Raw genomic sequence first — 57,671 nt, 5'->3', positions numbered from 1 at the left:
CTTTACCCAAACAACTGATGACACAGAACGTGAAGCATCAGCGAACACATCAGAATCATCAAAAGTAGAAAACGAGAGCACATCTACAAATCAATCATCTCAAGAATCGACCAATGACAAAAAGAACCAATCATCCAACGAAGGCATTTCAACCGCTGCACAAGCCGAAAAAGCTGTTCGACATGAGATCGACCTTCCAGAAGAAGGAGAATACACTATAATATTTGACCACCATAATGATGCCGGCGACTGGGTTGTCCACGTTTATGAAGTCGTCGAACGTAAGGAAGGCTCCCATCAAGCTACGTTCGGCTGGTATATTGTCGATCAAAATAGTGGCGAGGTCACGAGCATGTTCGGGGAATAAAAATGTAAATTTAACCATTATCTTCCAATAAAAAATATGTTAGTATAGGGATAATTCTATTGGAGGTGTCTTCAATCGATGAAATATTCGGTGAAACAGCTGGATTTTTTCGCCGTTTAATCGCTCTGGTGATCGATGGCTTCTTTTTATCTATCATATTAGTGCCGTTATCATTAACGATTTATGGCGAATGGTACTACTCAGCTACCTTTACACCGATGAGCTTCATCGAAATCATTTATTTCATGACACTTCCGTTATTGTGGCCTGGATATACGATTGGCAAACGGTTGCTTAAGATTCGTATCGAGCGAATTGGCGGGCGAATGCCAGACTTTTTTTGTATGTTCGCACGTGTTGTCATTGCATTTGTCTTTTACACCTTCACCTTAGGGGTTGGCACAATAGTTAGTGCGATTATGGTGATTGCAAGAGACGACAACCGAGCGATCCATGATTTAATTGCTGATACGTATGTTCGATATGACACTATGTAAAACTTATTGGGAGAGGATAATTTATGGACGGTATTTATTCACCTGCAGGGTTTTAAATTCGATTTATCGCTAATATTGTTGACAGTATCGTCATTGCAGTTGTTATTGGTTTGTTAACAACTGTTATTTATGGTCAATTCTTTTTAGACGATCAACTATATAACCCTTTAGATTTTTTAAGTTGGCTCTATTTCATTATAGTACCTGCTGTTTGGATGGGGTACACATTAGGTAAGAAAGCGATGGACATTCGAATCGCACGCGTCGACGGTGAGAAGGTCACGATCAAAACGATGCTACTACGACAAGTATTAGCTAACTTTATTTATTTACTTACATTAGGGATCGGGATCATCGTGAGTGCGTTTATGGTCGGGATCCGCGAAGACAAACGAGCAATGCACGACTTCATCGCCGGTACTTACGTCACTTACGAAAGCCCATACGAATATCAATCACCTGAACCAAAAGAAGAGCTGGTGTAATCAACCAGCTCTTCTTTTAAATCTTCTGAATAATCACTTGAATAACGTGACCTAAACCTAAGTGGCGTTTGCCTTCCACACGATCCGCTTCACCGTAATAAAAATGAAGACACTTGTAATCATCAATCCATGTCAGCACATCATTTGGGTTGTATAGCATCTCTTCTGTTTGCGGCCCACCTGAACGATACGGTAATTGATCGTCAGAATAGACTTCAAACATCACGTAACCACCCGGTTTAACCGAATCGATCATGCTTTGAACGAGAAAGGCTTGATCATGTTTCGGTACGTGGCCAAATACCATAACTGCCCCTTCGTATAGATAGGGTTCCACCTTTTCAGCGGTTAAATCTTTCGCGACCGTCTTGACTGAAACGCCACGTTCATCAGCTAATTGTTTCGTTTTTTCCAGTCCGATTTCCGATTGGTCATAGGTTGTGACCTCATAACCATGCTCTGCCAAAAAGATCGCATTTCGCCCTTCCCCTTCAGCAAAACAAGCAACTCGTCCGCCCTCTGGTATCACTGAATAATGTTCTTTGATGAATTGATTCGGTTCTCGCCCGTAAATATAATCGTTATCAGAAAAACTGTCATCCCACATTTGTTTCGACATCATCTCATCCTTTCGTTTAATCGTTTTATTTTCCAAAAACTCTTATAATGAATGATGCGTTTCAAAAAATACATTAAATTCGTCTGCTGGTAATGGTTTCGTCCAATAGAAGCCTTGCCCTTCATCACAGTGATGCGTTTGTAAATGATGGACGTGCTCGATCGTTTCAATCCCTTCAGCAATCACATTGAAATCTAAACTTTTGCCAAGATGAATGATTGTATTAACGATCTCTTCGCCTTCCTTATCCATATCTTGTATAAACGATTTATCAATTTTCAGTGTGTCTAAAGGTAACCGTTTTAAATAACTAAGCGACGAATAACCTGTACCAAAATCGTCCACCGAGACTTTCACACCATAGTCGTGCAACTCATTCAATATCGATTCAGACTCCAATAGCGTTCTTTCTGTCACTTCAATCTCCAAATAATGCGGCGGCAGTTGCGCCATACGTAATATATATTTCACATCATAAACGAATGTTTGCGAACGAAATTGTAACGGCGAGACATTCACACATACACGTTCTAAATCATAGCCTGCATCGATCCATTGGCGCATTTGCTTTACAACCGTCCACAAAATCCAATAACCAACGTCTTCAATCAAGCCCGCCTCTTCTAAAATAGGTACAAATGTTGCTGGGGAAATATACCTTAACTCGTCGTTATGCCAGCGCAATAACGCTTCTGCCGAACGAACGCAGCCACTTTTCAAATCGATAATGGGATGATAATACATCACAAATTCTTCTCGTTCTAATGCATGCCGTAACGCGTGTTCCAATTGATAATACTCGTCCAATTTCTTTGTTAATTTTGGCGAATTAAACTCACATGAGTGACCATGCACGTTGCTTTCATGTGCATGTGACATCGCGGTACGCGCTTGTTTAATATAGTTATCTAAATGGTGCTTATCTTTCAACGCATAGTCCTCACTAAAACTTACTCCAATACTTAACGTCAACCAAACCTCATCCCCATTCGGTAGTTCAATCGGTTTTGACATCGCTTTGTACAGTTGGCGCACGACTTCTCGTACTTGTTCGTGATCTTCATAACCTTCTAATAACATAATGAAATCGTCGCCACCATGGCGTAATAACACGTCATCATCAGACGCACATTGGTTCAAACGACTACCCGCTTCAATCAAGATGGCGTCTCCTAATTCGTGGCCATACTGATCATTTAATTGTTTGAACCGGTCGAGGTCGATAAATAAAATCGCATACGAACGATCACCTTTTTGACTATGGTCTTCCAACCATTTTTGTAAGTAATTTCGATTCGGAAGTGATGTGACTGGATCATAAAACGCGACTCGTTCAACTTGTCGTTCATAACGTTTACGTTCAGTGATGTCATGACGAATCGCAATGTACTGATAAGGCTTTCCATCGTCATTTAAAAAGGGTACGATCGTCGTATCCACCCAATAGAAACTACCATCTTTGGCACGGTTTTTGATTTCCCCACGCCACACGTGACCTTGTCCAATCGTGCGCCACATATCCTTAAAAAAATCACGACTATGGTAACCCGAGTTGACGATGCTATGATATGAACCGATTAACTCTTCCCGGCTATATTGTGATAGTTCCGTAAACTTGTCGTTAGCAAACTGAATACGGCCCCGCTCGTCGGTAATCACAACAATCGAGGATTCATTCATCGCCCGTTCAATATCTTGCAATTTTTGTAACGCTTGTTGTAAATCTAAATCGTATTCCATCATAACGCTTCACTCCGCACCTATTATCACTTTATCTATCTTTATTATAGGACATTTGATGGAGGGATGTGTGAACACGTTGTTACGATTCACTTATAGCAGTCCATAAATATGTGATCAAACTATTACGCTTAACCTTATCATAACAAGTTACTCACGACTCACGCACATGTGATACCTATATAACATTTGTTTAAAACATACACATCATCTAAAATAGACGTTATCCGAACATTCTGATGATAAAGGAGCACGATGCGATGAACGAGCTTACCATTATCGAACGGACAACAACGAACCACGGCGAATTGCAGTTGCAACAACGCGGCTTTGAATATGAAGTAATTAGTAATGGCACGTTTCTAATGGCTACCTATAACGGTGAATCAGAACGCGAACTCGTCAGATCCCCTCTCAACTTATTAACAGGGGATAAACGCGTACTTATCGGAGGACTCGGCGTCGGTTTTTCTTTGCACGAAGCTATTTCTGACGAGTCTGTCAGTCAAGTTGATATCATCGAAATTGAAGAAACGATTATTCATTGGAACAAAGACTACTTAGCCCCTTTAACAAATCACGCCATATTCGATGACCGGACACGCATTATTCATGCTGATCTCACACAATGGATCTATCATACTGACAATACATATGATGCGATTTGTCTCGATATCGACAATGGACCGGATTGGACGGTATATGACGACAATCAATCACTCTATCAACCAAAAGCGTTAAGCACACTACATGAACGCTTAAACCAATATGGCGTCATCGCTTTTTGGAGTGCGCATGAATCTGACCACTTCTATACGCAACTCACCCACTATTTCAACCATGTCCAAACCGTTTTCATCCCACAACCTAAAGGAGCTGATGATGTGATTTATTTAGCACAAAAATAACATCAACTTAGTCAGGTTATCTCACTTGAACTCACGCTTATACTTACAGTAAAATAATATCATGACCAATCAGTCATATAATGACCAAATGGTCGAAAACAATCGAAGTGAGGCGAAGAATCATGTTTTTCCATCCAATGGATATCCTTATATTTGCAGCGCTTGGCCTAGCGATGTGGGCACAATCTAAAGTAAAAAGCAATTTCCAAAAATGGTCCCAAGTCCAAGCTTCTGCTCGGTTAAGCGGCGCACAAGTTGCAAGGCGCATTTTAGATGCACACGGATTGCACCATGTTCAAATCGAACGATCTGGCAAAGGCGCGTTGTCTGACCATTATGACCCTCGGGCTAAATCCGTCCGTTTATCAGAGCCTGTTTTTAATGGGCAGTCGATTTCATCATTATCCGTTGCAGCTCACGAAGTTGGTCATGCGATACAAGACTCAACGAATTATTCCATGTTACTGTTGCGACACAAATTATTCCCAGCAGCGAATATTGGCTCACAACTAGCCCCATTTCTATTAATTGGTGGCATTTTACTAGAAGCGATGAATTTAGTGACAGTTGGTATTGTTCTGTTTTCAGCCGCTGTCTTATTCCAACTCGTTACGTTACCTGTTGAGTATGATGCTAGTCGCCGGGCGAAGAATCAACTCGTGCAACTCGGTATGATCTCAAGCCGTGAAGTAAACGGCGTAGGCAAGGTCTTAAACGCAGCTGCTTTAACATATGTCGCCAGTACACTCATGGCCGTGTTTGAATTAGTGAAATTCATTATGATCGCCCGAAGTCAAAACTAAAGGAGTGACGAGAGTTGAAGCTGTTAACACCAAAGAATGCTTCACCCCATGTCCAAGAGGGGTTTAGCGAGATGGAACGTTATTTATCACCGCTACTGAAAAAGAGTATCATCTTTTCAATGATCGCATTCCCATTGATTACAATTTCGGTTTTTAACTTAATTTATTTATTAACGACCGTCCCGATTAATCGTGATACGATGCTTATTATTGGCGTGCTCGCTGTCCTAGGTGCTATCGGAATGGCTCTTTTTAAAGAATCAATGCATCACAATCGTTCATTGCAACAACAAAGTTTTGATTTTATCAAATCACGCATTCAACAAAGTGAAGTCGTCCCAGAACAAGCCATTGTTCGTTATATCAGAGACTTAGACACCCAGCCTAGTCGTGCCTATCAAACATTCCAAACGTTTTTACAACACGAAGAAAGGCTGACCAACTATGACTGATAAAGAGCAACTCATTTTAAACAATGCGATTAAATTGTTCTCATACAAAGGGTTTTCACAAACATCGATGCAAGAGATTGCCGATGAAAGTCATATGGCTAAAGGGTCGATGTATGCTTATTTCAATTCAAAAGACGCCTTACTATTCGGGGCGTTAGAATATTATTTTGACCGTGTTTTGTCGCGAATTAAGTCGATAGAGGAACCGAAAAAACCCTACGAACGATTTGTTAGACAGCTCACGATCTTTTTCGAAAGTGTTGTCGAACACCGTGAATTTATGGAACTGCCTTATGAACAAGGCGGCCATTTTAGCGAATCAATACGGCAAGTGATTCGAGAGAAGAATGCTGATGTCCATCAATTTTATATGCAAGGATTACAAGCTATTTATGGACCTCACGCGAAATCGTTTGTCTATGATTTGGCGATCATGTTAGAAGGCATGATTCGAGCTTATATCCCTGTCATGATTCATTCAGATTCACATTATGATATGGCGTCATTAATCCGCTTCGTTATGCAGCGAATCGACGATGTTTTTCACGGGGCTATGGCGCGCGGAGACATGCCATTTTTAAATGAAATCCAAGTAAAGCATTTATTGAAGAAAGCTCACGACCAACATTTGTCTTGGCGCGAGGCGATTGAATTGCGATTAGCAAAACTAGAAGAAGTCATTGCCACATTAGAGCATTCGGGCGACTATCAAGTGTCGATCGATGTCATTCGCGACGAATTAACTCGCAAACAAACACGAAAACCTGTTATTATAGGAATGTTATCGAACCTATCAGACATCCCGCACGCCCATCGCTACGTCCATGAAATTGATATGGTACTGCGTGAAGATGTGGGGTATTAAGATTTTAAAGGAGTGCTTCACATGACCTATTCACCACACAAAGATATATGGATCGGAGTTCTTTGGTTTGGGTTGATCGGAACAGCGTTAATCTGGACCTTTTTCACCGATGAGTTCCTACTGTTATCGATTAGTATTATCGCTCTTCTAGCAGCACTTTGGGTCTGGTTCACAACACGTTACCACGTTGAAGAACGCGATTTAATCATCCGATCTGGTCCGTTCAAGAAATCAATCGACATTCATGACATCGAGCAAATCCGATTAATTCGTAGCATTAAACTGTCACCCGCCTTGTCGATCACTAGACTTGAGATTACATATGGGTACGATCTTCAAGTCGTCCGTGTCGCGCCTGCTGACAAAAGCTTGTTCGTCAAACAACTGATGTCGATTAATCCAGACATTGAGTTTGAATAATGACGATAGTGCTAGCAAATTGAGACGTTTTGATGCAACCTTTCCAACCGTTGCACCAACTTTAAAAACTCTTGCATCATTTGTCAGAGTCCTTGAACCAAACGAGATCCATCTTGCTGCAAACACATCTATTTTTGAATCAAAAAAAGTTGGCACTCAATTGAGCGCCAACCTTTTTTTAGCTTTCAAAATTATTGTCGACTAATTTGACTAAAGCATCGATGGCTTCTTCTTCGTCGTCGCCTTCTGCTTTAAGTCCAATCGTCGTCCCTTTTTCGATACCGAGCGTCATAACGCCTAAAATACTTTTCGCTTCGGTTTCTGTTCGATCGTCACCTGTCACAATTTTAATGTCAGATGAGAATTTGCTCGCTTCTTGCACAAATTGCTGTGCTGGACGGGCGTGTAAGCCTGTTTCGTTTTGAATCGTTACTTCTACTTGCTTCATGACATGTCCTCCTTATGCATCAAGCGCTGCTAGCAACTCATCACTCGACGATGCATCTAATAGCTTCTGACGAAAGTCTTCGTGCATGAGTTTTCGTGAAAGTTGGGATAGGATCTGCAAATGCTCGTTCCCTGCTTGTTCTTCTGGAATCGCGATCATAAAGACCGCTTTAACTGGTTTGTCATCTAATGATTGCCAATCGACTTCATTATTTAAGCGTGCAAATGCAAGGCCTGGTTCTTTTACGCCTGACGATTTACCATGTGGAATCGCAACGCCAAAACCAATACCTGTGGACCCTTCTTGTTCACGATTTAGCACCGCTTCTTTATAAACGGCTGCATCTTGTACAACGCCTGTATTTTGCATCACTTTAATCAATTCGTCAAGACTTTCATCTCGAGAATTTGCATCAACATCTAATAAGACATGCTCTTCTTTTAATAATTGTTTTAAATCCATTATCATCGAACTCCTTTGTAATCTTGCTGTTTAGGCTTCTGTAACTTGTTCAGGTTTTTTCTTAAATAGCGCGACGAGTACAGCTGTTACAACAGCACCAATTGCAATCGCTAATGCGTATAAGAAGACGTTTGTCACGGCATTCGGTACAAATAAGACGAACACACCACCGTGAGATACACGTAGTAATGCGTCAAACGCCATCGTTAGAGCACCTGCTGTTGCTGAACCAACGACTAAAGCTGGAATCACTCGGAATGGGTCAGCTGCCGCAAACGGGATCGCCCCTTCTGTAATGAATGAGATGCCGAGCACACTAGCCGCCTTACCAGCTTCACGTTGTTCCTTATTGAATTTATGCTTCGCAAATACAGTTGCTAACCAAACACCTAATGGTGGTGTCATACCAGCTGCCATAACCGCCGCCATTGGGCCGTATAATTCACTTGCAAGTAGTCCTGAAGCAAAGGCGTACGCTGTCTTGTTAACAGGACCACCCATATCAACAGCCATCATCGCACCTAAGATTAGACCTAATAGAATCGCGTTAGCACCAGACATCGACTGTAACCAATTTTCTAATCCTGTCATCATTGCTGCTACTGGATCGTTAATAATATAGAATAACAATAGACCAGTGATTAACGTAGAAAATAACGGCATAATCAAGACAGGCATAAGCCCTTCGAAGTTTTTCGGGACTTTGACGAATTTCTTAATCGCAAGTGTCACATAACCTGCTAAGAAACCACCTATGATACCACCTAGAAAACCAGTGCCCACATCATCCGCAATCAAACCAGCAACTAAACCAGGTGCCAAACCGGGTTTATCGGATATGGAATACGCAATAAAACCAGCTAAGACTGGAACTATCATCGAGAACGCTAGACCACCAATTTGACCAAGATAAGCCGGAAGCGATCCTTCTTCTGGCGAATTTTCTACACCAAATGCGAATGATATAGCTAGTAACAAACCACCCGCTACGATCAGTGGAATCATGAAGGACACACCATTCATTAAGTGCTTATAGAACCCTGTTCCTTCATTCTTCTCTTGTTTACTAACTTGTTCGTCATGTTCATCAGATGACTTCTCTTCCATGTTTAGCGCACGGTCAATTAATCCATCTGCGTTTTTAATCGCTTCACTCACGCCGACACGGATAATATTTTTCCCCGCGAAACGTTCTTCATCAACGTTCGTGTCAACTGCCAAAATAATCGCGTGTGCTTCACGAATTTCCTCTGCTGTTAATTCGTTTTCAGCCCCTACACTACCTTGTGTTTCGACTTTCATATCGACGTCTTTTTCTTTTGCTGCTTGATCCAACGCTTCAGCTGCCATATACGTGTGTGCAATACCCGTTGGACAAGCCGTCACAGCCAATAACTTCTTCATGTTTCTAACCTCCCTATTTTAGTTAAATCTATACTTTCAACAGTGACAGACGATACATGGGTTTGGATTTCATCTAAGGTGCAAACCGTCGTCCCTGCTTTTGACGCTGTAATGGTTCCAGCTGTTGTCGCCCACTTCGCTAATGTTTCGAAATCATAACCTTGAGTTAAGGCGTAAACCATGGCACCCACCATCGAATCACCTGCACCGACCGTACTTTGGGGTGTGATCGGAAACGGTTTGACGAGGTAAGCTTGATCTTCATTTATAAACAAAGCCCCGTCACCACCAAGTGAAACGACAACCATGTTAACGCCATCTGCAACAATGTCACGACACGCTTGAACAATCGATTCAGTGGATTCAAACGTTGTGTCGTATAACTCCTCTAATTCGTGAATATTCGGCTTAATGGCGAACGGTTTTGCTCGCAACCCTTCTTTCAAGGCTGGTCCACTAGCATCTAAAATCGTTTTGACACCATATTCATGCGCAAGATTAATGAACTCTTTGTATTGATGATCACCTATTCCACTCGGTGTACTCCCGCCTAAAACAACATAAGTCGTTTCCGGCAAGAGGCTCGTTAATTTCTCTTGTAAGGCTTGTAAATCATTATGATCCACGGTAAAACCAGGTTCATTAATTTCCGTTGTCACACCTTGCGACTGATCAACAATTTTCAAATTCGTGCGAACGTCACCTGTTACTTCTTGAAAATTGTGATGGATGTCTAATTGATCTAAAGCGTGGCCAATCGTTTTCCCTGTGGAACCTGCCGTAAACCCAGTCGCATGAGGTGTTATATTAAGCTGCTTTAATACTTTAGCGACATTAACCCCTTTACCGCCCGGGTCTAAAATCGGCATAGTCTCTAAACGATTCAACCCACCCACTTGAAACTCTGATAAAGAGATCGTTTTATCTAAGGCTGGATTGAGTGTCACTGTTAACGGTTTTGTCATGTTTTATCCTCCTGAAGCTTGGCGATTTCCAATGTCACCCCACGTTGGTCAAATTCAGCAATATACCGACTATCCACGTGCTCATCTGTAATACAACGATGAATGACATCGATATCGGCAAATTTTGCAAAAGTGACTTTATCGAACTTGCTATGATCTGCTAAAACGATGACATCTGATGATTGTTCAATCATGAGCCGTTTCGTAGATGCTTCGATTAAGTTCGGCGTTGTTAAACCATCTTTCAAATCAACGCCGTTCGTGCCGATGAATGCTGTGTCGACATGTAAAAAGGATAGCGTTTGATCCGTCAACGGGCCGACTAACGCTTGTGTTTCGTGACGAAGCCTTCCACCAGGCACGATCACTTCAAGCTGGGGTGAATCTTTTAACAACTCTGCATGCACGACGGAATTCGTTACGACCGTTAATGATTGAAATTGTTTGATTTCGTGGATTAAAGAAAGCGTCGTCGTCCCTGCATCGACTAAAATCGTATCGCCTTCTTGAATATAACGAACGGCTTGTTTGGCAATTGCTTGTTTCTCGTCTAAAAACCGATCTGCCTTCTCTGTAATAGTCGGTTCAAAGTTAACGCTTTCAATCGGAATCGCTCCACCATGCGTTCGCTTAATACGGTGCTCTTGTTCTAGTTCACTTAAATCACGCCGTATTGTAGATTCCGACACATTAAATGCATTACATAACTGCTGAACAGAAGCGCGATGATATTCCACAATATAATTGTGAATCAGCTCTTTCCTTTCTTCACTATATAGCAAATCCTAGCACCTCCTTTTTGCACGAAATGATTATATCTGATTGATTATTATCTGTTTGACTGATTGATTGTGATTGATTATGATTATAATAGATCGTGAAAGCGGTGTCAAAACATTTTGTTCCAAAATGAACTGATTATACATGACGGTTTGCGATAAAATTTAATCAAGGAGTTGATTGAGTATGACTGAAATTAATGGAATCGGAGCGTCCAATGGTGTCCAAATTGGAAAAGCGTTCGTATTACAAAATCCTGATTTAACAATTAACGATAAACAAGTAGACGATCCACAAAATGAAAAGCAGCGTTTAGAGGATGCTGTTGAACGAGCCAAACACGATTTAGAGCGCATTCAACAACACGTCGAGACTGAAATGGGCTCAGAACACGCAAAGATTTTCGGCGCGCATTTGCTCGTGTTACAAGACCCTGAGCTAATCAACGCTGTTCATCAAAAGATCGATAAAGACCATGTATTAGCTGAAAAAGCATTAAATGACACAGCAAATCAATTCATCTCGATGTTTGAAAGCATGGATAATGACTATATGAAAGAACGCGCAGCTGATGTTCGTGACGTATCAAAGCGTGTTATTTCTTATTTATTAGGTGAACCACTCGTTACGACGAGCGATATTACAGATGAAGTGATTTTAATCGCGCATGACTTATTACCGTCAGATACAGCGCAACTGAACCGCAATTATGTGAAAGGAATCGTGACCGATATCGGCGGGCGGACATCCCACTCCGCTATTATGTCGCGCTCCATGGGCATTCCAGCTGTCGTCGGTACATCTGAGGCCACTCAGACAATCGAAGCCGGCATGACGGTTATTATTGACGGAGAAGCAGGCGATGTGATTGTTAACCCAACAAATGAGCAGTTAGAGGATTATGAAGCGAAACGCCAAAAAGAACAAGCAGAGGCTGAGCAACTAAAACAACTGATCGGCCAATCATCCACAACTGAAGACGGCCATACGGTTGAATTAGTCGCAAATATCGGCTCGACTAAAGATTTAGGGACAGTCACCGAAAATGACGCTGAAGGCATCGGGCTATTTAGAACAGAGTTTTTATACATGAACCGCGATAGCCTCCCAACAGAAGAAGAACAGTTCGACGCTTACAAAACGGTATTATTTACCATGGGCGATAAACCCGTCGTCATTCGTACATTAGATATCGGCGGTGACAAAGATCTACCGTATTTAGATTTACCAGAAGAACTGAATCCATTCCTCGGCTTCCGAGCGATTCGATTATGTTTAGAGCGCGATGACTTATTCCGCGTGCAATTGCGTGCCTTACTCCGCACAAGTGTGTACGGTAACTTGAAGATTATGTTCCCAATGGTGGCAACGCTTGAGGAATTCCGCCAAGCGAAAGCATTGCTAGAGGAAGAGAAACAATCATTACAGGATGAAGGCTACGAGGTTAGTAATAACATTGAAGTCGGCATCATGGTTGAAATTCCATCCACTGCTGCCTTAGCTGATCAATTTGCTAAAGAAGTCGATTTCTTCAGTATTGGAACGAACGATTTAATCCAATATACAATGGCTGCTGATCGTATGAATGAACATGTAAGCCATTTATATCAACCGTATCACCCTGCAGTCCTTCGTTTAATTAAGCAAGTGATTGATGCGTCGCATGCTGAAGGAAAATGGACAGGTATGTGCGGTGAAATGGCTGGTGATGAAGTCGCCATTCCGATTTTACTCGGTCTTGGTTTAGATGAATTTAGCATGAGTGCATCGTCACTTCTACCAGCACGGAAGCAACTCTCACAATTGAATAAACAAACGGTAACAGATGCAGCGACGACCATCTTAAATCAACAAACAAACGAAGCAGTCAAAGATTACGTTACTGATCAGTTTCTTAACTAAAAAAAGTGCGGCCCTAAAGCCGCACTTTTTTTAGTTATTTCATTTTTCCTTTAATTTATCTCATAACTAAGGCCAGTTATTTCAAAACTAGCCTTAGTTATTTAAAAAGTTAGGTAGATTATGAGATAAGTTACGCGTTGCTTATTTTTTGGCCCTCACGCTTACTAATGCGTGTCATAACGAAAGCAAGGACGAGGCCTAATAACGAGAATAAGCCTGCTAGGAAGAATGACGCGTTAACGCCTTGTAATTCGCCTTGCACACCACCGCTTGGATCCGCTAATGTTACCATCACCGTCACCATGAGCGCTGTACTAATCGCACCAGACATTTGACGGAATGTATTGTTCATCGCTGAACCGTGTGCAATCAAGTGTTCAGGCAACACATTTAAGCCAGCTGTTGTCACAGGCATCATCACCATCGCAATACCGAACATCCGAACCGCATTCACAGCGACTAAATACGTATAAGATGTCTCAGGCGTTAAGATAGAAAACATAAAGGTTGTTACCGTCGTTAACGTTAAACCAATGTATAACAACCACTTTGGCCCGAACTTATCAAATAATCGTCCGGTAATCGGATTCATCATGCCCATCAAAATCGCACCTGGCATAAGCATAAACCCAGCTTCAATAGGTGAGTAACCTAATGTATTTTGCATCATAAGTGGTAACACAATCGCGCCACCGATCATCGCGAAAAAGGCTGTCATACCGATGACCGTCGCGATCGTGAAGATTTTATATTGGAAGATACGGAACTCTAATATCGGTTGTGGTAGCTTCAACTGACGCGAAATGAAAATCGCAAGCGTAATCGCACCGACAATCATCGATACATAGACATCCGGTGAGCCCCAACCTTCGTTACCAGCAACACTGAATCCGTATAATAAACCACCGAAACCGAGTGTCGATAGAATAATAGATAGCACATCAATTTTCGGAAAGTCGCGTTTCGTGACGTTTTTCAAAATAAAATAAGCCACAATTATATCAATAATAGCAATCGGTAACACAACCCAGAATAAACTACGCCAAATAAATTGTTCGACTAACCACCCTGATAATGTCGGACCAATTGCTGGTGCAAAGGCGATAACTAGACCGAATAACCCCATGATTTGTCCGCGTTTTTCAATCGGAAAGATCAAAAAGATAATCGTCTGCATAAGCGGCAAAATAATACCCGCACCTGCAGCTTGTAAAATACGTCCACCTAATAAGAATGCGAAATTCGGTGCTATGGCACACAATAATGTACCTATCGTAAACGACCCAATCGCCGTTAAAAATAAAGCCCTCGTCGTAAACCTGCCGATTAAAAAGGCGGTAACAGGGATCATCACGCCGTTTACGAGCATAAAGATCGATTGCAACCACTGAGCTGTCGCTTCATCAATCTGTAAATCTGTCATAATATGGGGAAGAGCTGTCCCGAGTAATGTTTGGTTTAAAATTGCGACAAACGCGCCCGAAATGAGTACCATCATTAACGGGGCACGTTTTATGTTTTCGTTTTCTTGTTGTTCCTCTAATGCCATGCTAAACCTTCTTTCTTTAGTTAATCACCAACATTTAATCATACCAAAAAAATTTCGGTTTGCGAAATATTTTGCTTAAGATTTTAATACACAATAAAGCACCGCTTTTAGCTTAACAAGCGGTGCTCAATCACTTGATCGAACGGGGCTCCCTCATCGATCATGTCTTCATTTTGTAGATACGTAAACGTAAAATAAATCACAAACGCCATAATCACCACGATGCCGACGATAATACCGACGATCGTTTTCCCTTTTAAATTCATGTGATCACCCTCTTATTTAGTTGCTACAAACGATATAACGGTTGCGTCAGAATTAGGCTCTTGCGCCAACTGATAATCCGTAGCTAACACGACGGATTGAAACCCAACCCTTTCCAACATAAGTCGCATTTCTTCTACGCCATACCATTTATTATGAACACGTTCTAGCTCTGCTTCGACTAATTGGCTACGGTGCCAACGTTCATATTTAGCATGTGTTTTCACAAATTGATGCACGTGATCAATCGCGACCACTTTATCCTCTTTCGTTATCACATCACCATCTAAAGTGTCCCATTCATTTGTCTCGACCTGACCGACACTTTTCGGTTGAACGATTTCCAAATCAACAATCAACCTACCACCATCAATTAAGTGGTGATAAAACTGTTCTAATGCTAGCATAGCTTGTGACCACTCTTCAATCAATTGAAAAGACCCTCGAGACACCACAATCGCATCATAAACGACATCGACCTGTAACGTATGCATATACCCTTGAAACAACCGCGCTGGCAGACCCCCTGCTTCTAAGTAGTCTTTACACAAATCTAATCTATCTGTGAAAGCGTCCATACCATCTACTCGGAAGCCTGCTTCAATTAAGGGTATCATCACACGACCATTCCCGACAGCTGGCACTAAAATACGGCCTGGTACACCTTCTAATAATGATTGATAAAACGTAACATCATCATATGACGCTCGGACGGGCTGATTTAGATCTAAAATTTCTGTCGCCATCGTATCATAAAACCCGTACATCAAATCGCTCCTTATCGTTTATACTGACTACCTTTTTTTGACTTCAATTGTTTCATTCGTTGACTGACTTTCGATTGTTGTTCAGTCGTTTTTTGTTCATCTTTCATGATGTGTGTCACGGCACCATCTTCAATCGTTAATTGTAGCCAATCACCTTCCGCAACGTCTTCAGGTAGTTCTGAAATGCCGATATGATACGTCGTACGTTCTGATTCAACGAGAATGACAGCTGTATCCCCATTCACTTCATCTAACACACCGCGTACCACTACGACTCACCTCCAACACAAGCTAATCCTTCTGCTTGAATGTCGCTAATACGTCCATCACCTATACCATTAATACGCGTTAATTGTGACACAGAATCAAATGGCCTTAACTCAATTAAAGCTGCCGCACGATCAGGACCAATATGCGTAATCGCCTGTAACTGTTCAGACGAAGCATCATTAATATTCACACAATCACCTGTTGTCGTTTGCTCTTCACGGTCTTGATTCGTTTGTGTACCATCACTCGCACCACGTTCCACTTCGCCGTCATGTTGCGTCTCAACTGAAATCGATTCACCATCTGTAGTGACCGTAACAGTCCCGTGTACATCCGTTCCATAAAGATCAACATCTGCAGCACGCACCCGTTCAATCACTTCATGATGAGGGTGGCCATAACTGTTTTGAGCCCCAGCAGAGTAAATCGCGACCTCAGGATTGACTGCTTGTAAAAATTGAGCCGTCGTCGATGTATGTGAGCCGTGATGTCCAAGTTGTAGCACGTCACCTGCCAGTTCCACACCGCCAGACACCATACTCGCTTCACTCGATTCTTCTGCATCACCCGTAAACACAAACGACGTCTCACCGAACGTCATTTTTGTTGATATCGAATCTTGATTATAATCATCAGTCAGCTCACGTGGATGAAGAACGTCAATCTCTAACGGCCCAATATCATACGCCTCGCCCGCACGTGGCTCTTCATAGGCCACATCCGCTTCGTTTATCGTGTCGACTAAGCCGGCAAATGTTTCAGACGTCCCTTCATTTCCAGTCAACCAAACTTCTTCGACATCAAACTGATTTATAATACGATCCAGTTGGCCAATATGATCGGCATGAGCATGCGTTCCAATCACTAAATCAAGCGCCTCGACATTTAAATCATTCAAATAATAACTGACATCATCCGCATCCCAATCCCCTGCATCAATTAGCACGCGATACGATTCATGTTCAGTTCGATATTTCAACAACGTAGAATCTGCTTGACCAACATCAAAATAATGAGCCGTTAACTCTCCATTAACTGCTTCAGACGTTGACTCATCATTCTCGCTTTCGGTCTGCTTTGACTCAGCCTCTTTTTCACCACTGACATCCGATTGTTCGTCGTCAGTTTGTTCCGCCCCATCTGTCGCATCCGTCGATGTTGAAGAGTCTTCCGTCAAACCACAACCAACTAACAGTACAGACATGACCACACTCATCACGACGATTTTCCCTTTAACAATCATACAAACGTCCTTCCCCTAACCATATTATTGCCTTACATGAATAAAATAAAAATAACTGCACCAAGTGGGACAACTAAAGCTACGACACTACAAAACAAACCAACCTTCGCAATACCTAACCCATATAACTGTTGTTTTCGAATCAAACCGACAGATACAACGCCGAAAATAATACCAACTGTCGCAATAGCCATGCCGACAACAGTCCAAACTATCATGCCAATTAATGCTAAAACACCTATCACAAGCGATAAGATCGCCATTTTACTTAAGTTTTGTTGCGAGTCATTCGCCACTGCTGACATACTTTTGATTTCCTTTCTTAGTTCAACAAATCACCATCATGACAGATTTTCTACAATCATAACACATCTTCCACATCACATTTGTTTAAAAGGAGTGTAGAAAATGAGTTTAGCTTATTATATCGCATTAAGTGTCATTATCATATGCGTGACCATCATATGGCGCATGTTTCAACTCCAACACTTTATCCGCTTTCACATATTTTTAATCGTGTACGCGCCTTTAGCTTTAATCGGAGGGATTCTTTTGTTGTTTAGCCAAACGCAACTACTCCTCCCCAAACTCCTCAAAGCGACGGCTCAACCTTTATTTCTTCTAAGTTTATTCGGCATCGCGATCGGTTGGGGATGTTTACATCTTATTCAACGATAAGCATCAGAACGAGAAAAAGCTACCCACATGAGCGAGTAGCTAATTACGATTTGCGTAAATGATTGATTAACTTTTCGACCGGATTCATCTTTAACTCTTGGACAGACGGTAAATCTTCACGATAGAACTGATAAAATGAGTGATCATTGTTTTTCGCGACGTACATCGCATAATCTGCTTTACTTAATACTTCTGCAATATCTGATGCATCTTTCGGGTATAAGCCAATCCCAATACTAGGCGTCACAACAGCATCTTGCTGCGTTAACGGTATCGGTTTCGACAATGAATCATAAATACGATGCGCAACTTCTAACGCTTTATTTTCATCGACGTCTTCTAATATGACAGTAAATTCATCACCACCGAAGCGCGCAACAAAATCATCATCGCGTAACGACTGTCGAAAGCGGTCTGCCACTATTTTCAACAGCTGATCGCCTGCTTCATGACCTAATTGATCATTCACTTCTTTAAATCCATCTAAGTCAATAAAAAATGTCGCAATTCGGTCACCCGAACGCTTCGATCGGTTCATCGCATCTTTTAAGTAATCCTCTAACGACTTGCGATTTGGCAATCCCGTTAATTCATCATAGTATGCTAGATGTTTAAGTTTGTCTTCCAATTCTTTTCGGTCCGTTATTTCGCGAGAAACAATTAAAATCTCTTTAACAACTTGCGTATCATTTTGATCAAATATCGGGGCACCTTTCACCTCGACCCAAATCCAAGCACCTGAACGATGACGAACACGGTACTCCTCTCGCTTCGGCACACCGTATGTGACTATATCCGTTAACATATGATCAAATGTCACTCGGTCGTCAGGATGAATAATCGACTCCGCTTGATGCCCAAAGTAATCTTGTCCTTCGAAACCTAATACAATTTTATGAGATGGTGAGGTGTATTGAATGTCGCCTTCTGGTGTTATGAGTGCAATCAAATCATTCATATTGTTCGCAATCATCTCATACATATGACTGGTTTCAGATAAGGCTTGTTCGATTTGTTTTCGCTCTGTAATGTCACGATCAATCGTCAATATAGCCGGTTTACCTTGGAACTGAATAGGTACACCAATCGATTCTACTTCTAATTTAGTGCCATCCGAACGTAGAATCGTCTGTTCTACTGGTGAAGTTATACCATCTTGCTCGTCGAAATCTGATAAATGTTGAATTAATTTATTTTCCTCACCTGGCTCAATAAATTCATCAATGTGTCGACCGACTAGATCGCTACGTTCTGCACCCTCGCCGACTAACATCTCTGCTCCACGTTGATTCGTAAAAAGAATTTTGTTCGATTGTTGCACAATCACCGCATCCGGTAAAAACTCGATCAGAGCTCGGTACTGCTGCTCACTTTCTAACAGTTTTGCTTCCATCTCTACATGTTGTGTAATATCATGTGCTACGGTCACAGCTCCGATAAACTCTCCCTGATCGTTCGTAAGCGGCTTACCATTTACCGACAAATGTTTAGTCACACCGTTCTCCGATTGGGCGATAACCCGCTGTGCAACAACCGTTTCTCCGTTTAAAGCTCGAAATATCGGGATTTCGTTTATATTTAACTGACGATTCGTATCAGGATTGTAATAGTCTACATAAGACGTCCACGTTTCATACGGAATATATTCATCATAGTCAACATCTATATAATCACGTACAACATTGTTAACTCGTCTCATATTCCCTTGACGGTCAATCACTGAAACACCTTCATACATACTGTCAAAAATACTATTCATAAAGCGTTGGTTATATTCTAATTCCCTAATATGACGCTGTTGCTGCCTCAAAATCTCATAGATAATCGGAATGACAATTAAAATGATAAAAGCTAAATCAAACACAACTGGCCAATGGTCTTCCCCAAAAATAGTTCCGCCAACAGCCCAATCAACAAAATCATGGACAAATTGACCGACCAACATAATAATTGAAATAAAAATTAACCGAGGCCAAATTCCATTCTTATTTGACGTATCAAGTTTTTGATTCACTTGGATCGCCCTCCAAAAACATTCGTTACCTTTTATATACCCTTCTCAAGATATCCTTCAAACGTACTAATTAAAATGTCTTAATTATGATGAAGGGCTCCACTTATTGACGAGCATCGCTTTCACTTGTGCCGTTCGCTTGAAGAAAAACTGCACGATTGGCCCAATGCCAAACGCAACAATAACTGTACCAATACCAATTGGCCCACCGATTAAAAAGGCAATCAACATAATGAGAATTTCTAGACCTGATTTTGAAACAGCCAGGCTAAATCCTGTCCGGTAATGAACAGCCATCATTAAATTATCGATAGGATTACGAGCAAAATCTAACTGCAAGTACATGCCTATTCCTGCTCCCATACCTATAACGCCTAAACCGAGTAAGCCGATTCGTGTAACCATACCTGATACCATCACACCATCAAAAACAAACAGTAACCAGAAATCAATAAATATACCGATTAAGAAAATCGTAATGACAGCCGGGATATCAAACCGACTTCGCAATAAAAATTTATTTATAACAATAAGAACGATACCAACAAGAAATATCCACGTACCAACTGTAAAGCCAAATAGTTGGGATAAACCAACAAATAAGGCATCCCAAGCTCCGACACCTAAATCAGATAAAATTAACATCGTCACACCGAATGACAACGTTAACATACCTAATACATAAAACATGATTGAATACATTAAATCTTTCATTATAATCGACACCCATTTTCTTTCGTTTTTTATCAACTAAAACATCATATCACATAGTCAAATTTCGACACAACAAAAACGATGAAATGGGATTACTTGCATCGTCAAGGGGTTTTTAACCAAGTTGTAATAAATTCGAAATCACTAATGAAAAAACAGTATATCCGAAGACGGCTAAACTTAAAATTAATAAACTAATGATGACATATAACATGTTGTCATTAGACGGCTCGCGCTCCCACATTTTCCACTCAACAACGCCATAAATTAAACCGATAAAACTCAAAACGCCCCACGCTAAATGGGGATCAAATCCGATGATATAAACGATATAAATGAGGATTAATGCAAGCATGATCGACAAACGTAATTTATCCCAAGGGAATGTTGATTCCATGATGTCACTCCTTACTTCCTTTTTGATGTTACAATACCCGATTAATTGCAATCATATGTTATTTTTGGCAAAAAAGTAAGTGCGTTAAGACCTAGCCTAGAAGCAAATCTTTGATATGATAAAATAAACGTTAAGATAGATTCTTACCATTAAAAACTATAATAAAAGAAATTCACTATTAAGGAGGCTTACTGATGAAGATTATGTCCATTGAACCAACGCCGAGTCCTTACTCGATGAAAATTAACGTTGATGAAACGTTACCGGACCAGCAAACAGAAACGTATTCGCAAAACGATAATCTAAGCAAAGCACCTAACTATGTACGTGATTTATTAGCCATAGAGGGGGTGAAGGAATTGTACCGTGTCATTGACTTCATCGCCTTAGAACGCCACCCGAAAGTTGAATGGGAAACTATTTTGCCACAAGTCGAAGCAGTGTTAGGCCAATCAGCCGACTTGCAAACTGATGAATCAAACACCGCACACAACCCTAATGACTCATACGGCGCAGTCCGCGTTTATATTCAACAATTCCGTAACATCCCGATGCAAGTTAAAGTCGAAGCAGACGGAGATGAAAAACGATTCGGTTTAGCGGATCGTTTTCAAACAGCTGCCATGGAAGCATCAAAAGATTCGACGAGCATGCTCATGGAACGTGAATGGATTGAACAAGATCCACGTTATGGGGATGCCGATGACATCGGAGCAGATGTCGTCGACGAAATTGACGCAACCTATCCTGACAAACGATTACAGACCCTTATAGACCTTGCACAATCAGGTGAAGGCGATCAAAAACAAGGAAAACAATTAAAACCGTTAACAGAAGACGATCTACGACAAGACAATTGGAAAGACCGTTACGCTGCATTAGATCGTATACCAGACCCTACAACAGCCGATTTGCCTATTCTCGGACAAGCCCTGAACGATGAGAAAATGTCGATTCGCCGGCTAGCTACAGCATACTTAGGTATGGTCGAATCGAAAGAAACATTACCTTATTTATACGAAGCATTACAAGATAAAACAGTGACCGTCAGACGTACAGCAGGCGATTGTTTATCGGACCTTGGCTTTACTGACGCGATTCCACACATGATTGATAGATTGCAAGATAAAAGTCGGGTCGTTCGCTGGCGCGCGGCGATGTTTTTATATGAATACGGTGACGAATCAGCTGTTCCTTCGCTAAAAGAAGCGTTAGAAGATCCTGAATTTGAAGTCCGCATGCAAGCCAAAATGGCACTATCACGCATTCAAGAAGGCGAATTAGCGCAAGGATCTATTTGGAAGCAAATGGCTGAGATGACCAAACAAAAAGGTGATCAGTCATAAGCAACCACCCCTTTTTAGTATAGAAAGGGGTTTATATGATTAGCAGACCAAATTGGTAGGGAAAAATAAAAGGTATGATGTCAATAAGGGAGCGGATTCTAGTGAAATGGATGGTTCCACTATTCATGGCTTTATTTTTAATGGGTTGTCAAACAGACGGTGACCAAGAAACAGAAGAACCGACAGAAGAGTCCTCATATGAAACATCTAGTGAAGAGGGTTCGACTGAGGAATCAGGTGAAACAGAGTCAAGTGAGAACGGAGATCCCAATGGAGAAAATGTAGAAGAATTAACGTTTCTGGAAGAACCAGAAACAGTAGTTGATGATTTGAATAGTCCATTTCGAGGATAATCAAATCGACAAAAAAGACTCTAGTTAACTGAAAAAACAGTCACTAGAGTCTTTTCATTTAAGTTTCAACGCTCTAAGCTCTTTTTCTCACTACTCCACCCAACCCTTATCCTTTACCTTCGAAATGGCTTCGATTCGATTCGATACTTCCAGTTTATCAAAAATAACCGAGATATAATTACGCACTGTTCCGTTCGTTAAATGCAGTTCCTTGGAAATTTCCTTGGTGCTTTTCCCCTTAGAAATTAACTCAATGACTTCACTTTCTCGTTCCGTTAAAGGACTGTTTTCCTCATACACCAAGTCGATTAACTCTGGCGCATATACCTTCCGACCATTTAAAATACTTCGGATCGAACTGGCCAACTCTTCACTTGGACTGTCTTTTAGTAGATACCCACTAACATTAGCTTTACGTGCCCGTTCAAAGTAACCCGCCCTTGCAAAGGTGGTCAAAATGATGACTTCACACTTCTGGTCGCCCATTTCTTCGGCTGCTTCCAACCCATTTTTAACCGGCATTTCAATATCCATAATACAAATATCCGGCTTCAATTCGTTTACCAGATGGACGGACTCTTCACCATTTTTGGCTTTGCCGACTACTTCCATATCTTCTTCAAGGTTCAACAAAGAACCTAGTGCTCCAAGTAACATTCCTTGGTCTTCAGCCAACACGATTCGAATCATTTTAACCCTCCTGTTTCATGACATTGGGTATGGTCACAGTCAATTTTGTTCCATTTTCATCACTTATGATTTCCAGTTTTCCATTAACAAATTCCAACCGGTCTATCATTCCATTCATCCCATAGCCGGATGCTGAGCTACCTTTAGTTTCTATTCCGACGCCATTATCTTCAATCGTCAAAACTGTTTCATGCGCTGATTCGGTTGTGGTTATATTGCAGTGTGTCGCTTGACTATGCTTAACGACATTGTTCACAGCCTCTTTTAAGCACATGCTTATGACGTCTTCTACTAACGAGGGGGCCTGTTTTAGTTCTTTGTCGCCTTGGATATCGATCTGAATTGTTGCCGCTTCCAACAGCTGCTTAACATGCTTAATCTCCTCAGAAAACTTCGTTATTCGCATGCCCGATAACATATCTCTGACTTCTTTTAAGGCTGTGCGAGCAGTTTGGTTGATATTCTGGATTTCAACTTTAGCTGTTTCAGGATCTTTGTTGATCAGGCGTCCAGCCAAATCGCTTTTTAATCCAATCAAAGATAGCTTTTGTCCTAGTGTATCATGCAAATCACGCGCAATTCGTTGGCGTTCTTCAAAGACCAGTAGCTGTGAAATTTTATCTTTGGCATCGGATAACTGTGCCTCAAGCTTCTGCCTTTTTCTTCGATTGTATGTATTGATCGGTAGCAATACTACCCCAAGAATGGTCAGGATCAAAAATGGCCATTGAGATAAGAACAGCTCTTGTTGTGTAAAATAACTCGATGCCGAAGCTACAACGGTCAAAACTAAATGAACGACATAAAGTGAAATAAAACCACTTTTTTGTTGCACATTTCCGATGAAAAAAGCAATAAATAATGAAAAGTATACATATCCATAAAACAAAGACATGCCAACACTAATCAGCATCATGATTGAAACACATATGTACAAAAGCCCTCCAATCGATAGAAAGGAAAGCCGGTACGCAACAAAGAATATAACAATCAATAACACACCAAGCAATATTTCCGACAAAGTATTTGACCGAAAAATGAAATAAAAGGGCAATAAGCTCGAAATCACCCATACGTATATGCTCAAACTTATATTTTTAGGGAATAAATTAAACCAATTTTGCATCAACAAATTCCTTTCTTGAATCTCTTATCAGTATCACCCATTTCACCAAAAAAAGAAACCATCCACTTTGTGAATGATTTTCTTTTACTGATGTTTAGTTTTCTCTGGACACTTTATCAGAAGATTAGAGGCTTTCATTAATTTCTTTAAAGTGAACGAAGGTCTTACTCTTCTCATCGAATAATTTAAATCGGATCGATCTCAAGCTGGTTACCATCGTAATCGTCGTTGCCTGTTGCAAAGGTGGGATCGACTCATGTACCTTTTCCAGATTATAATTCGGCACTTTAGGACTCAAGTGATGAACATGGTGGTAGCCGATATTCCCCGTGATCCACTGAAGAACACGTGGAAGCTTATAATAAGAACTTCCATCAATAGCTGCTTTAACATAATCCCACTCAGATTCATCTTCAAAATAAGAATCCTCAAACTGATGTTGAACATAAAACAACCATATTCCAAGAGACCCTGCAATAAACGCAATCGGTAATTGAACAATCAAAAAGCTCGTCCAACCAATCGCCCAAATCAATAGAGCAGTGATTCCAATAATTGAAATATTGATCAAATACGTATTTTGGCGTTCTGTTTTCTTAGCATCTTTTCTATTTCTTCGGTTCGTTATTAAAAATAAATAAACGGGACCCAACACGAACATAACAAACGGATTTCTATATAAGCGATATTGTAGTCTCTCCATCTTTGATGACTTCTTGTACTCTTCTACAGTCATGACCCAGACGTCACCTGTCCCCCGCTTATCTAAGTTGCTGCTAGTAGCATGATGAATGGAGTGTTCTCTTTTCCACTTCCTATACGGGAACATTGTGAGAATCCCTGTAACCGTTCCAACGAAATGATTTAGTTTGCGATTTTTAAAAAACGACCCATGACAGCAATCATGAAAGATAATAAATACTCTCACCATAAATCCACCCGCTAAAACCGATAGGCTAATGGATAAAACCAATGATACTGAAATCGCTTCATAAGCTAAAAACCAAAGCAAAAAGAATGGAGGCAATGTATTAACCAATTGCCATACACTTGATTTCGTACCAGAGCTTTCAAATGGTTTGATGTCTTGTTTAAGTTGAGCTAACTTTTTATTCGCCATAACTACCTCCAATGATAAGTCTTCTTTCACTCATCTTAGGAAAAAACAGTTCAATAAAACAGTCATGAATGTCAGGAGTTTTATGTGACAAACGTCATATGTTTTAGATTGAGACTCACGGCCAAACAAAAACGCCATGACTGATTGATGTCATGACAATTGATATGGAACCACGGGGCTCGAATGATTCACTTCCATAACTGTCACTCATATAAGTCATAATGCTCAAAATACCTTTCGACTTATTTTGACAAATTGAGTATTTAGTGTTAAGTTGTCTATTGTTAAAAATTTTTTAAATAAAATTAACGGGGGGTTGGTTATGAAAAAGGGTACATCAAGTCTTAAAAGGAAGCTCTTATTTATTTTTCTTCCTTTAATGGTCGCCGGGCTGTCAATTTTTCTCATTCTGTCTTATAACATTTCAAAAAGTCAACTAGATGAAGAGATTGAACATAGAATCATGAACTTACAAGATGATGCCATTAGTCAAATTGAAGAACGGTTTGCAAGCCATGAGCAACTCGCCGAATCACTTGCGAGTACCGTAACGACGACAGGGGATTCCGTATCAGAAGATGACTACATATCGATGCTAGAAAACACGATCACGACGAACGCTGATACGTTCGGTTCAGGGATTTGGTTTGAACCATATGCATATGAAGATGACCGCGAATATTTCGGTCCATACGTTTACAAAGACGGTGAAGACCTCGTCTATACCGATGTTTACGAAGAAACGGATTACGATTACCCGAGCTGGGATTGGTATACGCAAGCTGAAGGTTCCGATAGCGCCGTATGGGGTGATCCGTATTACGACGAAGCGAGTGACATCACAATGGTGACAACGACTGTACCTTTTACTGATAGCTCAGGTAGTTTCAATGGAGTCGTCACAGCGGATACCGATTTAACCCAAATCCAGCAAATCATTTCCGATATTCAAATCTATGAATCTGGTTGGGCATTCGGCTTTGACAACAATGGCCAAATCATTGCACACCAAGACGATTCACTAGTCATGAACTCAACGATTGAAGAATCAAATGCATTCGGCGATTATGCTGAGCAAATCACAAGCAATGAGCAAGGCCAGTTCACAACTGACGTGAATGGTACGACGAGCCAAGTCTATTATCGCACAATGCCGACGACCGGCTGGACATTGGGTATTGCCGTACCAGAATCCGAAATTTACGCGTCGTTAAATGAATTGTTATTCCAACAGCTTATCACAGGGGCTATTATTTTAATCGTCCTTGGCGCTGGTATTTATATTTTCAGTGGACGCCTATCCAAACCGATCACGACATTACGCGAGAAAATGGATGACGTCGCACACGGTGATTTAACCGTTGAAGCGCACCACAAATCAAATGATGAGATCGGCTATTTATACGACCACTTTAACAAGATGGTTCAACATATGCGTGAGTTGTTACAAAAAACACATGAATCAGCTGAAGTTATCCGTTCATCATCCGAAAACTTCAGTGCGGTAAGTGAAGAAACGACCGCATCAAACGAAGAAATTCAAGGCACGATGAATGAAATCGCCAAAGGTGCACAACAATCATCAGAAAATCTTGAAACGATGACACAACAGATGAACCAATTAAGCGAACAAATTGATTCGATATCTGACAGCAGTGCGAACATGAACGAATTAGCTGACGAAGCTGTCACCGTCAACAATAAAGGGCTCAATCAAATGGATCAGCTCGCCAATTACTCACAAGAGTCGAAACAACAATTTGACCAAGCTGAAAATGTCGTTCAAGAATTGAATGACCAAATCCAGAAGATTAGCGACTTTATTCATACGATCAATGACATTTCAGAACAGACGAATTTACTTGCCTTAAACGCGTCAATTGAAGCAGCACGCGCAGGCGAAGACGGTAAAGGGTTTGCTGTTGTAGCCGATGAAGTACGTAAGCTTGCTGAACAATCGTCTAACTCAACAGAAGAAATCCGTAAAATTATTGATGGCGTCAAAGACCGCTCGAACGAAGCGATTCGCCAAATGAACGATGCGAAAGCGACAACAGACTCACAAAACGAAGTCGTCGATGAAACGATTCAAGTATTTAACGATATCGGTAAAGCGGTTGAAAACATTACCGAAAGCGTGGAACAAAACGTTAAAGCGATTAGCGACATGAATCAATACAAAGATCGCGTCGTCGGCTCAGTTGAATCAATTTCATCTAATATCCAAGAAACAGCTGCTTCTAACCAAGAAATTAACGCAACAATCGATGAACAAACGAATGCATTACAATCATTAGCTGAATCCGCTGAAGACTTGAATCAGTCCAGCGATCAATTGAATCAGCTCATTAATGAATTTAAGTTAGATCAGAATCATTAGATATAATTTTAAAAAGGATCACCCGCTCTATAAAATGTACCCTATAAAGTAGACACTTTGAAAAAAGTCTGCTTTATAGGGTATTTTTATGTAATAATGAAAAAAATTTAACTAGAAGGTGAGCTCGAATGAGTAAAAAGTTATTTACTGAAGAAGAAGTGAAGACTTTGCGTTCCAATAAATATATCAAAGCTGCTAGCCCAAAAGGGGTTACTTATACAGACGGGTTCAAAAGACTATTTATTATTGAAAATGAAAAAGGAAAATTCCCCCGAGAGATCTTTGAAGAAATAGGTCTTCCAATTGACATTCTAGGGAAAACGAGAATTATGACCTCAGGAAAAAGGTGGCGGTTCCTCTTTTCCACCAGCGAATAAAACAGTGTTTTGACTAGTAGTAATGAATAACGCTAAAGTTATTGTTAATATTATTTTCCTCAAGATAATTCTCCTCCTTTTTGATCTCCATATACTTTTTTAAAATGTCATTTTCCGCTTTTAAGTGATCAATTTGACGATTTTTACGCTCATCTTCTGATTTGAATTCTGGTCCATGACCATATGAATATTGCTTCCCGATTGGCTGATCAAACCTATGAATTTCACTATTGTGATACCATCTCACCTAGGTTTCAATTTGGGATTTATTTTTGACACCGTATTTCTCCATGATTTCTCTCGTCGTCAATTCACCTGATAGTTTAGCTCTAATAACAGCCCATTTCACGTCACTTGAATACACGTTTTTGCCTATGCAAAAACACCTCCGAATAAATACTTCTTTCATTGTACCATTTCGAAGGTGTTTTATATTGTCTCAAATATTTAGGTTAGTCTAATATCTCCCCCCCCTTTTTTTTAAGTAATATATATATTTTCACAAATAATTCAAAAAAATACTAGTAATCTCGTGAAATTTCTTCATGTTTCGCAACCTATTTTTTACATTAGGAACAATTTTTATGCTAACATTCTAACTATAAAATCATAGGAGGGATTATAAGAAATTTAGATTGCTAGTATTAACGTTTCTATTTTTGATGTTAGGGGCTTGGAGTTTAAACGCTGAAGAGCAACAGGACAACCTAAATGAAGAAGAAGTTAATGAACAATTGTCGGAACTTGGATTTACTGGAGAACAAATAGACCAATTGAATCCTACAACTAAGCAACAAATTGCTAACAATGAAGACGCAGAAGAGTTACTTTATTTTGACAGTGCCGCTGTTTCTTTCGATGAAAATGATGGGGACATGTCCACGCAAGCTTTAGTGGACGACATGACCACAAATGTTATGGTTATCTCTCTTGGGCAATATAACGACAGCCCTTATGTCCAAGTCATAGGTGATTATGACTGGAAGAGTATGCCTTTTTGGACACTGAGTGATGCAGTAGCTTTATCTTGGAGTGACGGGTGGAGGGCTATTAACTATGATCACACTTATGAGCACCAATACTGCCAAGGGTGTGGAGAGCCAGGGCCTGAAAACTATTATTGGGATTCAGTAACTCAAAACTATCCTTCTGAGGAGTCAAAACTCAGAGGTGTTGGCTATGTATATGATATAAAAGGTGGCGCTAGAGATGTTCGCGGAACAATCAATGCATATTTAAATGTAAATGATTCAGAAGCTATCCAGAGTGCAAATTGGTCCGAGTTTAAAATGGCTTATGCTCATGACACAAATAATCCGAACGTAGGCATTTCATTCCCTACTCCAGGTGGAGTCGGTGTTTCAGCAGGGATTTCCTTTAGTGGTATAAATGGTTCTAATACAGTTGAAGATACAGGAAGTTATCATAAGGATGACTTGAGCTGGTAAAAGGGGGAAACTGATAATGAGTAAAACTTTGAAATTTATTTCCATTTCCTTTTTATTAATACTAATGGTCCCAATCCAAACCTCAGCAAGTGATGCTAGTATAGAAACAATCCCTTTTGAGGTAAGTATTAGTACTGAAAAAGATGAGTACCAAACCAATGAAAATATTAGGTTTCAAATTAGCATTGCAGGAAGTGGAGATCCCGATTTCGATCTTGTAATTGGAGACTCTAATGGTTTGGATAAAAGTCTTCAACTAAAAGGTCAATGGTACACCACCGTCGTTCAAGACTATAGCGAGACCGGTTCAGTAACAGTTTGGGTTACAGTATATGGATCAGGCGGTTCAGATACTGCTCAAACTACAGTGGAAATTGTAGACGGACCATATACTGATTAGCAATGGATTTTTAAAAAATTATAGCAGAAGAGTTCAAAACTAAACTTTTCTGCTATAATAAAATCATTAGACTACTTACTCTAACAACAAATGAGGTACAAAAGGAGAGGATTAGGAGTGGAAGTTTTAAAAATTATTTTACTTTCCGTGATTACTCTCATTCTATTATATATTGCTTTCATGGTATATGAATTAACAATGATAGTTTAATTAAAATAACTTAAATTTCAGTAGTATTTCACTTTAAAAACAGAATTTAATATTTGGTGAATCTTTTGTATTACTACCCTGCTAATCAATTAGTAAGGTAGTTTTTTTATCTAAAAAACTTTCGTATAAGATAACAATTGCCAGTCGTTTAAAGAATTAAACCAGGAGAATAAATCCTATATGAATTACTATATTTTGAATCGAGGTCAATGGAATATGTGTATATTGCCTTTGGAATGATCCACCTGTGCCTCGAAATTGATCCACCCTTGCCATTATAGATCCAGGACCTTTAACCTCTAATAAATCATTAGTGCACGGTCTTTACAAGGAGAGGTGGTAATGGTAGGCTTCCTTGCCAGGCAAGCTTTTAGCTGCCGTTTCTTGCATAACGCCTTTACCACAGAGGCTCCTTGTCAAGACCTCTATATGTCCATCCACTTATAGGGGTAGGTCTATATTCCTGAAACACTAAGTGGCTCAAAAAAATGGCACAGGTGGATCTACTGCATGGCAATATTCAGAATATGAAAAAGATGACCCCTGTACAATACAGAGATCATCTTCAAAAGGTTGCCTAGTCTTTTTTTTTAATGTCCTTTACATAGGGTACACTTTACTAAGTGGGGCGATCCTTTTTATGTCCGTCGCTCTTTTATTTCAAAAGTTGATCAATTGTTCATCTCAGTCGCTCAATAATCGGTGAAGTCGCCCAATCCCGAACGAAGATGCTCATTTAGTCTACCTACTCGATCAATTCATCCTGAACTCGCCCATTTAACCACCTTACTTACTCTTTTATGAAAAAAGTTGCTCAATAACGAATGGAATACGCATCCAAAAACAGCAACCTATTGGAACTAGCATCCATTTCAGTCTATAATAAAGGAATAATAAGGAGGCAGGCCAATGCGTGAAATCAGACCAATCCAAGAATCAGAATACCGCGATAACGTTATTTTGCACGAACAAGCGTATACAGCTAACGCGGCTACGAAAGAAGAAGACATTGAACGATTAGTCGAACGTGAAAAATCGTTATTCCAAGAAACGAACTCTGTCGTCCCGTACGGTGTATTTGAAGACAACCAATTAATCGGGTCAATGAAGTTATTTGACTTTAACATGAATATATTTGGTTCGTTCTTGCCTACAGGTGGGCTTAGTTCTGTTGCTACCGATTTATTACATAAAAAGGAACGCGTCGCGAAATCATTAGTCGATTATTTCCTTGATCATTACGACAAGCGTGGCTATGCACTCACGACGTTATACGCCTTTCGTCCAGACTTTTATTATCAAATGGGCTTTGGTTATGGAAAGAAGAAGGACGTCTATACCGTTGCACCACATGCGTTTCCTAATTTCAACAACAAACAAGGCATCACGTATTTAACAGCTGATGACAAAGACGAACTCGTCGCTTGTTATAATCAGTTCGCCACGCAACATCATGGTGTGATGACGAAAGAAGCCTTTCAATACAAACGACCGTTTGACCAATTCGATATTAAAATCGTCGGCGTTAAACAAAATGGTGCCGTGACAGGGTATGCGATTTTCTCGTTTAAAAAACGTGAAGTGAATAATTTCTTATCTAGCAACATCACCATACATGAATTCGTCTATACGACCCGTGATGCACTGCAACAATTATCGACGTTTTTCCATACTCAAAAAGACCAAGTCAACCGTATTTCTGTGCCAACGCAAGATGATACGCTTCACCATTTTTTCACCGATGCGCGCGATGGATCAGACAACTTAGTCAATTTCGTCTATCATCAAACGAATACATCTGGCCTCGGGCTCATGTACCGCATCATTAACGTTGAACGGTTTTTCGACCAATTAAAACAGCATAATTTTCATAACGCCAATCACACGGTGACGTTCCAAGTGACGGACTCGATGTACCCGGCTAATGCTGGCGATGTGACCGTTGCCTTCTCAAACGGACATCCGACAGTGATTCGAGGGGCGACAGCTGATACAACGATTTCGATCGACATCGCTGACTTAACGAGCCTTCTCTTGGGTGTGATCCGCTTCAACAAACTCTATTTATACGGCAAAGTCACTATATCCAACGCTGAGCATGTCGATGTGATAGACCAAATATTCTACACACCCGACGCGCCGATTTCGATGACGAATTTTTAAAAAACAAACGGTCCGAACCCTCTCACAATGGAGACGGTTCGAACCGTTTATTCATTAACTCGAGTCATCTGAAGCCTTGTCTGGTTATCGACGTCCACTTGAGGTGGTACTTCCACGACTATCACTGATGTGTTCGTCACACGAGAAGAATCTAAAAAGGTACTCCCTTCACCTTTAAAGTAATCGACAAACAACGATTGGCTTAATGTATTATACTGAACGTCAAGGTGTGGTTCATGTTGAAATTCGATTTCACTATCATGTACATTCGCATTCACCTTGGGAAAATCAACAGGTAACAACTTACCATCGAACTCTAAAACAGATGGCCGGTACCATTGCACGAGCGCCTCACCATCTAATTCGTTGTTTTCTTTCACAAACAGATAACGTGCTGTTTGAATCGCACGATCTAATTCGCTCACCATTAATTGACGATCAACCGGCACAGACCATTCATGTTCCAATGTAAGATCGTCTAAAATATCTAAGTTTTGATTTTCAAACGAATACCGTGGTCCACTCATCGTAACTGGATCAGTCGACGGATCGACTGTCGCCTCAGAAGGTGCGACGACGAAGAAATAAGCCACAGAACCAATCGCTAATACGATGATATACACTGTTAGAAAACGACTACGAAACCACGATCTCGTTTGTAATTTTTCTAAGCTTAACCCGATTGCTAAAGCAACTAACAATACAACGATGATAAGAAGCCACATCATGCCATTCATCGCCTCACCTCCAACTGTCTAATTCCAAATACGACGACGAGACTTATAACACTAACAGTCAGCAACACTTTCAACGCAAACCATGCGATTGTCGTCTCTAACACAATCCATTCAATAAACGGCGCGACAGGCGTTTGATAAAACAAGAGTCCTAACACGACGGCTGGCCCAATCACTTTTAAAAGCGTATGCAGACGCATCAATACAGCTAACGAATAGCTTGTCGTCGCAATGAGTAACACCCACAACCCCGTAAACAACCATAATATTGCAAGGTCAGATAACGACAGGATTGTCTCTACCGAAACGTCATCAAGCACGACATATGCGGTGACGTGCAATGTTAATGTCAGAGCAACAGTGAAAAACGCGGCAACTAGAGCCATCCAAACAATGAACACAAGATTCGACACATGACTCACAAATCGGTTCGTCACAAACATAAATTCCATTTGTCTTTGATCGCGACTCAGCATCCCAAACGGTATCGCTAATGCCCATAACAATGTGAATATGACAATCAGATTGCTATTAATCTCCGTCACTTGATACACCATCACATCGCTCATACCACCCGATGATTGACTACCTGTAATAGAAAATAAAAAGGCGATGAGCTGGATGATCGCTAATGTTGAAAACACTAGACTAAACGCCGCTAGTTTGAAACGAACTTGCTGGACGATCGCTGTTTTGTCACTCATTTCTTTAAAAGACATCGTCAATATCACCCTTCCCTGTTTGGGTTAAATAGACGCACAAATCAGCTGGCGCAACAGGCGCAACCGATAACCCTTGTTCACGTAATCGGTTCAAATCACTCTCACCTGGATGCTCGATAACCCAAAAATGTTGATTAAACCCTAGACTTTCTTGATACAACACATTTTCAAGACCATTCAATTGCTCCTCAGTACCTGAGACCCCAACGGCATAATGCTTCAAGTCATCCATCTCTGTTTGTAACACGAGTTCTCCACGATTAATGAGGACAACATGCTCTAATAGATCTTCTAATTCATTTAATAAATGACTCGACAGCACGATCGTTCTAGGAGTTGCCAAATATGATTTTAATAACGCCCGGTAAAAGTCACGTCTCACACCATAGTCCATACCTGTTGTCGGTTCATCAAATAATGTCACAGGTGTATGAACAGCTAAACCGATGACCGCATTCAACGTCGATGCTTGCCCTTTTGACAAATAGCGAGGCATTTGCCTAATATCTAATCCGAAATGTTGCGCTAATTGCTCCGCTAATGCTTGATCCCAATGAGGATAATTCGTTTGAAAAGCACGGAACACATCAGCAATCCGAAAATCTTGCGGATACATCATTCCATCATGGACGTAAAATAAATTCGCCGCCACATTGAGATGGTCAAATGGTTCCTCACCAAAAACAGTTAACTCACCATCTGTCGTCTTTTCAAAACCCGCAATCATGTTAAGTAATGTCGTTTTGCCAGCACCGTTAGGACCGACTAAACCTGTCATGCTTTTGTCTGGAATATCTAGGGTAAGTGATGATATCGCTGTCTTCTGTCGGTAACGCTTCGTGACATTTTTTAATTGAATATCGCTCATGACGATCCCCCTTCTCGCCTTGCTTGATGAAGTCGTTTGATTAATTCTTCTTGGCTAACATCTAAATATTCGGCTTCACGCACTAAATCATCAATCATCCGTTGTAACGTTTCATCTTTACGTTTTTGGATGATCGTTTCTCGAGCATGCTCTGACACAAATGTTCCTAACCCGCGTTTCTTGTACAGTAAGTCATCATCCAACAACGTTGTGATTCCTTTTCCAGCTGTTGCTGGATTAATATTAAACAGGTCCGCTAGTTGATATTGGGAATACATCTTGTCATGTGCAGCTAAGCGTTGATTAAGAATTTCATTTTCGAGCCATTCTGCAATTTGCACATAGATCGGTGTCATTCGATTATGATCTAACATCGATTCGCCCGCCTTTTATTGATGTCTATTAGTGCATTAGTTATGTAATGTACTAATCACTATGATACATCATCATCTAGTTATGTCAATATTGACCATAAAAAAATCCCGCCTCAAGTTTTATCTTGAGACGGAATTTTTGTAATTAGATCTTAGTCAATCGTATTAACTGACATTATAATCGTCATAATATAACACACGATCTAAGTCGAGTATGACAATGAGTTGATCTTCTTGATTGGCTACACCTGTTATGTATTCTCGATCAACACCTGCTGCCATTTCTGGCGGTGGTTCTATCGTATCTGCATCAATATCAACGACTTCTGTTGCTTTATCGACAATGACGCCTAACGGTTTATCATCGATCGTTAAAATGAGTACACGTGTTTCCTCGTCGTTGTTCGCTTGCCCCATATTGAGTTTCTCTTTCAAATCAATAACCGGTGTAATCGCACCACGGAGTTCAAAGATTCCCTTCATTGATTCTGGCATTTGTGGCATCGTCGTTAGTTCTGGCATTTTCTCGATCGATCTTACCTGTTGAATATTAATCGCAAATCGTTCACGATTAATTTCAAAGATAATATATTTTGTTAGCTCAGCCATAAGTCACCCTCCTTCACTTTACTTAATATGATTAATCTTATTATAACGATTTTTTCGACAAATTAACACACTTTATTACCTATTTCTTTCATCCTATTTCAAACGACAAAAGGTGGTTTTCATATGACGATTTTGATTGATGCCGACGCTTGTCCAGTAACGCAAGAAACAATCCAAGAAGCACAACGACGAGAGATTCCTGTTATTATGATTAAAAGTTTCGCCCATTTTTCTCATGATGACCAAAAGCCTGGTGTAGAAACGATTTATGTCGATTCAGCATCCGAAGCCGCTGATTATAAAATTGTCCAACAAGTTCAGCCTGGTGACCTAGTCGTCACACAAGATTACGGTTTAGCATCGCTCGTCTTAGGAAAGGGCGGGCATGCCATTCACCAAAAAGGCATGGTTTATACCGAGCATAACATCGATCATTTATTACAATCTCGCTATATCAACGCCCTAGCTCGCCAAAGTGGCGAACGGACAAAAGGGCCAAAAGCTTTCTCGCGCGAAGACCGCGAACAGTTCACGCAAAGTTTACAACAACTCTTGGACCGATTAGATAATCGACTGTAATGATGATTCCAGTTGCTGATAACGATAAAACCACGGTTTAGCGCTTTCGATTTGATGAGCTAATTGAAATAACAGTGCATCGTGACCTAATCCTGCTTGAAACTGTATGCCGATTGGTAGTTGATCATTCGACCAATAAATCGGAACACTCATAGCGGGTTGTCCACTCGCGTTTGCTAGTTGCGTAAAGCTACAATGTTTCATCATGATCGTTGTCATATCAGCAATCGATTGTGGATTTAGCTCGCCTGTTTTAAATGTTTTTTGATTGAAAACCGGGGTTACGATGACATCAAAGGTATCGTGCAACTGCATCATCTGTTGTGATATCACTTGCATGCGTACGCGTGACGATTCATACGTGAAAGCATCCATCTGTTGGCCCGCTTCATATATTTCATGCGTTAATGGTTCGAGCGTTTTCTCTGATGGCGTTTTGCCGACCATCGCTCCGACATGATCTATAGCGACAGCGCCTGAAGCAATCCAAACGTTCATAAACTGTTCGGTGAAATCGGCGAAATCTAGAGGTGGGTCAATCATATGTACATGATGACCTAAGTCGGTTAGAAGCTTAACCGCCTCATTAAAAGCCTCGCGCGTGTCAGTATCGACTGGTACTTGACCACCCCAATCAAGTGATACACCAATTGTTAAAGGCTTGTGATACTGATCCAATTGTTGTAAAAAGGACTGCTCTATAGGTAAAGTTGGATAAACATCCGCCTGAGTTCCGCCTTGAATAACGTCCAATAAGGCTGCGCTGTCACGAACAGAACGCGTCAATGCATGATTAACCGAAATTTGGTTAATATATGGCGACATGGCTGTGCGACCACGCGATGGTTTAAAGCCAAATAATCCGTTCATCGACGCAGGCATTCGGATTGAGCCCCCGCCATCACTGGCATGCGCAAATGGCACCATGCCTGAAGCAACGGCAGCAGCAGCTCCACCACTTGAGCCACTCGGTGAACGAGTTAAGTCCCAAGGGTTGTATGTCGCACCGAATAATTGAGGCTCTGTTACTGGCGTAAACCCGAATTCGGGCGTGTTCGTTTTACCGAGAATATGTAGGCCTGCCTTGCGATATCGTTTCACGAACAAGTCATCTTCAGGTGCAGTAAAACCGTCTAACAAAGCCGAGCCGTTCGTCAACGGGTGACCTTTCACAGGATTTAAGTCTTTAATTAAAAATGGCAAGCCTGATAAGGGTCCATCGACAGCTGATTCCGTTTCATCTATCGCTTCAGGTATTGTATGGACAACCGCGTTCAACGTCGGATTAAGTTTTTTCATTCGTTCAGCAAAGTATTGCCGGACTTCGCAGGGTGTAACCTCGCGTTGATCGATTAATTGTTTTAGGCCAACGCCATCGTATTGCGTTAAATCGTGTTTCATGTTATCCCTCCACACGGCGACATTTCATCACGTTTTCGTCACCTTTTTTCCGAAAAATGTTCACAGAAACATAAACTAAGCACGTTAAACTCATGATACATTATAAATAGATATCAGTCATAGTAGAAAAGGAGTCTAATCAATGAAAAGATGTATAATCAGTGCTATAGCTATTATATTACTCGTATTATCAGCTTGCGGTTCAGATGATAATGCTGAGAACAACGATGAGTCAGCTGAGGCTGATGCGTTAACACCGTTAAAAGTAGAGATCTTAACAGAACAAGAGGTCGAAGCTGGTGAGGTCACACTATCAGCCCATGTTACGCACGGAAACAATAATGTAAACGAAGCTGATGAAGTTGAATTCGAAGTATGGCAAGAAGGATCAAAAGAGCAAAGTGAGATGATTACAGGGTCGTTTACCGAAGAAGGTGTTTATGAAGCGTCGTATACCTTTGAAGACGACGGCATTTACTATATGATTGCTCACGTGACCGCATTGGATCAACATACCATGCCACAACAGCCGATCGCGGTTGGTAATGCCGATCTAAGCGAAGCGTCTAATTCGAATACGGAAGATGGTCATAACGATCACTAAGCAAAAAAAGGCGAACCACCTATCACGTGGTCGCCTCTTTTATTATTGCATCCCTGGATTTTGTTGAGATGCGTTCATTTGTTGATTCGGTTGTTGTGCTGATTGTGAAGCCTGCGCTTGCGCTTGACCATTCGCTTGCTGAGCTTTCGGAATCGATATGTTTGATAACGCATCGCCCGCTTCATTTCGGTAAATATTTTGTTGTGCAAGGTCACCGATCGACAACATACCAACCGTTTGACCATTTTCAGTAACTGGAAGACGACGGATTTGATTTTGTGCCATTAACTGCGCCGCTTCATGGACATCCATGCTAGCATCAGCGGACACAATTTGGTCGCTCATACATTGGCCAATCGGGCAGTTACTTTGTTGATTTTGCGCCGTTGCTCGCAATGTGATATCGCGGTCTGTAATAATACCGCGTAACTGGCCGTTTTCGACAACGGGAATGGCTCCGATATCATGTTGCTCCATCAATGCCGCCGCTTCTTGTACGGATTGTTGCGACGTTACCGATACAATGTTAGAACTCATTAAATTTTTGATCGCATTTTCCATGATTTCATCACTCCTTCTAACGTTTATCATGCGTTAGACAGAGCGAATTATACATAGATATTATCCTGTTAAATCACGCCGTCTATATAATATAACGGCTATACTCGTGACGACAATCGCAACGGATATTAAACTGATGACCTCAACTAGTGTAAATGTTTCGACCGGTAAACGCGGCACCCATTCAAACGGCGATATATGGTTCATCCATTCAGGGAATTCTAACGCACCACCTAAATACACAACGACAAACGCATAACCGAGATACACCCACGTCATCCATTGCCATTTCCCTAAACCGACACACAACGCCGCTAAACTTAACATCACCCAAATAGCAGGTAAGTAAGCAATTAATGTTTCAAAAACCGCGCTAAACTGTAACCCATCGACAGACATCTGACCTAAAATTCCCATACCAATTCCTGCAGCACTGACGACGATAATACTAAAAATGACAGCGACCGCGACATGAGTGATCATCAGTTTTTGTTTAGATGTCGCCGTTGCGATAACAGGCTCTAGACGATCTAACTTCTCTTCTTTCGTCAGACGATACATCGATAACACGACTGGCACCGTCGCAAAAATCGTAATAATAACCGCTAGCATCGACACAAATTCCTCGATCAGCGCCTGACCCGATAGTTGTTCAATATTGAGCATCTCTTTCATGAGTTCAATTTCCGCGACATACGTTCCGGTTTCACCGAGGACAGAGCCATACGTTGCACCGAAAATAAATAACCCAACAGCCCAAGCGATCATCGACACACGCTGCATCGTCACGGTAAAACCAAACGATGTCTGTAACCACCTAGATGCTTGCATAGGGCCTTGTCGCGCTGGCAGTAACCCTGCACCGATATCACGACGCGCATTTAACCATAACGCAATAAAGGTCAAAACAAAGGCTAACAATAAGACTAACCCAATCGGCCACCAACGATTATCGACCATGACTCGTGTTTCCAAAATCCATCCAAGTGGCGACCACCACGACAAGTCATCGTACGATACATCACCTAAACCACGAATCGCATAAGCTGAAATTAACACGAAAAAGGCGAGCCCCACTGTTCCCCGAGATGATTCAGCTAATTGGGCACAAAGCGCCGTTACAGCTGCAAAAAATAACCCGATTGCACTTAAACCGACGCCGTATAAAAACGCACCTTCAGCCGAAATTGACTCAAACTGTAACAACGATAACCCACTACCAATTGCGACTGCTAAGACGACAAACGTCAGCACATGATGCACGACAGTCGCCATGATCGGCGCTAATCGACCAGTCGGTAATGATCGAATTAATTCCATACGCCCGAGCGACTCTTCTTCACGCGTGTGTTTCGTCACCGTCAAAATACTGAAAATCGCGGTCGCTACAGCCGTAAATAAAAACATCTGATGCGCCATAATCGCGCCAATATCATATTGATCGACGCCATACGCTGGACCTAGCAACATCGTGATCGCTGGATTTAATACAGAATGAGCTAACCGTTGGCGATCACCTTCTGACGGGTACAAACCTTCAAACAGAAGCGCCGTTAAAACGGTGACCGCGACTAGTGAGACGAGCCAAATCGCAATACGCCAGCGATCCTGTTTTAATTGCCACATAAACACCGGCCAAACATGATTAAACCATGCACGCATTAACCGTCACCTCTATCCACTTCATAATGTCGCATGAATAAATCTTCTAATGTTGGCGGCGCACTTTCGATCTTCGTCACACCTGCTTGACCGATTGCTTGCATGACGTCACTCAACACGTCACGATCGACTTGAAATTGATAACCCCAGTCTGTTTCCGTCCATTCATAAATCCCGTCAGATTGAGGCAAAACAAGCGGGGCATCGGTTTCTACATACAAATGCGTACGCGTTAAATGGCGCAAGTCACTCATCGTCCCTGATTCAATCACGGCCCCATCGCGAATAATCGCAATCCGGTCACATAATTTCTCTACCTCTGATAAAATATGACTCGATAATAAGACACTTTTCCCTTCCGCTCGCTTCTCTAACACTAATTCTTGAAACATGCGCTCCATTAGCGGGTCTAAGCCAGAAGTCGGTTCATCTAAAATATACAAATCACAATCAGCCGAAAACGCTGCCACAAGCGCGACCTTTTGCCGATTCCCTTTCGAATACGTCCGACTTTTTTTCGTCGGGTCTAATTGAAATCGGTCCATTAATCGTTGCTTACGGTCCTGATCGACTGTTTGACCTCTCAACCGTATTAAATAATCAATCACTTGCCCGCCGGTTAAATTCGGCCACAAGTTCACATCACCTGGTACGTAAGCAATTCGTTTATGAATATCGACAGCGTCACGCCACACGTCTTGACCGAAAATCTTCGCCTCACCACCAGATGCTTTTAAAATACCTAATAAAATTCGAATCGTTGTGGATTTACCCGCTCCATTCGGCCCAATAAACCCGACAATCTCGCCTTCTCCCACATCTAAATCGACACCTGTTAAAACGTCGACATTCCCAAAGCGTTTCGTTAAATGACTCGTCTGAAGTACTGTCATCACAGTCTCCCCCCCTTTTACTGATAAAAAGCCGTTTTAAGTGTATTTAAATACGTTTCAAACTCTGTCGTTAAGGTAGCAAAATCGAGCGATGCAATCGACTCACCTTTAATTCGCTCTAACAATTGTTGTTGATACCCTTCAATCGACCAACGAATAAGCTCCATTGCTTTGTCGTGATCTAAATCATCACGAAACATCGTCAAGTCAACATTGTTATACAACGCTGCATAATTTCGTTCCTGCATCGTGTCGATTTGAGCCTTCGCGCCTTCTGGCAAAGGTTCTTCATGAATTAACATTTGTGCAAAAAAATAAAACATATAAGGCTGTTCATGTTGGACTTCTAACTTTAGAAGCGCTACTTGCCGCATCCGTTCGATAAAATCGGGTTCCGTAAAATCAATATGGGCTAAAAAATCATCTTGTATGACACCGATACAGTACTCGATGAGCGAATCAAACAAATCTTGTTTATTATGAAAATAATAAAACAATGTTCCTTTTCCTATGCCTGCTGTTTTAACGATATGATTGGTGGACGCTTTGTCGAACCCTTTCTCGGTGAATTCTTGAAGCGCTGCATTAATAATAGCCATTCGTTTGTTGCCATCTAACTGATCTAAAACTTTCAACAACCATCACCTCACTTATGTTTCGACCACTTTGGTCACATTATAATTCAACTGACCACTTCGGTCAACTTGTCTTTTAGTTAACATACTTATAAATTTCCATAACGTTATAGGATATTGTTTCAATTTTTTCAGAAAGGGAAATTATGGTGGTAACAGGGAGGTAATGACATGACATATCGTCACGCATTATTTTTATTCAATGGCAATAAAGATGGAGCAGAACGTGAAGCGATGCTAAGACAAATCATGCCGGCATTATCGGCGCACGTTAAAGAGATTAGCCTCATCCAAACGTTGGCTGAAGATGAACTGAAAGAACAGTGCCGCCAAGTCCACCATTATGATCTGCTCATTTTGTACGGGGGCGACGGGACTTTACATACAGCGGTGAATGAGTTAGCGGAAACAGACAATGTGCCACCGATATTATTATTACCTGGCGGGACGTGTAATGATTTTTCGAGAACGCTTGGCTTGCCTCAAAACCTTAAAAAATTCGGTGCTCTATTAGACAACCATACAATTCAAGACTTTGATATTGTCAAGATTAATGACCACTACTATACGAATTTCGCTGGTATGGGACTCATCACAGATGCGTCTGAAGGCATTGATGAAGAGCTAAAAGAATCGTTTGGCACGTTAAGTTATTTTATAAGTGCAATTCAGTCTTTCCAAGAAGGTGACACGAAACGGTTTTATGTGACATCTGAAGATGGAGACTATGAAATCGATGCAGCGATGTTGCTCGTGATGAACGGGTATTTTATCGGGACTCACCATTTTCCAATAGATGATATCTCAGTCAACGACAGCTTGTTAGATGTCATCGTCGTGGAAGAATCAAATATGAATACGATTAAAGAATGGCTATCCTTGAAAAATGTGTTTAGCCGTTCAAAACAAATCGAGCAAATTCGCCATTTCCAAACGAGGGCGATTAATGTCCAATCTGATCAATCATTAGAAGTCGATACCGATGGGGAAACGTACATCACGACGCCTGCTCGCATATCTGTTGGCGAGACAAAGCTACGCTTTATTGTGCAAAAAGACTAATATTAGACATTCGATTCAATATTTGTTAAACTAATGGTGGACATATTATCAAGAGTGGGTAAGAGAACTGGCTCTAAGACCCCACGGCAACCTGACAAACGTTAAGGTGCCCCTACCAGCAGGTGACTATCACCTGGGTGATGAGTGATATTGAGCGGTAAGTGAAGCCTGTCATTCGATCACCGAGTGACAGGCTTTTTTTATGTCTAATTCGATGAAAGGAGGTTCGAACGTGACGCTCATCCCAATCAATCGCTTGATAATTTGTCGTCATTCACGATAAAAAGGAGCGATGTTTAAATGAGTTTTGCGAAATCGATGTATATGAAGCATGCTGATGCGAGCCAAGTGGTGTCCGTTGCGGCACGAGTCCTTCAAGAGCGACTGAATGAAGAATATTACAATTGGGCTATCACGCATCGTCGTGTTGAAGCTGAACGTGACGATGTACTAGATGAAATAGGTGAACACGAAACAAAACCCTATTATTTATTCACATTATCCAAAAACGCGAAAGAACAACTAACCTTTACCATTACCGAAGATGCTGTTTTGAAGTTAAAAGAACTCGGACCAGACGCTTTCGAACATTATTTACGCTATGAAGCGATCGTAGCCGGCCTTCCCCACAACGAACGTGACCCTGATGCTCATAAAGCAGAATGGGAGAAATAAAGGCATGCACCTCACCCGCGCTAACTATTTTAGCGCGGGTATATTTATAGCACCTCTTCAGTTTTGAGATAACTCCTTATATTTATTTCATAAATGAGCGACCTTTTGAAATAACTAAGCGGAATTATTTAATAACTTAAGCTGGATAAAAAATCATGCAATAAATTTACGACTTTCAACACTTTGTGCAGTCAAAATATGTTATGATTAGGTTGTAATTATTTAGGAGAGGGGAATACAAGTATGAAAAGACTTCTAGTCACTGCTGTTATTGCACTCGTTGTCTTATTAGCAGCATGTGGAGAAAGTCGCAGCGATAAGGAAGTGGTGGTCGACGCATTCGATGGCCTTATGAACGCCGAAAGCTACCAGTCGTCATCTAGTTTAGATTTTGAATTAAACGGTGACATGAACGACCCGATGTTTAATCAATTAACGAGCGTGATTAACGATTTAGAATTACAAGTGGATCAAACATATGATTCGAATCAACAATTACAAGAAGCTGTATTAGACGTCAGCGGTTCAATGCCACCGTTTACGTTAGACTTTAAACTTCCATTCTTGCAAGATCTTGAAAACCAAACGATGTATATGAAAACCGACAGTTTAACAGAGAGCCTGGGCATGATGTTCCCAGTCCCTGAAGAAGCTAAAGGTAAATTAATCAAAATGGACTTACAAGAGATGCAAAACGTCGAAGGTCAAGATATGCCGGAAATCGATGAAGAAGAATTACAACAGCGTGCCCAAACGATTATGAATGATTTTCTAGAACAAAAAGACGGTTCTGAATTCACACAAGAAGACGGCCGCTATACTGTATCATTCACTCAAGAGGACTTCCGCTACCTAATGGAAGCCTTTATGGAAGAGTTCGATGAAATGTTCAATGAAGAAGACATGGCAACGATGGACCAAGACTTTGACACGATGATGGAAGAAATGTCAGAAGTCTTAACCGTGGAACAGTTTGATATGTCGATGGTCATTGAAGACGATCAAATTCAAGAAGACCAATTTGAAGCTGATCTATTATTCGAAGACCCTGAGTCGGACGATTCAATGCAATTTTATATGTCAATGGAATCCACCTACAGCAACATGAATGGTGATGTAGAGTTTTCGATTGACCCTGAAAACGAAGAGATCATTACATTTGAAGAATTGAACCAAATGATGAATGACGCCATGATGCAAGATATGGGTATGTAAACCTTAATCATCTCCACACCTTTTAAAAGGCGTGGAGATGTTTTATTTTTGTGACCATACCACCCATAACATAACAGACACTAGCATAATGCCAATATGATGCACGAACGGTTCGATCACAAGGCCGCTTGCCATCACAACAGCTGCGAGTGATAAACCAATCCCTCTACGGTGACCATCCTTAAATAAAGCAACGCCTAATAACAGTAAGCCTACCGGAAAACCTAATGACAAAGCACCCACCGGCCATAAACTAACATGGTTATATATCACGTCTTGCCCGACTTCCCCTGCTAAATCTAATAACGACACAAACTGACTCATCATTAAAAACGGAATAGCAACAACGATGGCTACTAAACTTACCTTCACCATAGTTCGCTTTTCAACTCTTAACCACTCCATAAACCCAATTTGAAGTAAACTCAAACCGAACAAAAGCGAGTAAACGAGCCATACGGATTCAGATCCTGTCCTCCCCACTTCTCCAAATCCTATAATCGCCGGTATAACAAAAAACAAAACACCTATCCGTCCTATTATTTTCACCTATATCATCCTTTTTTGCGTATAAGTTGACCTCACCTTTCAATACTAACACTAAGTCCGTTTAAAGAAGGTGACATCATGGATGCTTCCAAAAAACCTGTTTCCAAACATTTTAAACACAATGTCCAATACTTATTAGATGAGCTTCGCGTCGATCAAAATTTCGATGTCATTCATCACCAACTCGTCTATGGTGACCACAAAATTGCATTATTTTATGTCGACGGTTTTGCGAATACTTATTCACTCGTGGAAACGTTAAAAAGCTTAAAACATTTAGAACCCGATAGCCTCAAACGCCACCCTATCAAAACGTTAACGCAATCAATCATACCACACCAAGAAGTAGAAACATCCAATGATTTAGAGGGTATCATCACACAAATCTTATCTGGGCAATCGGCGTTTATCATTGAAGAGTGCGATGAAGCGATCTTAGTCGATACCCGCGAGTATACAATTCGCTCGCCGCAAGAACCTGATTTAGAGCGCGTTGTGCGCGGGCCGCGGGACGGTTTTGTCGAAACCATCATATTTAACGCTGGCTTAATTCGGCGTCACATCCGTGACCGCTCACTCAATATGGAATATTTACAAGTTGGCACACGATCGAAAAAAGATATTGCGATTACTTATATTGATAGTATAGCGGATCAATCAAGCGTTGACCGTCTAAAACAATCGATTGAGGCGATTGATGTAGACGGTTTGCCAATGGGAGAAAAAACGCTTGAAGAATATCTATTCGGCAAACGACTTAGTCCCTATCCGTTAGTGCGCTACACAGAGCGAGGGGATACCGCGGCTGTTCATTTACTAGAATGCCACGTCTTAATCATTGTTGATGGCTCACCGAGTGTCATGATCTGTCCGACGACATTTTGGCACCATTTACAACACGCCGAAGAATACCGCCAAGCGCCGGTAGTCGGCATGTTTTTGCGTTGGATTCGCTTCGCAGCAATCGTTATTGCTTTATTTTTACTGCCAAGTTGGTATTTGCTCGCCACGAGCCCTGACTTAGGAACCGAGACATTCCACTTCATCGGTATAGAGCAACCTGGAGAAATCCCGATATTCGTCCAGTTTTTAATCGCCGAAGTGGGTGTAGAAGTGTTGCGAATGGCCGCGATCCATACACCGAGCGCATTAGCGACTGCCCTCGGTCTAGTGTCAGCTATTTTAATCGGTGAAATTGCCGTTGAAGTAGGATTGTTTACGCACGAAGTCATTTTGTACATTGCAGCCGCTGTCATTGGTAGTTACGCCACGCCTAGTTACGAAATCAGTTTAGCGAATCGGATCTTCCGCCTTTTATTCTTAACCGCAGCCGCTGCTTTTGGGATAGAAGGCTTAATGATCGCTATAACTCTTTGGATTCTGTTATTAGCGAAAACAACGACGCTGCACGTCCCTTATTTATGGCCATTCATCCCGTTTAATAGCCATGCCTTTTTGTTAACATTATTTCGTTCACCGATTCCGTATAACGATTTACGACCAAGTATTTTGCACACAACGGACGCCACACGACAGCGACCGAAACGAAAAATTCTTTAATCCGCTTCATTCAGTCTTAAACACGGATATTAGCCCGCTTCAATGCATAGGTATACAACGATACTAAAAAAAAGGATGTGACTCATATTGTTTTATCACATCAAAGAATTACAATTTGAAGCGAAACCAGAAAGGCCTGACCCACTCTTTGCTAGACGTTTACAAGAAATCTTAGGCGGGCAATACGGCGAAATTTCGGTTGCGATGCAATACTTATTTCAAGGGTTTAACTTACGTATGGAAGGCAAGTATAAAGATTTACTCTACGATGTCGGAACCGAAGAACTGGCACATGTCGAGATGTTAGCGACGATGATTGCACGACTACTAGATGATGCACCTGCAGGAACGCTGGAAGAAGCTGCGGAAGACCCAGCCATGGCGGCGATTATTGGTGGTATGAATCCGCAGCACGCCATCGTCTCCGGACTCGGCGCGATGCCACAAGACAGTAACGGCAACAGCTGGACAGCAGATTACATCGGGGCGAGTGGTAATCTCATAGCTGATTTCCGTGCCAACGTTATGGCGGAATCACAAGGACGTCTCCAAGCTACTCGACTTTACGAAATGACGAACGACCGCGGGGTAAAAGACATGTTGTCATTCTTAATCGCTCGTGATCGAATGCACCAAAACATGTGGCTCGCTGCTTTACAAGAACTTGAAGAACGAGAAGGCGTCGTCGTCCCGTCTACCTTCCCGTCTAACCAAGAATTAAAATCAGTCGCCTATGATTTTTATAATTTATCACGTGGTGGAGCTAGTGCAGAAGGGCGGTGGGCGAGCGGCCCAAGTATGGACGGTTGTGCTTACTTTCATTACGTTCCGAACCCACCTGCATATGGCAACGTCCCTGCACTAGAACCAGCACCCCCTTATACGTTTAATACGAATTTCCACATTCCACCGCAACCGTGTTAAGATGAGCAAAACTTTTGCAGATCGCAATAAGGCCGTGTTATAAATGCAAATGCAACAATAAAAGGAGGTATCATTATGGCAAAGCAAGTATTAATGGTCTTAACAAACCATACGACTATTACAGACGATCATAAAACAGGATTATGGCTAGAGGAATTCGCGGTACCTTACCTAGAGTTTTTAGCAAATGGATATGATGTAAAAGTTACAAGCATTCAAGGTGGCGAAGTTCCACTTGATCCAAATAGCATTGAAGACCGCCCTGAATGGAAAGCAGCCGAAACGGCATTGAAAGATACAGCACAACTATCAAAAGAAGACGCAGGGGCATTTGATGCGATCTTTTTACCAGGCGGACACGGTACGATGTTCGACTTCCCAGAAAATGAAACATTACAATACGTCTTACAACAGTTCGCCGAAAAAGACAAAGTTATCGGCTCGGTATGCCACGGTCCAGCTGGTTTAGTCAATGCGACGTATGAAGACGGCACACCAATTGTAAAAGGCAAAAACGTGACAGCCTTTACCGATTCAGAAGAAAAAGAAATGCAATTAGATGCCCATATGCCATTCATGCTCGAATCGAAACTGCGCGAAAAAGGCGCGAACTTCGAACATGGTGACAATTGGAGCGATTATTCCGTTCGCGACAATAACATCATCACCGGGCAAAACCCACAATCCAGTGGATCAACGGCTGAACGCGTCATTCGAGCAATCGAAGCCCAAACCGTATAATAAGCAACCAAAAGGCTACTCCTTATTTTTAAGGTGTAGCCTTTAAGTTTTTCTAACGCTGTAGTATGATAAATTTAGTAAACTAGGCGATCAGACAAGGAGTTTAAACTATGAATTGGTGGTTTTGGGAATACATACACTTATACAACCATTGGTATGATTTGATAATTGCCATCGCGATTTTTTTCGCCTTTTTAGTGGTCAGGAAATTATTCGCGAAATATATATTCAAATTCATCTTAGCCATTACGCATAAAACAAAATCTGAATTACTGAATTACGTCGTTAAATCGTACGAAAACCCTGTCGGTTGGCTGTTTGTCATCGTAGGGGTTTATATCGCTGTCGATTATGTATCGTTTCTTGAACAAGATAATGAACTGTTTCTCCATTTCATTCGGTCATCTATTATTATCGTCATCACATGGGGACTGTATAATTTAGCGTCTAGTTCGTCATTACTTCTCATGAAAGTAAATGACAAAATCAACTTAGAAATCGACCAAATCTTAATTCCGTTCTTATCAAAAGCGATTCGATTTATCGTCATTGCGATCAGCTTAAGTATTATCGCCCAAGAATTCGATTATGATGTTGGCGGTTTTGTTGCTGGCCTTGGCCTCGGCGGACTTGCCTTCGCTTTAGCTGCTCAAGAAGTGATCAAAAACTTATTCGGCGGTGTGGTGATCATTACCGAAAAACCATTTACAATGGGCGATTGGATTGAGAGCCCTAGTGTGGAAGGCATTGTCGAGGATATCACATTCCGCAGTACACTCGTGCGAACGTTCGCCGAATCCGTTGTCACGATTCCGAACGCCACGCTATCCAATGAACCGATTACAAACTGGAGTGAGATGGGCAAACGGCGTATTTATTTTAATTTAGGCATTGAATATAGTACACCTAAAGATAAATTAGAGACTGTCATAGACCGTTTACGCGAGTTATTAGAGAACCATGATGACATTCACCCTGAAACGATCGTCGTCCGCTTCACAGAATACAATAGTAGTAGCTTAGATATTATGCTTTATTTCTTTACGAAGACGACGGCTTGGGAAGAATACGTTAAAGTGAAGGAAGATATTAATCTTCAAATCATGGCGATTTTAGAAGAAGAACAAGTATCTGTCGCGTTCCCAACACGAACGTTGTATTTAGATGCAGACGACGATTCGATTGAACGAATGAGTAAACCATTTAAGCGAGATGAGTAAAGCCGAGGTAGGGTGTCCTACCTCGGCTTTTATATCGTCGATGATTTTGTTTTCTTCGGAAAGACACGCTTCGCCCATTTTGGTGCGTTTTGGAATAAGACAACACCGATTAACGCTGATATTAATATAAACACGCTGCTGAATGCGCGAATGTCTTGTGACGCTAACGCCGCAATGATGATTGAGAATTCACCGCGTTGCGTTAACGACAAACCAGCACGGAGCGATACCCGCTTCGACATACCATACGATTGACCGCCCCAGTAACCGACAGCCACTTTCGCGATAATCGACCAAACTAACAATGTCAATAGAAGCGGCACCATAGGAATTCCTTCTGTTAATTCAATGCTCGTACCGAAATAAACGAAAAACAACGGCAACAATAAATCACGAAAATGAATGACCAACCGTTCCAAATCGTCATTTCGTTTCAACTCAGCTAACACGATACCAGCTAAAAACGCACCTAACACTTCAGACAAATCAAGATACAAAGCTAAACCGCCGTATGTTAACGCAAGACCAATCACGAATAACACGAAAAAATCCTCGTCAATATAACGGTCAACAAACGAGCGAAAACGGGGCATCACCCATAGTGCGAGCACAATTGCACCTGCCATTAACAACAAGACTTGAAACACAATTAAGCTAATGGATCCGGCTGTGATCGCAGACCCTGCTGTTAACCCAACTAAAATCGCCACTAATACAGGCGCGACAATATCTTCAAAAATTAATAAACCTAACATAAATTCCGATTCTTTATTCGCCATACGTTTATTGCTTTCTAACAATTTAGCTGTAATAGACGAACTTGTCGCGTAAGCTACCCCTCCAATTAAGAGAGCTGCAATCCAGTCGACGCCAAAACTAAGCGCAATGCCCATAGAAATACCGAAGCTTAATACGAGATCTAATACGCCTGCTTTCAATACTTTTTTCGCAACAGCCGTTAACTGCTTTAACGGAAACTCCATACCGAGCATAAAGAAAAGCAAAATGATACCGACTTCACCGGCAAACGCTAAGATATGAGAATCACTGATCAAACTACCAATGACTAAACCGACGAACAGAAAGGCAATCACATTCGGCACACGTAATTTTAATGATAAAAATCCGACGAAAAAAAGGAGTAGTAATAATAACCCAGCCGACAACATTTCGGGAAGGTCCATGCGTTACGACTCCTTACAAATGTTTTCGAACTGTTCGACCGCTTTCTTGCGTCCTAACACCATTAACGTGTCACCATCTGCAATCATGACATCATCTGACGGCTTAGATAACAGATCATCTTCACGGAAAATCGCCACAATCGAAACTTCTTCTTCAGCCATTTGTTGCGCTTCCCCAACTGAGCGTTCGATCATACACGAATGATCTTTGATCTCCACCCAATTGACTAACGCTTTTTTGCGCACCAAGCTCATATGGTCATAAGAATCATCATCAGGTTCATCTTCTCGACTGCCTAACAGTTTGATCGCAAGTTCCTTCGTTTCTTCAGACGTTAACGTCGTTGAAAATAATGGTTCATCATCGTCATCATCTTCTAAATAATAAAATTCACGCTTTCCATTGTGATGCAAAATCATTACAGTATAAATGCCTTCGCTATTTTTAAAGGTGATTTTCTTTCCGACACCTGGCAATTCTGTTTCGTTAAAGTGCATGTCGGGCCTCCTCTTTATTCATATTAACTACATTATATTAATAATTCGTGTGATTGGCTAATATCTTATCGCATTTTGTTCATACTAATGATGTCATTTGAAAGGAGGACGTAAAATTGAGACACGGTAGATCGAAACCAAAACGCCCGAACTGTCGGCACACGTGGTCCTATAGTCTTCGAAAACTACGATTTCCTTGAGAAAATCAGTCACTTTGACCGAGAAAAAATCCCCGAACGCATCGTTCATGCGCGCGGAGCTGGGGCACACGGTATTTTTGAATCATACGGCGACATAGACGGTGAGCCCATTTCGAATTACACACGAGCGAAAGTATTCGAAAAAGGCAAGAAAACCCCTGTTTTTATCCGCTTCTCCATAGTTAATCATGGCAAACATTCACCCGAAATATTGCGTGATCCACGCGGTTTTGCGGTGAAGTTTTATACAGAAGACGGCAATTGGAACCTTGTCGGAAATAACTTAAAGATCTTTTTCATTCGTGATCCGATTAAGTTCCCAGATTTCGTGCACGCCTTTCAATTAGACCCTGTGACGAACATTCAAGACCCTGAACGAATTTTCGATTTTGTTTGTCAGTCGCCAGAAGCAACCCATATGATTACATTTTTATTTTCACCTTGGGGAATTCCGGCCAATTACCGCCATATGCAAGGATCGGGCGTACACGCATACAGATGGGTTAACAAAGAAGGTAAGGCTGTTTTAGTGAAGTATCACTGGGAACCTGTCCAAGGCATCAAAAACTTAACACAAGAAGAAGCGAATCGTATTCAAGGCGAGAATTTTAATCACGCTACCGAAGATTTGTATAACGCGATCGAAGACGGGGATTATCCTGAATGGGAGCTGTATGTGCAAATCATGGAAGAAGGCAAACACCCTGCTGAGCTTGATTTCGACCCGCTTGACCCGACAAAACTGTGGTACAAAGATCAATATCCATGGCATAAAGTCGGTAAAATGACACTTAATGAGAACCCGAAAAACTTCCACGCCGAAGTGGAACAAGCAGCATTCGGCACAGGCGTGTTAGTCGATGGACTCGATTTTTCGGATGATAAACTTTTGCAGGGTCGCACCTATTCCTACTCCGATACACAACGCTACCGCGTCGGCCCGAATTACTTACAACTACCGATTAACAGTCCGATCAAAGGCATTCGCACTAATCAAAACGGCGGGTTAATGGACTACCGAATCGATTACGGCGACGACAAAAGCCCACACATAAATTATGAACCGTCGATTCTCGGAGGCTATCAAGAAGACCGCAACCCCGGCAAAGAACACGAACCTTATGCACAAGGTCATATCGTACGCGGCCCGATCGAACGACAAAATAACTTCGGCCAAGCAGGCGAAACATACCGACGTTTAAACGAATGGGAGCAGCGCGAACTTATCAACAACCTAGTAGGCGCCATATCTCAATGCCACGAAGACATTCAAAATCAAATAATCGAAAACCTTACCAAAGCTGATGAAGAATACGGCAAACGCGTCGCGCAAGGTTTGAACAACCAAACATCAGAACCTGATTCCATGCTAAATTCAGACGGTATTGGACATCCTTCAGATCCTTATTAACACACAAAAACTTCTCTTACCGACAGTGGTATGAGAAGTTTTTGTGTTTTTTGTTATTTACAAAGCATTACTTGAAAAAACGACCTTATTACCAAGCTCTAAAGCCTAAAATTATGACTTCCACTCTTATCATCTGACATATAACAAGATCATTCAAATGTTGCTCCATTTCTTTCATAAGCTAATTTTAATAACTCTAGTTGACTGTTAACGGATCGGTTCGTTAAAGAAGTGTAATTCCCATACCGGTCAAGCACCCTTGCCTTCTTATCATCCATAAGTTGAAGATCTAATACATCCCAAATAGCTTGCTGAACCGAATTTTCATAAATCGGCACCATAAGTTCGATTCTTCGTTTCACATTTCGAGTCATGAGATCAGCAGATGAGAGGAAATACCTTGCATCACCGTTATTGTAAAAATAGAAAATCCGACTGTGCTCTAAAAACCTACCGATAATACTTCGAACTTTAATGTTTTCACTCACACCTGGAATCCCTGGTCTTAAACAACAAATCCCTCGAACAATTAAATCAATTTGGACCCCTTGTTGAGAAGCTTTATAGAATTCTTTAATAATACTTTTTTCTGTTAATGAATTCATCTTCGCAATGATTCTTCCATTATTATGCTTTTTATGATTAATAACTTCTTGTTGAATATAACTAATCAAATCGTTCTTTAAATGGACAGGTGCCACAGAAAAATGACGAAACTCATTTTTGGACGAATTATCGGCTAAATAATTAAAAAAACGTGTTGCATCCTCACCAAATTCATGACGACTAGTTATAATCCCCATATCGGTGTATAAGCTTGCTGTCTGATCATTATAGTTGCCGGTTCCTAGGTGAACAAATCGTTCAATTGTCTCCCCTTGTCTTCTAACCACTAGAATAATCTTACTGTGGGTTTTCAAAAAAGGGACACCATATATAACATGGCATCCTGCTTTCTCAAGCGAACGCGCCCATTGAACGTTATTTTCCTCATCAAAACGTGCTTTTAATTCTACTAATACCGTTACGTCTTTGCCATTTTCCGCAGCCTTTTTTAAGGCTTGGATAATCGGAGAGTTTTCACTTACTCGATAAAGGGTTTGTTTAATGGCTAAAACTTGATCATCTTCGGCTGCCTCCGTGACAAAAGAGACAACAGGATCAAACGAGTCATAAGGATGGTGAAAGAACAAATCTTTTTCTCTAGCTGTGGAAAAAATACTCTCGTTCTTTTCAAGGTACATGGGTTGTTGTGGTCGAAATGTTGGATAAGCTAAAGAAGGGTTTTCTTTTGATTTTTCCTCCCAAAACTGAAAAAGAAACGTGAGGTCAAGTGGCCCATTTTGATAATAAACATCCCTTTCCAAAACATGAAATTTTCTTTTAAGCATCTCAAGCAGGGAATGAGATGGATTTTGATCGACTTCAAGGCGCACAACTGCTCCTTCTTCACGGTTCTGTAATTCTTTTTCAATTTCTTCTAATAGGTCTCTTGCTCCTTCTTCATGAATTGTAAGGTCAGCATTTCTAGTTATTCTAAACATGGTTACGGAATACACACTATATCCATCAAACAACTTGTAGGCAAAATGTGAAATAATATCTTCTATGAACACATACGCATCTAATTCTGATGAAAAAACAAACCGCGGTAACATATCCGGAACTTTAAGAAAAGCTGATATCGTTTTGTTTATTTCACTTTTTAACTCAACTCCAATATAAACCGCTTTATTTGAAAGCAATGGAAAAGGTTGATGCTCATCAATTACTATGGGCGTAAGATTCGGGAAGAGAAACTCGTCAAAATACTGTTCTAAACTATCCAAATCCTTTGCTTTATGAATAATTCTACACCCATAATCCTGTAGTTTTCTAGTTAAATCATGATAAATTCGATACTGTTCCTTCGAAAGGCGGGTCATATTCTTCGAAATACTCTCGACCTGCTCAATAGGCTTGAGTCCTGCTTTATTATCTGGTTTCGTATAGTTTGCTTTAATTTGGTCAAGTAATCCAGCCACCCTTACCATAAAAAATTCATCTGTATTTGAAGAAAAAATAGCTATGAATTTCAGTTGTTCGAGCAATGGATTAGACGGTTCTACTGCTTCCATCAGGACCCTTTCATTGAAAGATATCAAGCTAAGCTCACGATTATTATAAAGAGAAGGATGATTAAGATCAATTGTTGAATTTTGTGTCATTATTATTCCCCCCTCGCAATATCAATGATTATGAAAAGAAATATTAATTTGAGTATTTAATGCTTTTTCCAAATGTTTTTTCTGTTTTTCTGCCTGATAAGCTTCTGGTTTATAATCTTGATTACAAAAGCACTCGATAAAAATCTTTTCTTCTTCAACTGAGACGTTTACATCCGATACAACTTGTCGTTTAGTAGAATTAAGGGAATACGCAAGCTTCAAAATAGCTCCAAGAATTCTTAATTTTTGGCGTTCTGACTTTGAGAACCAGTTCTTATAAGGTTTTAAGAATCGCTTGTAAACATTTTTGTTTTTAAAAGATGCAAGCAAAGCAAGTCTTAGACGTTCCTTATGTGTTAGCCCATCAATTGTTCGATTGGCAAGGAGATAAAAACTGTGCTGAGAGCTTGATTCAGAATCCACATAACTGCCAAGGTTATAAACATCGCAGGCATACTTCATAATATCCCAATCCCTAGCTGAAAGAATTGAGGACAGCCCACTATCAATAAGTGGATAATATAATTTTTTAGTAAGATCTCGATTGTATGCTGCCTGATCAGGATAGAGTTCATATTCCTGAATGAGCTCTTCAATACTATTCTGTAATACATTATGATACAAATGTCGATTTATATTCCCTGAAAGCTGTTCATAAAAGATCCCTTCTCTCAATCCCTTTCTACTTAAAACGAATTGAGAGGCTTTTGTAAGATTATAAAGGCAGTAGAACACTTGCATTGCTGGTAAAATAGATTCTGCTCGATCCTTAGAAAGCCCTTCGATATCTTCTGTTTGTTTCTTATTCAATTTTATTAAATGTTGTGAAATTTGCTCTATATCCGAATCGAACATCTCATACTGATGTAATCCAGCAAGAGGATAGTCTTTGTAGGTCTGATCAATTTCAACCATATTCCTTGCACTTCCCCCGATTCCAATAATAGGAACGTTCTTTTCATCAATCCAATCGAGTTGAGAGAAATGGTCGTATATGAATTCCCTTAATCGATCAAGCTGTTTATTTGAGGAATTGTTCACATCAATGAATTCCATAAGTGTTAACGATCCAAATGGAAAGCTGTGTGAATGAATAAGCTCTCGATCTTTAAAATAGGTGATTTCAGTGCTCCCACCACCAATATCTACTGTAAATCCTTCTTCGAATGAGGTGGAATTGACAACCGCAAAATAACCGTAGTAAGCTTCTTCTTCTTCAGATAGCAGGGTCATAGTCAGACCCGTTTCCTTTTTGACTCTTTCTTTTATATCTTCACGATTTTCAGCCATACGTATAGCAGAAGTAGCAGCACATATAAAGTGATCTAATTCATATGATTTAATGACTTTTTGAAAACTGCTAAGTGTATCGATTAGGACGACTAATCCTTCACTAGTAAGATTTGAATCATTATCTAAATGATTGCGAAGATAGGCAACCATTTTAACGTTTTCCACTTCTTGTACCCTAAAAAAGCCAATATGTGAATAAATGACAAGTCTCATGGAATTTGCTCCTATATCAATAACCGCACTAAACTGTTTCACTATGGCGCCCCCTTTTTTATCTACATTATATCATGAACTAAGAAAAGAGAGTTTTAAAATTCAGTAAAGAAATAATCAGTGGCTCTCTAGAAAAATAAATACAAACATTAATTTATAGAACAAATTTGAATTAAACAAAAGAATAATAAACAAAATGAGCGCTATTTTAACTAAAACTTAGTTAAAGGCACGAAAATAACTTGAAGTATTTGATAATCAATAATAATATCGCCTAATGTCATTTTCCAAACTCATTTATGCAATGAGATAATAATAAACAGTAATGAATAATAACTTTTCAGAGTCAAAAGGGGAGTGTCAATAATTTTGTGTAAATGACCCTAGTCTAGTAGAAACGTTAGCTTGTTATCTAAGATTAGCTGTAGCTTATGAGATGCTCCAAGCC

Annotated in this window: 58 protein-coding genes, 2 pseudogenes and 1 riboswitch (1 of these 61 running past the window's edge); of the genes and pseudogenes, 26 read left to right on the top strand and 34 right to left on the bottom strand. The window is 40.8% G+C overall.

Annotated elements, in window-relative coordinates:
• The 3 genes from ABID56_RS11095 to ABID56_RS11085 all read left to right on the top strand — a co-directional run.
• Positions 1 to 367, top strand: partial view of a hypothetical protein gene (locus tag ABID56_RS11095; protein WP_354221177.1) — the 3' portion only. The gene continues 62 nt to the left of window position 1, outside the view; the window shows 367 of its 429 coding nt (coding positions 63-429); its start codon lies beyond the left edge, outside the window; the stop codon is at positions 365 to 367.
• Between the two features lie 65 nt (positions 368 to 432).
• Positions 433 to 864 carry an RDD family protein gene (locus tag ABID56_RS11090; protein ID WP_354221217.1) on the top strand — a complete coding sequence of 144 codons (432 nt, stop codon included), beginning with the start codon at positions 433 to 435 and terminating at the stop codon, positions 862 to 864.
• A 56-nt stretch (positions 865 to 920) separates the two neighbouring features.
• A complete protein-coding gene (locus ABID56_RS11085) occupies positions 921 to 1,349 on the top strand; it encodes an RDD family protein (protein WP_354221215.1) in 429 nt (142 codons plus the stop codon).
• Positions 1,350 to 1,365: 16 nt separating this feature from the next.
• Here the strand turns inward: ABID56_RS11085 and ABID56_RS11080 are convergent, their stop codons facing one another.
• Together ABID56_RS11080 and ABID56_RS11075 are read right to left on the bottom strand one after the other, a co-directional pair.
• Positions 1,366 to 1,968 carry a class I SAM-dependent methyltransferase gene (locus tag ABID56_RS11080; RefSeq protein WP_354221175.1) on the bottom strand — a complete coding sequence of 201 codons (603 nt, stop codon included), beginning with the start codon at positions 1,966 to 1,968 and terminating at the stop codon, positions 1,366 to 1,368.
• 42 nt (positions 1,969 to 2,010) lie between these two features.
• Positions 2,011 to 3,711: a putative bifunctional diguanylate cyclase/phosphodiesterase gene (locus ABID56_RS11075; RefSeq protein ID WP_354221173.1), complete on the bottom strand. Its 1,701-nt coding sequence runs from the start codon at positions 3,709 to 3,711 to the stop codon at positions 2,011 to 2,013.
• 257 nt (positions 3,712 to 3,968) lie between these two features.
• On the opposite strand from ABID56_RS11075, the gene ABID56_RS11070 reads away from it, so the two are divergent.
• From ABID56_RS11070 to ABID56_RS11050, 5 genes are all read left to right on the top strand, one after another.
• Positions 3,969 to 4,616: a spermine/spermidine synthase domain-containing protein gene (locus ABID56_RS11070; RefSeq protein WP_354221171.1), complete on the top strand. Its 648-nt coding sequence runs from the start codon at positions 3,969 to 3,971 to the stop codon at positions 4,614 to 4,616.
• Positions 4,617 to 4,738: 122 nt separating this feature from the next.
• Positions 4,739 to 5,419, top strand: coding sequence for a zinc metallopeptidase (locus ABID56_RS11065; RefSeq protein WP_354221169.1), 681 nt, complete (start codon positions 4,739 to 4,741; stop codon positions 5,417 to 5,419).
• A gap of 14 nt (positions 5,420 to 5,433) precedes the next feature.
• A complete protein-coding gene (locus ABID56_RS11060) occupies positions 5,434 to 5,871 on the top strand; it encodes a DUF5392 family protein (RefSeq protein ID WP_354221167.1) in 438 nt (145 codons plus the stop codon).
• On the top strand, positions 5,864 to 6,736 hold the full coding sequence (locus ABID56_RS11055; RefSeq protein ID WP_354221165.1) for a TetR/AcrR family transcriptional regulator: 873 nt from the start codon (positions 5,864 to 5,866) through the stop codon (positions 6,734 to 6,736). Before ABID56_RS11060 ends, ABID56_RS11055 begins: the two co-directional genes overlap by 8 nt.
• 21 nt (positions 6,737 to 6,757) lie before the next feature.
• Positions 6,758 to 7,156: a PH domain-containing protein gene (locus tag ABID56_RS11050; RefSeq protein WP_354221163.1), complete on the top strand. Its 399-nt coding sequence runs from the start codon at positions 6,758 to 6,760 to the stop codon at positions 7,154 to 7,156.
• A gap of 178 nt (positions 7,157 to 7,334) precedes the next feature.
• On the opposite strand, the gene ABID56_RS11045 is transcribed toward ABID56_RS11050, so the two are convergent.
• From ABID56_RS11045 to ABID56_RS11025, 5 genes are read right to left on the bottom strand one after another with little or no spacing between them, the layout of a single operon-like run.
• Positions 7,335 to 7,604 (bottom strand): HPr family phosphocarrier protein, encoded by a 270-nt coding sequence (locus ABID56_RS11045; RefSeq protein ID WP_354221161.1) that lies wholly within the window; start codon positions 7,602 to 7,604, stop codon positions 7,335 to 7,337.
• A 12-nt stretch (positions 7,605 to 7,616) separates the two neighbouring features.
• Positions 7,617 to 8,066, bottom strand: coding sequence for a PTS sugar transporter subunit IIA (locus ABID56_RS11040; protein WP_354221159.1), 450 nt, complete (start codon positions 8,064 to 8,066; stop codon positions 7,617 to 7,619).
• Between the two features lie 30 nt (positions 8,067 to 8,096).
• Complete coding sequence (locus ABID56_RS11035) at positions 8,097 to 9,470, bottom strand: PTS fructose transporter subunit IIC (protein ID WP_354221157.1); 1,374 nt, start codon at positions 9,468 to 9,470, stop codon at positions 8,097 to 8,099.
• On the bottom strand, positions 9,467 to 10,435 hold the full coding sequence (gene pfkB / locus ABID56_RS11030; protein WP_354221155.1) for a 1-phosphofructokinase: 969 nt from the start codon (positions 10,433 to 10,435) through the stop codon (positions 9,467 to 9,469). Before pfkB ends, ABID56_RS11035 begins: the two co-directional genes overlap by 4 nt.
• Entirely contained in the window at positions 10,432 to 11,217 is a 786-nt protein-coding gene (locus tag ABID56_RS11025; protein WP_354221153.1) for a DeoR/GlpR family DNA-binding transcription regulator, read from the bottom strand. Before ABID56_RS11025 ends, pfkB begins: the two co-directional genes overlap by 4 nt.
• Before the next feature lie 184 nt (positions 11,218 to 11,401).
• Here ABID56_RS11025 and ptsP point away from each other — a divergent pair, with 184 nt between their 5' ends.
• Positions 11,402 to 13,117 (top strand): phosphoenolpyruvate--protein phosphotransferase, encoded by a 1,716-nt coding sequence (gene ptsP, locus ABID56_RS11020; RefSeq protein ID WP_354221151.1) that lies wholly within the window; start codon positions 11,402 to 11,404, stop codon positions 13,115 to 13,117.
• Positions 13,118 to 13,247: 130 nt separating this feature from the next.
• On the opposite strand, the gene ABID56_RS11015 is transcribed toward ptsP, so the two are convergent.
• From ABID56_RS11015 to ABID56_RS10975, 9 genes are all read right to left on the bottom strand, one after another.
• Positions 13,248 to 14,666 (bottom strand): DHA2 family efflux MFS transporter permease subunit, encoded by a 1,419-nt coding sequence (locus tag ABID56_RS11015; protein ID WP_354221149.1) that lies wholly within the window; start codon positions 14,664 to 14,666, stop codon positions 13,248 to 13,250.
• Between the two features lie 107 nt (positions 14,667 to 14,773).
• Positions 14,774 to 14,932: a hypothetical protein gene (locus tag ABID56_RS11010; RefSeq protein ID WP_354221147.1), complete on the bottom strand. Its 159-nt coding sequence runs from the start codon at positions 14,930 to 14,932 to the stop codon at positions 14,774 to 14,776.
• 12 nt (positions 14,933 to 14,944) lie between these two features.
• Positions 14,945 to 15,697 carry a class I SAM-dependent methyltransferase gene (locus ABID56_RS11005; protein WP_354221145.1) on the bottom strand — a complete coding sequence of 251 codons (753 nt, stop codon included), beginning with the start codon at positions 15,695 to 15,697 and terminating at the stop codon, positions 14,945 to 14,947.
• 11 nt (positions 15,698 to 15,708) lie between these two features.
• Entirely contained in the window at positions 15,709 to 15,966 is a 258-nt protein-coding gene (locus ABID56_RS11000; protein ID WP_354221143.1) for a DUF3006 domain-containing protein, read from the bottom strand.
• A complete protein-coding gene (locus ABID56_RS10995; protein ID WP_354221141.1) occupies positions 15,966 to 17,210 on the bottom strand; it encodes an MBL fold metallo-hydrolase in 1,245 nt (414 codons plus the stop codon). The genes ABID56_RS11000 and ABID56_RS10995 overlap by 1 nt, the downstream gene beginning before the upstream one ends.
• 32 nt (positions 17,211 to 17,242) lie before the next feature.
• Entirely contained in the window at positions 17,243 to 17,515 is a 273-nt protein-coding gene (locus tag ABID56_RS10990; protein ID WP_354221139.1) for a hypothetical protein, read from the bottom strand.
• A gap of 416 nt (positions 17,516 to 17,931) precedes the next feature.
• Positions 17,932 to 19,902, bottom strand: coding sequence for a sensor domain-containing protein (locus ABID56_RS10985; RefSeq protein ID WP_354221137.1), 1,971 nt, complete (start codon positions 19,900 to 19,902; stop codon positions 17,932 to 17,934).
• An 84-nt stretch (positions 19,903 to 19,986) separates the two neighbouring features.
• On the bottom strand, positions 19,987 to 20,616 hold the full coding sequence (locus ABID56_RS10980; RefSeq protein WP_354221135.1) for a YczE/YyaS/YitT family protein: 630 nt from the start codon (positions 20,614 to 20,616) through the stop codon (positions 19,987 to 19,989).
• 115 nt (positions 20,617 to 20,731) lie between these two features.
• On the bottom strand, positions 20,732 to 21,013 hold the full coding sequence (locus ABID56_RS10975; RefSeq protein ID WP_354221133.1) for a hypothetical protein: 282 nt from the start codon (positions 21,011 to 21,013) through the stop codon (positions 20,732 to 20,734).
• Between the two features lie 194 nt (positions 21,014 to 21,207).
• Between ABID56_RS10975 and ABID56_RS10970 the strand changes: the two genes are divergently transcribed.
• Positions 21,208 to 22,359 (top strand): conserved virulence factor C family protein, encoded by a 1,152-nt coding sequence (locus ABID56_RS10970; RefSeq protein ID WP_354221131.1) that lies wholly within the window; start codon positions 21,208 to 21,210, stop codon positions 22,357 to 22,359.
• A gap of 101 nt (positions 22,360 to 22,460) precedes the next feature.
• A complete protein-coding gene (locus tag ABID56_RS10965) occupies positions 22,461 to 22,712 on the top strand; it encodes a hypothetical protein (protein ID WP_354221129.1) in 252 nt (83 codons plus the stop codon).
• A gap of 90 nt (positions 22,713 to 22,802) precedes the next feature.
• Here the strand turns inward: ABID56_RS10965 and ABID56_RS10960 are convergent, their stop codons facing one another.
• The 3 genes from ABID56_RS10960 to desA all read right to left on the bottom strand — a co-directional run bounded on the left by ABID56_RS10960 (position 22,803) and on the right by desA (position 25,648).
• Entirely contained in the window at positions 22,803 to 23,402 is a 600-nt protein-coding gene (locus tag ABID56_RS10960) for a response regulator transcription factor (protein ID WP_354221127.1), read from the bottom strand.
• Position 23,403: 1 nt separating this feature from the next.
• A complete protein-coding gene (locus tag ABID56_RS10955; RefSeq protein ID WP_435521510.1) occupies positions 23,404 to 24,528 on the bottom strand; it encodes a sensor histidine kinase in 1,125 nt (374 codons plus the stop codon).
• Between the two features lie 124 nt (positions 24,529 to 24,652).
• Positions 24,653 to 25,648: a Delta(5) desaturase DesA gene (desA, locus tag ABID56_RS10950; protein WP_354221123.1), complete on the bottom strand. Its 996-nt coding sequence runs from the start codon at positions 25,646 to 25,648 to the stop codon at positions 24,653 to 24,655.
• A gap of 322 nt (positions 25,649 to 25,970) precedes the next feature.
• On the opposite strand from desA, the gene ABID56_RS10945 reads away from it, so the two are divergent.
• The 5 genes and pseudogenes from ABID56_RS10945 (at position 25,971) to ABID56_RS10925 (ending at position 32,626) form a co-directional block, all read left to right on the top strand.
• Entirely contained in the window at positions 25,971 to 28,028 is a 2,058-nt protein-coding gene (locus tag ABID56_RS10945; protein ID WP_354221121.1) for a methyl-accepting chemotaxis protein, read from the top strand.
• A gap of 128 nt (positions 28,029 to 28,156) precedes the next feature.
• A pseudogene (locus tag ABID56_RS10940) lies at positions 28,157 to 28,390 on the top strand (HTH domain-containing protein); the annotation flags it as partial.
• Between the two features lie 650 nt (positions 28,391 to 29,040).
• Positions 29,041 to 29,853 (top strand): hypothetical protein, encoded by an 813-nt coding sequence (locus tag ABID56_RS10935; protein ID WP_354221119.1) that lies wholly within the window; start codon positions 29,041 to 29,043, stop codon positions 29,851 to 29,853.
• 16 nt (positions 29,854 to 29,869) lie between these two features.
• Positions 29,870 to 30,253: a hypothetical protein gene (locus ABID56_RS10930; protein ID WP_354221117.1), complete on the top strand. Its 384-nt coding sequence runs from the start codon at positions 29,870 to 29,872 to the stop codon at positions 30,251 to 30,253.
• Between the two features lie 1,119 nt (positions 30,254 to 31,372).
• Positions 31,373 to 32,626: a GNAT family N-acetyltransferase gene (locus ABID56_RS10925; protein WP_354221115.1), complete on the top strand. Its 1,254-nt coding sequence runs from the start codon at positions 31,373 to 31,375 to the stop codon at positions 32,624 to 32,626.
• Between the two features lie 47 nt (positions 32,627 to 32,673).
• Here the strand turns inward: ABID56_RS10925 and ABID56_RS10920 are convergent, their stop codons facing one another.
• The 5 genes from ABID56_RS10920 to ABID56_RS10900 all read right to left on the bottom strand — a co-directional run bounded on the left by ABID56_RS10920 (position 32,674) and on the right by ABID56_RS10900 (position 35,936).
• Positions 32,674 to 33,363: a hypothetical protein gene (locus ABID56_RS10920; protein ID WP_354221113.1), complete on the bottom strand. Its 690-nt coding sequence runs from the start codon at positions 33,361 to 33,363 to the stop codon at positions 32,674 to 32,676.
• Positions 33,360 to 34,082, bottom strand: coding sequence for a hypothetical protein (locus ABID56_RS10915; protein ID WP_354221111.1), 723 nt, complete (start codon positions 34,080 to 34,082; stop codon positions 33,360 to 33,362). The genes ABID56_RS10920 and ABID56_RS10915 overlap by 4 nt, the downstream gene beginning before the upstream one ends.
• Positions 34,072 to 34,953 (bottom strand): ATP-binding cassette domain-containing protein, encoded by an 882-nt coding sequence (locus ABID56_RS10910; protein ID WP_354221109.1) that lies wholly within the window; start codon positions 34,951 to 34,953, stop codon positions 34,072 to 34,074. Before ABID56_RS10910 ends, ABID56_RS10915 begins: the two co-directional genes overlap by 11 nt.
• On the bottom strand, positions 34,950 to 35,327 hold the full coding sequence (locus ABID56_RS10905) for a GntR family transcriptional regulator (RefSeq protein WP_354221107.1): 378 nt from the start codon (positions 35,325 to 35,327) through the stop codon (positions 34,950 to 34,952). The genes ABID56_RS10910 and ABID56_RS10905 overlap by 4 nt, the downstream gene beginning before the upstream one ends.
• 165 nt (positions 35,328 to 35,492) lie before the next feature.
• Positions 35,493 to 35,936 (bottom strand): chemotaxis protein CheW, encoded by a 444-nt coding sequence (locus ABID56_RS10900; protein ID WP_354221105.1) that lies wholly within the window; start codon positions 35,934 to 35,936, stop codon positions 35,493 to 35,495.
• 123 nt (positions 35,937 to 36,059) lie between these two features.
• Between ABID56_RS10900 and ABID56_RS10895 the strand changes: the two genes are divergently transcribed.
• A complete protein-coding gene (locus ABID56_RS10895; RefSeq protein ID WP_354221103.1) occupies positions 36,060 to 36,515 on the top strand; it encodes a YaiI/YqxD family protein in 456 nt (151 codons plus the stop codon).
• Here the strand turns inward: ABID56_RS10895 and ABID56_RS10890 are convergent.
• Positions 36,498 to 37,916 (bottom strand): amidase, encoded by a 1,419-nt coding sequence (locus ABID56_RS10890; protein WP_354221101.1) that lies wholly within the window; start codon positions 37,914 to 37,916, stop codon positions 36,498 to 36,500. The genes ABID56_RS10895 and ABID56_RS10890 overlap by 18 nt on opposite strands.
• A gap of 142 nt (positions 37,917 to 38,058) precedes the next feature.
• Between ABID56_RS10890 and ABID56_RS10885 the strand changes: the two genes are divergently transcribed.
• A complete protein-coding gene (locus ABID56_RS10885) occupies positions 38,059 to 38,520 on the top strand; it encodes a FixH family protein (RefSeq protein ID WP_354221099.1) in 462 nt (153 codons plus the stop codon).
• Positions 38,521 to 38,562: 42 nt separating this feature from the next.
• Here ABID56_RS10885 and ABID56_RS10880 read toward each other — a convergent pair whose 3' ends face one another.
• The 4 genes from ABID56_RS10880 to ABID56_RS10865 are packed head-to-tail and all read right to left on the bottom strand — an operon-like array spanning position 38,563 to position 42,271.
• Positions 38,563 to 39,081 (bottom strand): CBS domain-containing protein, encoded by a 519-nt coding sequence (locus ABID56_RS10880; RefSeq protein ID WP_354221097.1) that lies wholly within the window; start codon positions 39,079 to 39,081, stop codon positions 38,563 to 38,565.
• 60 nt (positions 39,082 to 39,141) lie between these two features.
• Positions 39,142 to 40,743: an ABC transporter permease gene (locus ABID56_RS10875; RefSeq protein WP_354221095.1), complete on the bottom strand. Its 1,602-nt coding sequence runs from the start codon at positions 40,741 to 40,743 to the stop codon at positions 39,142 to 39,144.
• Complete coding sequence (locus tag ABID56_RS10870; RefSeq protein ID WP_354221093.1) at positions 40,743 to 41,636, bottom strand: ABC transporter ATP-binding protein; 894 nt, start codon at positions 41,634 to 41,636, stop codon at positions 40,743 to 40,745. The genes ABID56_RS10875 and ABID56_RS10870 overlap by 1 nt, the downstream gene beginning before the upstream one ends.
• A 17-nt stretch (positions 41,637 to 41,653) precedes the next feature.
• Positions 41,654 to 42,271 carry a TetR/AcrR family transcriptional regulator gene (locus ABID56_RS10865; RefSeq protein WP_354221091.1) on the bottom strand — a complete coding sequence of 206 codons (618 nt, stop codon included), beginning with the start codon at positions 42,269 to 42,271 and terminating at the stop codon, positions 41,654 to 41,656.
• A gap of 171 nt (positions 42,272 to 42,442) precedes the next feature.
• Here ABID56_RS10865 and ABID56_RS10860 point away from each other — a divergent pair, with 171 nt between their 5' ends.
• The 3 genes from ABID56_RS10860 to ABID56_RS10850 all read left to right on the top strand — a co-directional run bounded on the left by ABID56_RS10860 (position 42,443) and on the right by ABID56_RS10850 (position 45,223).
• Positions 42,443 to 43,333: a diacylglycerol/lipid kinase family protein gene (locus tag ABID56_RS10860; RefSeq protein ID WP_354221089.1), complete on the top strand. Its 891-nt coding sequence runs from the start codon at positions 42,443 to 42,445 to the stop codon at positions 43,331 to 43,333.
• Positions 43,334 to 43,375: 42 nt separating this feature from the next.
• Positions 43,376 to 43,480: riboswitch (SAM riboswitch) on the top strand.
• Positions 43,481 to 43,633: 153 nt separating this feature from the next.
• On the top strand, positions 43,634 to 44,008 hold the full coding sequence (locus ABID56_RS10855; protein WP_354221087.1) for a hypothetical protein: 375 nt from the start codon (positions 43,634 to 43,636) through the stop codon (positions 44,006 to 44,008).
• Between the two features lie 243 nt (positions 44,009 to 44,251).
• Complete coding sequence (locus tag ABID56_RS10850) at positions 44,252 to 45,223, top strand: hypothetical protein (protein WP_354221085.1); 972 nt, start codon at positions 44,252 to 44,254, stop codon at positions 45,221 to 45,223.
• A gap of 42 nt (positions 45,224 to 45,265) precedes the next feature.
• On the opposite strand, the gene ABID56_RS10845 is transcribed toward ABID56_RS10850, so the two are convergent.
• Positions 45,266 to 45,706 (bottom strand): hypothetical protein, encoded by a 441-nt coding sequence (locus ABID56_RS10845; protein WP_354221083.1) that lies wholly within the window; start codon positions 45,704 to 45,706, stop codon positions 45,266 to 45,268.
• Between the two features lie 144 nt (positions 45,707 to 45,850).
• On the opposite strand from ABID56_RS10845, the gene ABID56_RS10840 reads away from it, so the two are divergent.
• From ABID56_RS10840 to ABID56_RS10825, 4 genes are all read left to right on the top strand, one after another.
• Complete coding sequence (locus ABID56_RS10840) at positions 45,851 to 47,332, top strand: spore germination protein (RefSeq protein WP_354221081.1); 1,482 nt, start codon at positions 45,851 to 45,853, stop codon at positions 47,330 to 47,332.
• Between the two features lie 87 nt (positions 47,333 to 47,419).
• Positions 47,420 to 48,256 carry a manganese catalase gene (locus ABID56_RS10835; RefSeq protein ID WP_354221079.1) on the top strand — a complete coding sequence of 279 codons (837 nt, stop codon included), beginning with the start codon at positions 47,420 to 47,422 and terminating at the stop codon, positions 48,254 to 48,256.
• A gap of 75 nt (positions 48,257 to 48,331) precedes the next feature.
• Entirely contained in the window at positions 48,332 to 48,997 is a 666-nt protein-coding gene (locus ABID56_RS10830; RefSeq protein ID WP_354221077.1) for a type 1 glutamine amidotransferase domain-containing protein, read from the top strand.
• A gap of 110 nt (positions 48,998 to 49,107) precedes the next feature.
• Positions 49,108 to 50,217 carry a mechanosensitive ion channel family protein gene (locus tag ABID56_RS10825; RefSeq protein WP_354221075.1) on the top strand — a complete coding sequence of 370 codons (1,110 nt, stop codon included), beginning with the start codon at positions 49,108 to 49,110 and terminating at the stop codon, positions 50,215 to 50,217.
• Between the two features lie 29 nt (positions 50,218 to 50,246).
• On the opposite strand, the gene ABID56_RS10820 is transcribed toward ABID56_RS10825, so the two are convergent.
• Together ABID56_RS10820 and ABID56_RS10815 are read right to left on the bottom strand one after the other, a co-directional pair.
• Complete coding sequence (locus ABID56_RS10820; RefSeq protein WP_354221073.1) at positions 50,247 to 51,401, bottom strand: cation:proton antiporter; 1,155 nt, start codon at positions 51,399 to 51,401, stop codon at positions 50,247 to 50,249.
• A 3-nt stretch (positions 51,402 to 51,404) separates the two neighbouring features.
• Positions 51,405 to 51,899 (bottom strand): cation:proton antiporter regulatory subunit, encoded by a 495-nt coding sequence (locus ABID56_RS10815; RefSeq protein ID WP_354221071.1) that lies wholly within the window; start codon positions 51,897 to 51,899, stop codon positions 51,405 to 51,407.
• Positions 51,900 to 52,025: 126 nt separating this feature from the next.
• Here ABID56_RS10815 and ABID56_RS10810 point away from each other — a divergent pair.
• Positions 52,026 to 53,510 (top strand): annotated as a pseudogene (locus ABID56_RS10810) (catalase); the annotation flags it as partial.
• A 149-nt stretch (positions 53,511 to 53,659) separates the two neighbouring features.
• Here the strand turns inward: ABID56_RS10810 and ABID56_RS10805 are convergent.
• Positions 53,660 to 55,717 carry an RNA degradosome polyphosphate kinase gene (locus tag ABID56_RS10805; protein WP_354221069.1) on the bottom strand — a complete coding sequence of 686 codons (2,058 nt, stop codon included), beginning with the start codon at positions 55,715 to 55,717 and terminating at the stop codon, positions 53,660 to 53,662.
• 21 nt (positions 55,718 to 55,738) lie between these two features.
• Positions 55,739 to 57,265, bottom strand: coding sequence for a Ppx/GppA phosphatase family protein (locus ABID56_RS10800; RefSeq protein ID WP_354221067.1), 1,527 nt, complete (start codon positions 57,263 to 57,265; stop codon positions 55,739 to 55,741).
• Between the last annotated feature and the right edge of the window lie 406 nt (positions 57,266 to 57,671).

Source organism: Alkalibacillus flavidus, from assembly GCF_040545925.1.
Lineage (GTDB): Bacteria > Bacillota > Bacilli > Bacillales > Alkalibacillaceae > Alkalibacillus > Alkalibacillus flavidus.
The sequence above is the reverse complement of the archived record's forward strand: the minus strand, read 5'-3'. Positions and strand labels throughout refer to the sequence as shown.

Excerpts from the sequence above, each read along its gene's own strand:
- ABID56_RS11050 (WP_354221163.1), top strand. The coding sequence starts at position 6,758 with ATGACCTATTCACCACACAAAGATATATGGATCGGAGTTCTTTGGTTT.
- ABID56_RS10885 (WP_354221099.1), top strand. The coding sequence starts at position 38,059 with ATGAAAAGATGTATAATCAGTGCTATAGCTATTATATTACTCGTATTA.
- ABID56_RS10980 (WP_354221135.1), bottom strand. The coding sequence starts at position 20,616 with ATGAAAGATTTAATGTATTCAATCATGTTTTATGTATTAGGTATGTTA.
- ABID56_RS10820 (WP_354221073.1), bottom strand. The coding sequence starts at position 51,401 with ATGGACCTTCCCGAAATGTTGTCGGCTGGGTTATTATTACTACTCCTT.
- ABID56_RS11045 (WP_354221161.1), bottom strand. The coding sequence starts at position 7,604 with ATGAAGCAAGTAGAAGTAACGATTCAAAACGAAACAGGCTTACACGCC.
- ABID56_RS10850 (WP_354221085.1), top strand. The coding sequence starts at position 44,252 with ATGAAAAGACTTCTAGTCACTGCTGTTATTGCACTCGTTGTCTTATTA.
- ABID56_RS10930 (WP_354221117.1), top strand. The coding sequence starts at position 29,870 with ATGAGTAAAACTTTGAAATTTATTTCCATTTCCTTTTTATTAATACTA.
- ABID56_RS10840 (WP_354221081.1), top strand. The coding sequence starts at position 45,851 with ATGGATGCTTCCAAAAAACCTGTTTCCAAACATTTTAAACACAATGTC.
- ABID56_RS11005 (WP_354221145.1), bottom strand. The coding sequence starts at position 15,697 with ATGTACGGGTTTTATGATACGATGGCGACAGAAATTTTAGATCTAAAT.
- ABID56_RS10975 (WP_354221133.1), bottom strand. The coding sequence starts at position 21,013 with ATGGAATCAACATTCCCTTGGGATAAATTACGTTTGTCGATCATGCTT.
- ABID56_RS11075 (WP_354221173.1), bottom strand. The coding sequence starts at position 3,711 with ATGATGGAATACGATTTAGATTTACAACAAGCGTTACAAAAATTGCAA.
- ABID56_RS10910 (WP_354221109.1), bottom strand. The coding sequence starts at position 34,953 with ATGAGCGATATTCAATTAAAAAATGTCACGAAGCGTTACCGACAGAAG.
- ABID56_RS10860 (WP_354221089.1), top strand. The coding sequence starts at position 42,443 with ATGACATATCGTCACGCATTATTTTTATTCAATGGCAATAAAGATGGA.
- ABID56_RS10855 (WP_354221087.1), top strand. The coding sequence starts at position 43,634 with ATGAGTTTTGCGAAATCGATGTATATGAAGCATGCTGATGCGAGCCAA.
- ABID56_RS10815 (WP_354221071.1), bottom strand. The coding sequence starts at position 51,899 with ATGCACTTTAACGAAACAGAATTGCCAGGTGTCGGAAAGAAAATCACC.
- ABID56_RS11035 (WP_354221157.1), bottom strand. The coding sequence starts at position 9,470 with ATGAAGAAGTTATTGGCTGTGACGGCTTGTCCAACGGGTATTGCACAC.
- ABID56_RS10970 (WP_354221131.1), top strand. The coding sequence starts at position 21,208 with ATGAAGATTATGTCCATTGAACCAACGCCGAGTCCTTACTCGATGAAA.
- ABID56_RS10890 (WP_354221101.1), bottom strand. The coding sequence starts at position 37,916 with ATGAAACACGATTTAACGCAATACGATGGCGTTGGCCTAAAACAATTA.
- ABID56_RS10805 (WP_354221069.1), bottom strand. The coding sequence starts at position 55,717 with ATGACACAAAATTCAACAATTGATCTTAATCATCCTTCTCTTTATAAT.
- ABID56_RS11070 (WP_354221171.1), top strand. The coding sequence starts at position 3,969 with ATGAACGAGCTTACCATTATCGAACGGACAACAACGAACCACGGCGAA.
- ABID56_RS10945 (WP_354221121.1), top strand. The coding sequence starts at position 25,971 with ATGAAAAAGGGTACATCAAGTCTTAAAAGGAAGCTCTTATTTATTTTT.
- pfkB (WP_354221155.1), bottom strand. The coding sequence starts at position 10,435 with ATGACAAAACCGTTAACAGTGACACTCAATCCAGCCTTAGATAAAACG.
- ABID56_RS10825 (WP_354221075.1), top strand. The coding sequence starts at position 49,108 with ATGAATTGGTGGTTTTGGGAATACATACACTTATACAACCATTGGTAT.
- ABID56_RS10925 (WP_354221115.1), top strand. The coding sequence starts at position 31,373 with ATGCGTGAAATCAGACCAATCCAAGAATCAGAATACCGCGATAACGTT.
- ABID56_RS11080 (WP_354221175.1), bottom strand. The coding sequence starts at position 1,968 with ATGTCGAAACAAATGTGGGATGACAGTTTTTCTGATAACGATTATATT.
- ABID56_RS10920 (WP_354221113.1), bottom strand. The coding sequence starts at position 33,363 with ATGAATGGCATGATGTGGCTTCTTATCATCGTTGTATTGTTAGTTGCT.
- ABID56_RS11065 (WP_354221169.1), top strand. The coding sequence starts at position 4,739 with ATGTTTTTCCATCCAATGGATATCCTTATATTTGCAGCGCTTGGCCTA.
- ABID56_RS10960 (WP_354221127.1), bottom strand. The coding sequence starts at position 23,402 with ATGATTCGAATCGTGTTGGCTGAAGACCAAGGAATGTTACTTGGAGCA.
- ptsP (WP_354221151.1), top strand. The coding sequence starts at position 11,402 with ATGACTGAAATTAATGGAATCGGAGCGTCCAATGGTGTCCAAATTGGA.
- ABID56_RS11010 (WP_354221147.1), bottom strand. The coding sequence starts at position 14,932 with ATGAATTTAAAAGGGAAAACGATCGTCGGTATTATCGTCGGCATCGTG.
- ABID56_RS10880 (WP_354221097.1), bottom strand. The coding sequence starts at position 39,081 with ATGGAAAATGCGATCAAAAATTTAATGAGTTCTAACATTGTATCGGTA.
- ABID56_RS10995 (WP_354221141.1), bottom strand. The coding sequence starts at position 17,210 with ATGATTGTTAAAGGGAAAATCGTCGTGATGAGTGTGGTCATGTCTGTA.
- ABID56_RS11040 (WP_354221159.1), bottom strand. The coding sequence starts at position 8,066 with ATGGATTTAAAACAATTATTAAAAGAAGAGCATGTCTTATTAGATGTT.
- ABID56_RS10830 (WP_354221077.1), top strand. The coding sequence starts at position 48,332 with ATGGCAAAGCAAGTATTAATGGTCTTAACAAACCATACGACTATTACA.
- ABID56_RS10895 (WP_354221103.1), top strand. The coding sequence starts at position 36,060 with ATGACGATTTTGATTGATGCCGACGCTTGTCCAGTAACGCAAGAAACA.
- ABID56_RS11015 (WP_354221149.1), bottom strand. The coding sequence starts at position 14,666 with ATGGCATTAGAGGAACAACAAGAAAACGAAAACATAAAACGTGCCCCG.
- ABID56_RS10875 (WP_354221095.1), bottom strand. The coding sequence starts at position 40,743 with ATGCGTGCATGGTTTAATCATGTTTGGCCGGTGTTTATGTGGCAATTA.
- ABID56_RS10990 (WP_354221139.1), bottom strand. The coding sequence starts at position 17,515 with ATGTCAGCAGTGGCGAATGACTCGCAACAAAACTTAAGTAAAATGGCG.
- ABID56_RS11055 (WP_354221165.1), top strand. The coding sequence starts at position 5,864 with ATGACTGATAAAGAGCAACTCATTTTAAACAATGCGATTAAATTGTTC.
- ABID56_RS10900 (WP_354221105.1), bottom strand. The coding sequence starts at position 35,936 with ATGGCTGAGCTAACAAAATATATTATCTTTGAAATTAATCGTGAACGA.
- ABID56_RS10905 (WP_354221107.1), bottom strand. The coding sequence starts at position 35,327 with ATGTTAGATCATAATCGAATGACACCGATCTATGTGCAAATTGCAGAA.
- ABID56_RS10955 (WP_435521510.1), bottom strand. The coding sequence starts at position 24,528 with ATGCAAAATTGGTTTAATTTATTCCCTAAAAATATAAGTTTGAGCATA.
- desA (WP_354221123.1), bottom strand. The coding sequence starts at position 25,648 with ATGGCGAATAAAAAGTTAGCTCAACTTAAACAAGACATCAAACCATTT.
- ABID56_RS10870 (WP_354221093.1), bottom strand. The coding sequence starts at position 41,636 with ATGACAGTACTTCAGACGAGTCATTTAACGAAACGCTTTGGGAATGTC.
- ABID56_RS10915 (WP_354221111.1), bottom strand. The coding sequence starts at position 34,082 with ATGTCTTTTAAAGAAATGAGTGACAAAACAGCGATCGTCCAGCAAGTT.